The 57,671-nt window shown below is 63.2% G+C and carries 46 protein-coding genes (2 of these 46 cut by a window edge); 29 read left to right on the forward strand and 17 right to left on the reverse strand.

Annotated features, from left to right (window positions below):
• Nucleotides 1–248 carry the 3' end of an amidohydrolase family protein gene (locus RIE53_10030; protein MEQ9105026.1) on the forward strand. It extends 1,048 nt beyond the left edge of the window, so only the last 248 of its 1,296 coding nucleotides appear in the window; its start codon lies beyond the left edge, outside the window; it ends in the stop codon at nucleotides 246–248.
• A gap of 6 nt (nucleotides 249–254) precedes the next feature.
• Here the strand turns inward: RIE53_10030 and RIE53_10035 are convergent, their stop codons facing one another.
• The 5 genes from RIE53_10035 to RIE53_10055 all read right to left on the reverse strand — a co-directional run bounded on the left by RIE53_10035 (nucleotide 255) and on the right by RIE53_10055 (nucleotide 12,683).
• Complete coding sequence (locus tag RIE53_10035; GenBank protein ID MEQ9105027.1) at nucleotides 255–1,556, reverse strand: membrane dipeptidase; 1,302 nt, start codon at nucleotides 1,554–1,556, stop codon at nucleotides 255–257.
• Nucleotides 1,553–4,741 carry an efflux RND transporter permease subunit gene (locus tag RIE53_10040; protein ID MEQ9105028.1) on the reverse strand — a complete coding sequence of 1,063 codons (3,189 nt, stop codon included), beginning with the start codon at nucleotides 4,739–4,741 and terminating at the stop codon, nucleotides 1,553–1,555. The genes RIE53_10035 and RIE53_10040 overlap by 4 nt, the downstream gene beginning before the upstream one ends.
• Nucleotides 4,738–7,872 (reverse strand): efflux RND transporter permease subunit, encoded by a 3,135-nt coding sequence (locus RIE53_10045; GenBank protein ID MEQ9105029.1) that lies wholly within the window; start codon nucleotides 7,870–7,872, stop codon nucleotides 4,738–4,740. The genes RIE53_10040 and RIE53_10045 overlap by 4 nt, the downstream gene beginning before the upstream one ends.
• Nucleotides 7,869–9,074 (reverse strand): efflux RND transporter periplasmic adaptor subunit, encoded by a 1,206-nt coding sequence (locus tag RIE53_10050; GenBank protein ID MEQ9105030.1) that lies wholly within the window; start codon nucleotides 9,072–9,074, stop codon nucleotides 7,869–7,871. The genes RIE53_10045 and RIE53_10050 overlap by 4 nt, the downstream gene beginning before the upstream one ends.
• 69 nt (nucleotides 9,075–9,143) lie before the next feature.
• Nucleotides 9,144–12,683, reverse strand: a complete 3,540-nt coding sequence (locus RIE53_10055) for a PKD domain-containing protein (GenBank protein MEQ9105031.1) — start codon at nucleotides 12,681–12,683, stop codon at nucleotides 9,144–9,146.
• 156 nt (nucleotides 12,684–12,839) lie between these two features.
• On the opposite strand from RIE53_10055, the gene RIE53_10060 reads away from it, so the two are divergent.
• From RIE53_10060 to RIE53_10100, 9 genes are all read left to right on the forward strand, one after another.
• Nucleotides 12,840–14,180, forward strand: coding sequence for an amidohydrolase family protein (locus RIE53_10060; GenBank protein ID MEQ9105032.1), 1,341 nt, complete (start codon nucleotides 12,840–12,842; stop codon nucleotides 14,178–14,180).
• A gap of 97 nt (nucleotides 14,181–14,277) precedes the next feature.
• The gene (locus tag RIE53_10065; GenBank protein MEQ9105033.1) at nucleotides 14,278–14,709 is read left to right on the forward strand and encodes an Rrf2 family transcriptional regulator; all 432 of its coding nucleotides are present in this window, start codon (nucleotides 14,278–14,280) and stop codon (nucleotides 14,707–14,709) included.
• 47 nt (nucleotides 14,710–14,756) lie between these two features.
• Nucleotides 14,757–15,224 (forward strand): cytochrome c, encoded by a 468-nt coding sequence (locus RIE53_10070; protein MEQ9105034.1) that lies wholly within the window; start codon nucleotides 14,757–14,759, stop codon nucleotides 15,222–15,224.
• A 19-nt stretch (nucleotides 15,225–15,243) separates the two neighbouring features.
• Complete coding sequence (nosZ, locus tag RIE53_10075) at nucleotides 15,244–17,199, forward strand: Sec-dependent nitrous-oxide reductase (protein ID MEQ9105035.1); 1,956 nt, start codon at nucleotides 15,244–15,246, stop codon at nucleotides 17,197–17,199.
• A 3-nt stretch (nucleotides 17,200–17,202) separates the two neighbouring features.
• Nucleotides 17,203–18,276 (forward strand): nitrous oxide reductase accessory protein NosL, encoded by a 1,074-nt coding sequence (locus RIE53_10080; GenBank protein MEQ9105036.1) that lies wholly within the window; start codon nucleotides 17,203–17,205, stop codon nucleotides 18,274–18,276.
• 2 nt (nucleotides 18,277–18,278) lie between these two features.
• Complete coding sequence (gene nosD / locus RIE53_10085; protein MEQ9105037.1) at nucleotides 18,279–19,496, forward strand: nitrous oxide reductase family maturation protein NosD; 1,218 nt, start codon at nucleotides 18,279–18,281, stop codon at nucleotides 19,494–19,496.
• On the forward strand, nucleotides 19,493–20,230 hold the full coding sequence (locus RIE53_10090) for an ABC transporter ATP-binding protein (GenBank protein MEQ9105038.1): 738 nt from the start codon (nucleotides 19,493–19,495) through the stop codon (nucleotides 20,228–20,230). Before nosD ends, RIE53_10090 begins: the two co-directional genes overlap by 4 nt.
• Nucleotides 20,227–21,018, forward strand: a complete 792-nt coding sequence (locus tag RIE53_10095; protein ID MEQ9105039.1) for a hypothetical protein — start codon at nucleotides 20,227–20,229, stop codon at nucleotides 21,016–21,018. The genes RIE53_10090 and RIE53_10095 overlap by 4 nt, the downstream gene beginning before the upstream one ends.
• Before the next feature lie 233 nt (nucleotides 21,019–21,251).
• Nucleotides 21,252–21,977 (forward strand): pseudouridine synthase, encoded by a 726-nt coding sequence (locus RIE53_10100; protein ID MEQ9105040.1) that lies wholly within the window; start codon nucleotides 21,252–21,254, stop codon nucleotides 21,975–21,977.
• On the opposite strand, the gene RIE53_10105 is transcribed toward RIE53_10100, so the two are convergent.
• Together RIE53_10105 and corA are read right to left on the reverse strand one after the other, a co-directional pair.
• Entirely contained in the window at nucleotides 21,938–22,912 is a 975-nt protein-coding gene (locus RIE53_10105; protein ID MEQ9105041.1) for a mechanosensitive ion channel family protein, read from the reverse strand. The two genes, RIE53_10100 and RIE53_10105, sit on opposite strands and share 40 nt — an antisense overlap.
• Nucleotides 22,912–23,961, reverse strand: a complete 1,050-nt coding sequence (gene corA / locus RIE53_10110) for a magnesium/cobalt transporter CorA (protein ID MEQ9105042.1) — start codon at nucleotides 23,959–23,961, stop codon at nucleotides 22,912–22,914. The genes RIE53_10105 and corA overlap by 1 nt, the downstream gene beginning before the upstream one ends.
• Nucleotides 23,962–24,103: 142 nt before the next feature.
• On the opposite strand from corA, the gene RIE53_10115 reads away from it, so the two are divergent.
• On the forward strand, nucleotides 24,104–24,496 hold the full coding sequence (locus RIE53_10115) for a DoxX family protein (GenBank protein MEQ9105043.1): 393 nt from the start codon (nucleotides 24,104–24,106) through the stop codon (nucleotides 24,494–24,496).
• Here RIE53_10115 and lhgO read toward each other — a convergent pair.
• The 4 genes from lhgO to RIE53_10135 are packed head-to-tail and all read right to left on the reverse strand — an operon-like array spanning nucleotide 24,489 to nucleotide 27,647.
• Complete coding sequence (gene lhgO, locus RIE53_10120; GenBank protein ID MEQ9105044.1) at nucleotides 24,489–25,733, reverse strand: L-2-hydroxyglutarate oxidase; 1,245 nt, start codon at nucleotides 25,731–25,733, stop codon at nucleotides 24,489–24,491. The two genes, RIE53_10115 and lhgO, sit on opposite strands and share 8 nt — an antisense overlap.
• Nucleotides 25,730–27,037, reverse strand: coding sequence for an aminotransferase class V-fold PLP-dependent enzyme (locus tag RIE53_10125; protein MEQ9105045.1), 1,308 nt, complete (start codon nucleotides 27,035–27,037; stop codon nucleotides 25,730–25,732). Before RIE53_10125 ends, lhgO begins: the two co-directional genes overlap by 4 nt.
• Before the next feature lie 36 nt (nucleotides 27,038–27,073).
• Nucleotides 27,074–27,244 (reverse strand): hypothetical protein, encoded by a 171-nt coding sequence (locus tag RIE53_10130; GenBank protein MEQ9105046.1) that lies wholly within the window; start codon nucleotides 27,242–27,244, stop codon nucleotides 27,074–27,076.
• A gap of 58 nt (nucleotides 27,245–27,302) precedes the next feature.
• On the reverse strand, nucleotides 27,303–27,647 hold the full coding sequence (locus RIE53_10135; GenBank protein ID MEQ9105047.1) for a hypothetical protein: 345 nt from the start codon (nucleotides 27,645–27,647) through the stop codon (nucleotides 27,303–27,305).
• A 166-nt stretch (nucleotides 27,648–27,813) separates the two neighbouring features.
• Here RIE53_10135 and RIE53_10140 point away from each other — a divergent pair, with 166 nt between their 5' ends.
• Nucleotides 27,814–28,788, forward strand: a complete 975-nt coding sequence (locus tag RIE53_10140; GenBank protein MEQ9105048.1) for a hypothetical protein — start codon at nucleotides 27,814–27,816, stop codon at nucleotides 28,786–28,788.
• Nucleotides 28,789–28,867: 79 nt separating this feature from the next.
• Here the strand turns inward: RIE53_10140 and RIE53_10145 are convergent, their stop codons facing one another.
• Nucleotides 28,868–30,634, reverse strand: coding sequence for a carbamoyltransferase (locus RIE53_10145; protein MEQ9105049.1), 1,767 nt, complete (start codon nucleotides 30,632–30,634; stop codon nucleotides 28,868–28,870).
• Nucleotides 30,635–30,644: 10 nt separating this feature from the next.
• Nucleotides 30,645–33,302 (reverse strand): valine--tRNA ligase, encoded by a 2,658-nt coding sequence (locus RIE53_10150; protein ID MEQ9105050.1) that lies wholly within the window; start codon nucleotides 33,300–33,302, stop codon nucleotides 30,645–30,647.
• A gap of 110 nt (nucleotides 33,303–33,412) precedes the next feature.
• Here RIE53_10150 and RIE53_10155 point away from each other — a divergent pair, with 110 nt between their 5' ends.
• The 3 genes from RIE53_10155 to RIE53_10165 are packed head-to-tail and all read left to right on the forward strand — an operon-like array spanning nucleotide 33,413 to nucleotide 36,733.
• Nucleotides 33,413–34,051: a deoxynucleoside kinase gene (locus tag RIE53_10155; protein ID MEQ9105051.1), complete on the forward strand. Its 639-nt coding sequence runs from the start codon at nucleotides 33,413–33,415 to the stop codon at nucleotides 34,049–34,051.
• Nucleotide 34,052: 1 nt separating this feature from the next.
• Entirely contained in the window at nucleotides 34,053–35,861 is a 1,809-nt protein-coding gene (locus RIE53_10160; GenBank protein ID MEQ9105052.1) for a hypothetical protein, read from the forward strand.
• Nucleotides 35,862–35,893: 32 nt separating this feature from the next.
• A complete protein-coding gene (locus tag RIE53_10165; GenBank protein ID MEQ9105053.1) occupies nucleotides 35,894–36,733 on the forward strand; it encodes an EcsC family protein in 840 nt (279 codons plus the stop codon).
• Nucleotides 36,734–36,742: 9 nt separating this feature from the next.
• Here RIE53_10165 and RIE53_10170 read toward each other — a convergent pair whose 3' ends face one another.
• The 4 genes from RIE53_10170 to RIE53_10185 form a co-directional block, all read right to left on the reverse strand.
• Nucleotides 36,743–37,015 carry a type II toxin-antitoxin system RelE/ParE family toxin gene (locus RIE53_10170; GenBank protein MEQ9105054.1) on the reverse strand — a complete coding sequence of 91 codons (273 nt, stop codon included), beginning with the start codon at nucleotides 37,013–37,015 and terminating at the stop codon, nucleotides 36,743–36,745.
• Nucleotides 37,012–37,221, reverse strand: a complete 210-nt coding sequence (locus tag RIE53_10175; protein MEQ9105055.1) for a hypothetical protein — start codon at nucleotides 37,219–37,221, stop codon at nucleotides 37,012–37,014. Before RIE53_10175 ends, RIE53_10170 begins: the two co-directional genes overlap by 4 nt.
• 70 nt (nucleotides 37,222–37,291) lie before the next feature.
• Entirely contained in the window at nucleotides 37,292–38,221 is a 930-nt protein-coding gene (locus RIE53_10180; protein ID MEQ9105056.1) for a M55 family metallopeptidase, read from the reverse strand.
• Between the two features lie 316 nt (nucleotides 38,222–38,537).
• Nucleotides 38,538–39,506: an RsmB/NOP family class I SAM-dependent RNA methyltransferase gene (locus RIE53_10185; protein ID MEQ9105057.1), complete on the reverse strand. Its 969-nt coding sequence runs from the start codon at nucleotides 39,504–39,506 to the stop codon at nucleotides 38,538–38,540.
• A gap of 121 nt (nucleotides 39,507–39,627) precedes the next feature.
• Here RIE53_10185 and clpX point away from each other — a divergent pair, with 121 nt between their 5' ends.
• The 14 genes from clpX to RIE53_10255 all read left to right on the forward strand — a co-directional run.
• Nucleotides 39,628–40,902, forward strand: a complete 1,275-nt coding sequence (gene clpX, locus RIE53_10190; protein ID MEQ9105058.1) for an ATP-dependent Clp protease ATP-binding subunit ClpX — start codon at nucleotides 39,628–39,630, stop codon at nucleotides 40,900–40,902.
• A 37-nt stretch (nucleotides 40,903–40,939) separates the two neighbouring features.
• The gene (locus tag RIE53_10195; protein MEQ9105059.1) at nucleotides 40,940–41,857 is read left to right on the forward strand and encodes a YihY/virulence factor BrkB family protein; all 918 of its coding nucleotides are present in this window, start codon (nucleotides 40,940–40,942) and stop codon (nucleotides 41,855–41,857) included.
• On the forward strand, nucleotides 41,814–43,973 hold the full coding sequence (locus RIE53_10200; GenBank protein MEQ9105060.1) for a BamA/TamA family outer membrane protein: 2,160 nt from the start codon (nucleotides 41,814–41,816) through the stop codon (nucleotides 43,971–43,973). The genes RIE53_10195 and RIE53_10200 overlap by 44 nt, the downstream gene beginning before the upstream one ends.
• The gene (locus tag RIE53_10205; GenBank protein ID MEQ9105061.1) at nucleotides 43,963–49,035 is read left to right on the forward strand and encodes a translocation/assembly module TamB domain-containing protein; all 5,073 of its coding nucleotides are present in this window, start codon (nucleotides 43,963–43,965) and stop codon (nucleotides 49,033–49,035) included. Before RIE53_10200 ends, RIE53_10205 begins: the two co-directional genes overlap by 11 nt.
• Nucleotides 49,025–49,807 (forward strand): ABC transporter permease, encoded by a 783-nt coding sequence (locus RIE53_10210; GenBank protein ID MEQ9105062.1) that lies wholly within the window; start codon nucleotides 49,025–49,027, stop codon nucleotides 49,805–49,807. The genes RIE53_10205 and RIE53_10210 overlap by 11 nt, the downstream gene beginning before the upstream one ends.
• Nucleotides 49,804–50,547, forward strand: coding sequence for an ATP-binding cassette domain-containing protein (locus RIE53_10215; protein MEQ9105063.1), 744 nt, complete (start codon nucleotides 49,804–49,806; stop codon nucleotides 50,545–50,547). Before RIE53_10210 ends, RIE53_10215 begins: the two co-directional genes overlap by 4 nt.
• On the forward strand, nucleotides 50,544–51,623 hold the full coding sequence (locus RIE53_10220) for an MlaD family protein (protein ID MEQ9105064.1): 1,080 nt from the start codon (nucleotides 50,544–50,546) through the stop codon (nucleotides 51,621–51,623). The genes RIE53_10215 and RIE53_10220 overlap by 4 nt, the downstream gene beginning before the upstream one ends.
• Before the next feature lie 16 nt (nucleotides 51,624–51,639).
• Entirely contained in the window at nucleotides 51,640–52,767 is a 1,128-nt protein-coding gene (gene tgt / locus RIE53_10225; GenBank protein ID MEQ9105065.1) for a tRNA guanosine(34) transglycosylase Tgt, read from the forward strand.
• A 206-nt stretch (nucleotides 52,768–52,973) separates the two neighbouring features.
• A complete protein-coding gene (locus RIE53_10230) occupies nucleotides 52,974–54,176 on the forward strand; it encodes a 4-hydroxy-3-methylbut-2-enyl diphosphate reductase (protein ID MEQ9105066.1) in 1,203 nt (400 codons plus the stop codon).
• Entirely contained in the window at nucleotides 54,163–54,906 is a 744-nt protein-coding gene (locus RIE53_10235) for a class I SAM-dependent methyltransferase (GenBank protein MEQ9105067.1), read from the forward strand. The genes RIE53_10230 and RIE53_10235 overlap by 14 nt, the downstream gene beginning before the upstream one ends.
• Nucleotides 54,903–55,472, forward strand: a complete 570-nt coding sequence (locus RIE53_10240; GenBank protein MEQ9105068.1) for a hypothetical protein — start codon at nucleotides 54,903–54,905, stop codon at nucleotides 55,470–55,472. The genes RIE53_10235 and RIE53_10240 overlap by 4 nt, the downstream gene beginning before the upstream one ends.
• Nucleotides 55,469–56,014 (forward strand): hypothetical protein, encoded by a 546-nt coding sequence (locus tag RIE53_10245; protein MEQ9105069.1) that lies wholly within the window; start codon nucleotides 55,469–55,471, stop codon nucleotides 56,012–56,014. Before RIE53_10240 ends, RIE53_10245 begins: the two co-directional genes overlap by 4 nt.
• Nucleotides 56,015–56,054: 40 nt before the next feature.
• Nucleotides 56,055–57,422, forward strand: a complete 1,368-nt coding sequence (locus RIE53_10250) for a dipeptidase (GenBank protein ID MEQ9105070.1) — start codon at nucleotides 56,055–56,057, stop codon at nucleotides 57,420–57,422.
• A 65-nt stretch (nucleotides 57,423–57,487) separates the two neighbouring features.
• On the forward strand, nucleotides 57,488–57,671 hold the 5' portion of the coding sequence (locus tag RIE53_10255; GenBank protein MEQ9105071.1) for a M24 family metallopeptidase. 1,133 nt of this gene lie beyond the right edge of the window; only the first 184 of its 1,317 coding nucleotides appear in the window; the start codon lies at nucleotides 57,488–57,490; its stop codon lies off the right edge, out of view.

Below are 57,671 nucleotides of genomic sequence, written 5' to 3' on the forward strand. Positions count from 1 at the left end.
CACACGGCGACAACGCCATCGATTTCGCACGGATGGTGGAATACGGCATGACGCCAGCCCAGGCCCTGCGCTCGGCGACCGCCACGGCCGCCGAGCTCATGCAATGGGATGATGTCCTGGGAACAGTCGAAGCCGGAAAACTGGCCGACCTGATTGCCGTCGAGGGCAATCCCCTGGAAGACATCGGGGCCTTGTGGAACGTCCGCTTCGTCATGAAAGACGGCGTGACGTACCGGTACGACCCCTGAACCAGCCTACATATCCAACTGGATTTCCGCGGCAATCCGCTGGACGTCGTCCAGCACGCGAAGCAGGTTGCCGCTCCACAACTTGCCGATTTCCTCTTCGGTGTAGCCGCGACGGACCAATTCGAGCGTCACGTTGAACGTCTCGGATGCATCCATCCAGCCATCCACGCCGCCACCGCCGTCGAAGTCGGAGGAAATGCCCACATGGTCAATACCAATGAGGTCGACCATATAGTCAATGTGGTCCACGAAGTCGGCGACGTTCACGGGCTCGACACCCAGGTCGCCCATCTGGGCCTGCAGGGCATCCTCAATGGGAGCAACGCGCTCGTTGTAGGCCGCCCGGTCCTCAGGCGACATTTCAAACAACTCACGGCGGCTGGAAACCAGTTCGATACCCATCTCAGCGGCAATCGCCGAGCGCACCGAATCGACGGCCGCGCGATACGCGGCATCCTTTTCTGAATCCACGTAACTGCGGAACGCAACGGTCTGCACAACGCCGCCGTTTTCCTTCAGCAGCAGGAGTTCTTCGTCATCCAGGTTCCGGCTGACATCGTTCAGGCCGCGCGCGGATGAATGCGATGCCATGACCGGTGCCCGGGAGAGCTGCATGGTTTCCACGTTGGCCGCCTTCGACGGATGCGACAGGTCGATCATGATGCCATAGCGGTTCATGAGGGCGATGGCCTCACGGCCGAGATCGCTCAATCCGTTGTGCATCCAGATATCGTCCCGTTCGCCGGTGTTGGAATCCGAGAACTGGCTGTGGCCGTTGTGCGACAAAGACATGTAACGGGCACCCAGCTCGTGGAAGAGCCGGATGTTGTCCAGGTTCTCCCCGAGCGGGTAGGCATTTTCCACCCCGATCATGGCTACCAGCTTGCCCTCGTCCACCAGGCGCCGAACGTCGTCCGAATTCAGTGCGAGGCCGATCTGGTCCGGCGCCTTTTCCTGCGTCAGCCAGTGGATGGCCTCGAACTTGGCCATGGCGTTCTCATAGGCTGCGGCATAGCCCTCGTCCGTCAGGTCGCCCTGTCCGGTGTAGACCACGAGCCAGGCCACGTCCAGACCCCCTTCACGCATCTTGGGCAGCGTGACCTGGGTGGACAGGTCCATGGTGTAGTTCTGCTCTTCCGTGAAATTGCTGACGTTGATGTCGTCGTGCGTATCGAGCGTAATGACGCGCTCATGGATGCCGCGCGCGCGCTCAACGAGGGCCTCTTCCGATTCGGTTTCCTGGGCGCAGCCGGCGACCAGGAGAAGCGCTGCCAACGGAAGGAATTTGAAGGCGGAATGTCGGATCATGATGCTTGCTTTCGGTGAGTGATCCTTCCAATATAGGAAACGAGCGCAACCGCCATGACAGGGGCGAGCAGCGTACTTGCGGTAAGTCCACCGATGACCGTCACTGCGAGCCCCGTCCAGAAGTCGGCATTGTCAGCGTAGATCAGCATCGGCGCCATGGAAACAATGGAGGTCAGCGTGGTCGTGACCATGGGCCGGAGGCGTTCCCGTACGGCCAGCCGCATGAGTTGGCCCGCATTGCCCCAGGGGCGACGCTCCCGGTGCTGCCGGTACCGGTCCACGAGCAATATCGAGTCGTTCACCGCAATCCCGACCATCAGGATGGATCCGATGAACGCCCCCTCGGCGAAATTCGCCCCCGTCCACGCGAAACCCCAGGACACCCCGACAGCCGACAGCGGCACCGATACAATGACCACGAGCGGCAGCCGCCAGCTCTCGAACACGGCCGCCGTAACAATGAAGACCAGCAGCAGCGTCGCCAGGATCATCCAGGCAAAGGACTCCTTGACCTCATCGGTGAAGAAGCTGAACGACGCCATGTCGATGGAATACCCTACCGGCACGGCGAACGCCGCCAGCTCGGCCTCCACGAAGTCGTTGGCCATCTGCCCCGGACCCCGGAAATCTACCGCCATGAACCGCTGATACTGCTGGTCGGCCCTTCGGACGCCCGACGGCCGCGTCTCAATGGTGTATTCCGCCACCTCCCCCATGAAGAGCTCCCGCCCGTTGCCCATGGCCAGAGGGCGCTCCATGACGTCGGCGATGTCGGCATCGTCGGCGCCCGATACCAGCACCCGCACCGGAATCTGCACATCTTCCTCGAGGTCGGCGTACGCCATGGGGAACCGCGTGCGGAAAACCGGGGCCAACGCGGCGGCCACGGCCTGCGCCGAGTGCCCCGACCGCTCCTCCGACTCCGGTGACCAGTCGAAGCGGAGCACCTGCCGCGCCGCCTGGAAGCGTCCGAACTGGTCGGCATTTACATCCACACCCGCCACGCGGCGGCTCCGCCCCTCCAGGTGCCGCGCAAATTGCCGGGCCAACAGGTCCAGGTCCTCATAGTTGGGTCCACGCAGCTCCAGGCGCACCCCCGAAATTCCGCCCCCCACTCCGCTGAAATACCCGTCCTGCACCAGCCCGCCCACGCTTATCCGGAGGCCACCGATGTTCACGGCCTGCCCAATGAGCTGCTCCCTGAGCACGTACGGCTCGGCCGTCAAGAGCGATGCCTCATGGAATTGCAGCCGCATGTTCGCCGATTCCTCGCGCACGTTCAGGATGACCCGCTCCACGGAGGGCGACGCCAACGCCGTGCGCTCGAACTGCGACATGAGCGAATCGGCCCGGGCTATCGGATGCCCCGGCGGAAACCCCATGTTCACATACACTTCCGGTCTCGGCGACCAGGACCATCCGCGTCCGAAACTGACGCCGTTCCTGAATTTCCGTATGGCCCCGCCCAGCACCGGATCCAGCCATTCCCGCGTCGTGCGAACGGCCCGGTGGTCAAACGCCGCGTTGTAGACGGACGCCAGCCGCGCGGAGGGCGCCGTGTCCGGCACATCCACCGTAATCCGCTCCGGCACGAGCCACACCGGGAGCCCCAGAACGAGCAGCAGCACCAGGACCGTCGTGCGCGGAAACCGGTCGGCCTGACGGTAGGGCCAGGCCAGGATTCGTCTGATGCGCCGCCCCGCCCTACCCGGCGGCGGATGCACGGGCAGGAAGCGGGTGGTTACGGGGACCACCAGGGCGGCCGCGCCCAACGATGCGCCGAGCGTGACCGCAACCAGAATCCCGAACGGCAGGAACAGCGTCCGCAAATCACCGCTCAGGTACACGAGCGGCACCATGACGGACATCGTGCTGAGCGTGCCCCCAACGAGGGGCAGCCAGACCGCGCGGAGGGCGTCGGACGTGGCGCGCGGACCCCGCCGGATAAGGAGTTGCTCCACGACCACGACGGAATTGTCCACCAGGAGGCCGAATACCAGCACGAGCCCCGCAATCGTCAGCAAATTCAGCGTCAGACCGAGCGGCTGCATGACCAGCATGGCCACGGCCAAGGAAACGCCCACGCTGAACACCACGACGACCGTGGCCCGCACACTGCGGAGCATGGTCAACAGCACAATCACGACCAGCAGGAGCCCGGCGCCGCCCCGCCAGCGCAGATCGTTCATCTGGTCGCGCACCTCTTCGCTCCGATCATCGGCCACAATCAGCCGCGCACCCTCCGGCAGGTCGGCCTCCAGCTCTTCGAGCGCCGTATACACGTCGCGGGCCACATCAATCAGGTGACTGCCCTTCGCCCGGTCAATGCGCAGCGTCACCACGGGCTGCCCGTCAATCCGGCTGATGGACCGCACGGGCGCCGGCTCCATGTCCACGGCGGCCACATCCTTCAGCGTGACCTGCGCGCCGCCGGTTTCCCTGAGGACGAGGTCCCGGAACGCCGGTATCCGGTCTTCGGACGTCCGCATGAGGAGCGCGCTGCGACTGCCGTCGCGGAGCCGGCCGTACGCATCGTCCCCCAGCAGCTCCCGGATGCGCCCCGACACTTCCCCGGCACCGATGCCCGTGGCCGTCAACCGGTCCGGATTGAGGGTGATGCGCAATTCGCGCTGGGTCCCGCCGATTATTTCGATGTCGGACATACCCGGGATGCTCTGCAGGCGGGGCCGGATGCGCCGGTCGGCCAACGTGCGCACTTCATCCAGGGAGAGGGGCGCAATCAGCTGCACGGTCATGAACCCTTGTTCGTCGCGAAGCGATTCGGGGATCTGCTTGGTCAGGCGCGGCCACACACGATCGGGCAGCGTACCCCGGAGCACCGTCAATTGCTCGTTCAACTGCGCCACGTACAGGCCCACGTCCACGTCCTTCGATACGTGCAGCGTAAGCGAGGCCATCCCCTCCTCCGACAGGCTTTCGACGGATTCGGTGCCCGGGACGCGCTGGATGGCCCGTTCAATGGGCGCCGTTACGTAGCGTTCGACGGCCCGGGGCGATGCTCCCGGCCAGCCGGCTGATACCCGGACAATGGGCAATTCGACCTGCGGGACCCATTCGAGCGGCACCTGGAACGTGGCCCAGATGCCAGCCAAAAGGATGGCCCCGGACCAGGCCAGGACGCCCACCGGACGCATCATCCACCGTTCAATCCAGTCGAAACTCATGATTCACGCGTGACGAGTGCGTAGGCTACAGGTACCACGAACAGCGTCAGCACCGTAGCGGCCATGAGGCCGCCCACGATGGCAATGGCCATCGGGGCCCGGAGCTCGGCGCCTTCCCCGAACCCGAGCGCCAGGGGCAGGAGGCCGAGGACGGTCGTGATGGTGGTCATCAGGATGGGCCTCAGACGGTCCCGCCCGGCTTCCAGGATGGCCGCGTGCGTATCCAGGCCGGCCGCCCGGCGCTGATTGATGAAGTCCACCTTGACGATGGCATCGTTCACCACAATGCCCACCAGGACCACGCTGCCGGTGAGGCTCATGAGGTTGATGGTCTGCCCGGTCATGGCCAGGACGGCGGCCACACCCGAGGCAGCCAAGGGTACCGTGAGCAAGACCACGAGGGGCTGCGTGAGCGACTCGAACTGGGCCGCCAGGATCAGAAACACCAGGACCACGGAGAACAGCAGGCTCCACAGCATGGCCTGCAGGCTGTTCCGGAAGGCCTCGTTGGCGCCCCCGACATTCCCCCGGACGGTGTCCGGAAGCCGTTCGGCCAGAACGGTTTCCGCCGCGCCGGAGGCTGATTTCAGGTCCGCTCCGGGCGCCACATCGGCCAGGATCCGGAGGACGGGCGATTGATCGGTTCGGTAGAGGGACGCCGGGAGCTCGACGAACGCGGCGGTGAGAAAGGTGGAGAGCGGCATGGGACCACCGGGCGTCACCACGCGCTGCGCCATCAGCTGCTGGATGCTCCCAATGCCTTCGGTCCGGAGTGTGATCGGGATGTCTTCGTTGATGGACCGCAGGTCCGTGGCGTGCACGCCACGCGCCCCGGCTTCCAGGAACGCCGTAATGGAGGACGCCTGCACGCCATACCGCGCCAGCGCATCCCGCTTGAAATCCAGACGGTAGGCCGGCACGTTGAACGCATCGGCCCGGCGCACATTGTTGAGTTCGGGGCGGTCGGTGAGGGCGGCGAGCACCGCATCGAACGGAACAGCCGCTTCCTCGCGGCGGTCCGCCACGAGATCGATGAACAGGTCCGACTCATCGCTGGCCAACAGCTCCTCCAACTGCGTCCGGACAACGGTCACTTCCACGGTCATGTCCGCGGCGTGGGGTGCAGCGCGGGCAGCGTCCAGGGCCTCGTCCAGCGAAACGCCCGGCGCCAGCATGAGCGACAGGTCCCCTTCATAGGACGGCCGGGGGTCAATCTGCAGGCGGGCCTCATCGCGTTCGCCCAGGTCCGCCAGCACGTGATCGAAGGCCGCGTCCTGCAACAACACGGCGGCCAGGTCCGCCGATCGCGCATCCAGGAGCGGCAGGTCCGCGTCCGCGGGAAGTGAAACGTGAAGGTTCAGCCGCCCCTGATTGGTGCGTGGCACGACTTCCCGCGGGAGTACGTCCAGGATGATGGTCGCTGCAGCCACCAACAGCACCCCGCCGGCCACGACCCAGCCTTTTTTGGCCAGCGCACGCGTCAGGGCCCGTTCGTAGTTCCTGACCAGCCGGGAGGCGCCGGAACTGGCGGGCGCGATCGCGGGCGCGACAACATCCGGGCCGGAGTCCAAACCCAAGCCCGTACCCAAACCAGACAGGACGCGCTCGTCCCGTGCCGCTATCAGCGGCACCGCCGTCAGGCCCACGATCAGACTCGCCGCCAATGACGTGATGACGGCGAGCGACTGGTCCAGGAACAGGCGTCCGGCCAGGCCCTCCACGAACGTGAGCGGAAGGAAGACGGCGATGGTCGTGAGGGTCGATGCCGTGATGGCCCCGGCCACCTCCGACGTACCCTGGATGCCCGCCTTGCGGGCTGGCATGCCGCTCTCGCGCAGCCGCGCGATGTTTTCGACGACCACGATGGCGTTGTCAACGAGCATCCCGACGCCCAGTGCCAACCCCGACAGCGAAATCAAATTGAACGTGACGCCGAGGGCGTCAAAGGCCACGAGCGTCAGGCCGAGCGACAGCGGTACGGCGACCGCCACGGCCAGGAGGGCCTGGCGACGGCGCAGGAATACGAACAGTACGACAATGGCCAGAAGACCTCCGAGCAGCACCGCCTGCGCCACGCCCCCGATGGCCTCCTGGATGAAGCGGGACTCATCGATGACCACATCCACACGGACGTCCGGCATGCCATCGGACATTTCGGCCAGGGCGGCGCGGACCTCGTCCGCCGCGCGCACCGTGTTGGCATCGGGGCGGCGTTCCACCAGCAGCATGAGGGTTTCGCGGCCGTCCAGGCGGACGAGTCCGCGCCGCTCATCCACCCCTTCCCGCACATCGGCCACGTCCCGGAGACGGAGCGATCGGTCCCCGCGGCGCGCAACAATGGCATCTGCAATGTCCTCGATCGTCTCGAACTCGCCCGTGACTTCCACGGCGTACTGGAACGGACCACGGCGGATGGCCCCACCCGGCTGCGCCACGTTCGCCCGGCGCAGGGCCGTTTCAATGTCGGTGACATCCACGGCGTGCGCGGCGAGCCGCGCTGGATCCAGGAGGACATCCACCCTCCGGTCAAATCCGCCCGTGACCACCACCCGCGCGACATCCCCCAACTGCTCCAGCCGCCGCGCAATGATTTCCTTGCCGACGGTTTTCAGGCGGACCAGGTCCCCGGAGCGGCCCGAGGCGCCGTCCCCGGCCTCGGAAAGGGCCAGAATCATGATGGGCCGGTCGTTCGGATCCAGTCGCAGCACCACCGGGCGTTCGGCTTCATCCGGCAACTGATCTCCCAGGCGATCCAATTGCTCCCGGACCTCCAGGAGCGCCAGGTCGAGGTTCACGTTCCATCCAAAGTCAAGGCGGATCATGCTCCCGCCGAGCATGGACCGGGCCGTAATGCGCTGCACCCCCTGCGTACCGGAAATGGCCTCTTCCACCCGCTCCGTGATGGCCCGCTCCACCCGCTCGGGGGGTACGTCCGGATAGGCCGTCCACACGACCAGCGTCGGATAGCGCAAATCCGGGAGCAGGGATACCGGGACCCGCACCCACGCGGCGAGCGCGGCCACGGCTACCAAAAGGAAGAACGCCGTGACGGCCACGGGCCGCCGGAAGCACGCCGCAATGAACGGATTGGACGCCCCGGGGGATTCCGGATGGTTGCCGGGACTGCTCACTGAACCGTCACCCGGGCATCGTGGGACAGGGCATGGTGCCCCGCCACGGCAAGACTGTCTCCGGGCTGGAGCGGATCCAGGATCTCGACCAGGCCCCCACTCCGGCGTCCCGTCGTCACGTAGGTCCACTGCGCGCGGCCGTCCTTGACCACGAACACCAGATCGCGTCCCTGGCGAACCAGGACGGCCTCGGCCGGCACCACCATACGATCCTGCAGACGTCCCGATTCCAACTGGACATAGGCAAACAACCCGGACAGCAACGTCCCACCCCGGTTCGGGACCTCCACGGTCACACGCCCCGTGCCGGTTTCCCGGTCCACGGACGGATTCACGGACCAGATCCGTCCCGTCAGGACCGAATCGCCGAGCGCCGGAATGCGAACCCGAGCCACAGCGCCCTTGCGCAAGCCAACGATGTCGGCTTCCAGTACATTGACGGTCACTTTCATGCGCGCGTCATCCAAAAGGGTCAGCACGGTCTCGCCGACCGCGACCCGCTGGCCTTCCTCCACTTCCAGATTCGCGATACGGCCGGTGAACGGTGCGCGGACCGTCATGCGGGACAGCGCCAACTCCGCCCGTCGCACGCGCTGCTCGGCCTGTTCCAGGCCCGACAACACCGCCTCCACTTCGTTCCGGCGCGAACCGCTGCGGAGCACGTCCGCGTCATGGGCGCGGCGCGCCATCTGGAACTCCTCGAGCGTCAGGCTGCCGGCCTCGTAGGCTTCCCGAGCCTGCTCGAAGGCGCGCCGCGCCCGCTCCAACAGGGCCGAGTCGGGCGCTTCGCTGTTCGATCCCACACGTTTGCTGGCATAATCGATCTGCGCCCGCAACAGTTCACTGGAGGCCTCCTCCAACTCCAACTCCTGATCGCGGGAGTCCAGCCGGAGCAGCGCCTGTCCTTCCTGGACGCGCGTTCCTTCGTCCACCAGCCGTTCACGGACCAGCCCGGAGGCTTCCGGACTCACCCCTGCCTCCCGCCAGGGCGTCAAGTGACCCGTGGCCTCGGCCAGGATCAGGAAGTCCGTGGGCTGCAATTCAACAGCCTGCACCCGCGCCCGCGCGGAGACCCGCTCGGCGTCGGGCCGGTCCTCGGCGTTTTCCACTTCGGCGCCGGTGAGTTGCGGCCAGAATGCGTACGCGCCAACGGCAACGGCCAACACGACGAGCACAAGGGCCGCGGCCTTCCAGGGTTTCATGCCTTCCAGGGTCTGTTTGATGGATGTCCATTCAATCGGAAGACAATGTAAGCCCTTGAAAGGTTGCTGTCAGCGGAGCAGAACGATGGAGCGTGTACGCGTCTCTGCGCGCATCTGTCCGTCCGCAGTCAGACGAATCAGGTACATGCCACTGGCACGACCGGAGGCGTCGAAACGGACTTCGTGCCGTCCGGAGGGCAACCGACCGTCCACCAGCACGGCCACTTCCCGGCCCAACAGGTCATGGACGGTGAGCCGGACCGCGGCCGGCTCGGCCAGTTCGAATGGGATGAGGGTCTGCGGATTGAACGGGTTCGGATAGGCCGCGAGCAGCCGGGTCGCGGTCGGTACCACCTCCGGTTCGGTCGCGGTGGCGCCCCCAGAGCCGGTCAGTTCCACCACATCAATCCACATGACCGCACCGTCCGAACCCCCGAACCACGCATCGGACACATTGAACCAGTTTGCGTTCACGTCCATCTCCCACGCACTGTCCACACGCTGCCCGAGGGGCGGGCCGCCCACGAGGGCGTATCGTTCATAGGGCGCGCCGTAATCCTCGAAATGGATGCTCACGAAGAAGGTCCGATCCACTTCCACGTCCGGCAGGACGAAGGTCATGGGGACGCCCCCGACCACGGTCGGGTCCTGGTATTCCCATTGTTCGTTCTCGACGGTGACCATGTTGAATACGGGGGATGCGTACAACAGGTCAACCGGCCCCGACGCTGCGGTACCGGACCATACGGCGACCGATACGTCCTGCGAATACGCATCCGTGTGGCTGTACCCCAACCAGTACCGGATGGCGCTCAGGAATCCGACCGGTTCGCCCGAGGGCAACTCCATCAACTGGGCCTTGGCCCGGTCCAGGTAGCCGTTGGTCCCGAACAGGAATCCACCATTCGATGCCTCATAAACCTCTCCGGCCGACGCATCGCGCGTGGAGCCCTCCAGGAATACCAGATGCCGGCGGGCAATCGCGCGGACTTCGTCGGCGGTCAACGCGCCGCCGTACAGCCGAAAATCATCCACCCGGACGTCCATCCCGCTGAGCTGCTGGCCGAACCGGAGAAAACCATTGTTTTGCGGAATGGTGAACTCCCCGACCGGCATCGGATGGCCAACGAGCACCGGGTATCCATTCATGTACACGGTCTGCCGGGTCCCATCGTAGGTCACCATGTAGTGGAACCACCCATCCTCCTTCGCCAGGATGCCGGCTTTGGCCTGCGTGTACGACGACGAGGCCGCCGTGCCGCTGATCTCATTGATTATGCCCTCCACGTCGCTGGGGCCCCACAGCCCGAGCGTCGTTTCGCCTTGCGCATCGGCCAGCCGGAAAATCAGCGATGCATCCCGCGTATTCTCGCCCAGCTCAATCCACGCTCCCACGCTCACCGCGGTGCGCGGCGTACCGTCGGTCAGGAACGGCAACACGAGCACGGCCGACTCGGACAACTGGATGGCCGACTGCGGATTTCCGAAGCGGTCCGGCGCCCAGGACGACCAGTTCGTTTCATTGTAGCCGGGGAACCCGATGGTGCCGTCGAACGGCAAGTGCAGCAGGAGCTCGGCAGAAGTCGGGTCGCCACCCGGCTCGGTAACCGTAATAAGTTTCTCAGCCAAAGACGCACCCCCCTCGGGATCGAGGACCAACAGGAGTGATGTATACACGCCTGGGGTTGTATAGGTGTGCGACACCTGGACGCCGACTTCGATATCCGATCCGTCTCCGAAATCCCACGCATACTCCAGCGGTGAGCCTTCGGGGTCGCTCGATCCCGATCCATCGAACGTAACCGTCAGCGGTGCGGGACCGCTGGAGGTATTCACCGTGATCACGGCCGTCGGCATCTGATTGGAGGACGGCTCGGTAACCGTAATCATGGACGATGCGGTGCCGGTCTCGCCTTCGTCATCCGTCACTGTCAGCGTCACGGTGTACGACCCGGCCGACGTATAGGTATGCGTTGTCGTGACCCCGCTGGCACCCTGCCCGTCGCCAAAGGTCCAGGACCACGCCTGGATGTCCCCACCGTCCGGATCGGAGCTGGTGCTGGCATTGAAGGTCACCAGGAGTGGCGCCGGACCACCCTCAGGCGATGCCGTGAAGGCCGCAACCGGCGCCTCCGTCCCCGACTGTTCTTCCGGCCACAGATTGGACGTCAGGATGAGATCAATGAAGTCCTGGTTCTTGGCCTCGCAATAGTACCGCTCCGTCACCGGCTTCTGGACCGGGAACGCGGCATCCTGGCTGTTGCCCGATGCGGCCGTCCGGTTCTCGAAGAACCACTGGTACGTATTGTTCGTGCCGCCAACCGGGCATCCAAGCGCCCAGACGGTGCCCTGATCCAGCGCCAGCACGTCGAACGACTGCTGCGGGGCATAGCTCACGAACGTCAATCCGAGGTTGTTCTGCAGGTCATCGAAATGCAGCCGGTTTCCCGCCACGTCGAGGGCCAGGAAGCCCGAGGGGAGGCCCCGGAAGTCGGGCAGGTCCTCGATGTTGTTCTCCTTGATGGACAACCCCCGCAGCGCCGGCATGGTCGTCATGGATTCCGGCACTGCGCCCGTCAAGTGGTTGTTGTTCAGCTGCAGGGTGACCAGGTTGGACGCGTTCCCGATTTCCGGGGGAAGTTCACCCGTCAATTCGTTGTTGAACAGATAGATTTCCGTAGCCGGGGTGTTGCCGAGTCCCGCCGGAAGCGGTCCGCTCAACCGGTTGTTGGACAGATTCAGGCTCCCCAGCATGGGCATGTCCCCGATGGAGCCGGGAATGCTCCCTGTCAGATCGGCCTGGAATACCCAAAGGCGCTCCAGGGACACCATTCCGCCCCACTGGGCCGGTAACGGGCCCGTGATGGCCGTGTCGTACAGATACAGTTTCTGCAGTTGCCACAGGTTGTTGATGGTGGCCGGAATGGGCCCCGACAGGTTTTCATTCCAGGACAGATCCAGCTCAAGCAGCGTCGTGATGGAGCCGATGGATGCGGGGATGCTGCCTTGCAGGTTGTTGCTGGACAGCGACATGAGGCGCAGCGCGCTGAGTCCGCCTATCCCTTCCGGCAGCGCGGTCAGTTGATTCTCGAACCCGTTCAGGATGGTGAGTTGTTTCAGGTTGCCGATAGTGGACGGCAGTCCGGTCAGCTGATTCCCCCAGAACACCAGTTCCTTGAGCGCGACCAGGTTTCCAAACGACTCGGGGATGTTTCCCGTGAAGGTGTTCCGTTCCAGGTTCAGGGTTTCCAGTTTGGTCAGGTTGCCCATGCTCGCCGGCAGGGGCCCGCTCAACTGATTGAAGGCCAGACTGAGCAAGCGCAGTTCGGTCAGATTGCCGATTTCCGTCGGCAACGTCCCTTTCAGCCCCAACTGCGAGAGTCCCAGGCCCGTGACCCGGTTGTTCTCCACCGCAAGGAAGCCCCACGACGAAACCGGTCCGGAAAGCCAGCCGGGGTTGGATTGCCAGTTCGGGCCGTCCGTGGCATTGTATATGGCGACCAGCGCCAGTGAATCTGCGACCGATACTTGACCCTGGACGGGTGTTGCAGCCAACAGAAGGGGCAGGATCAGGAATGAAAGGCGGAAGGAACGAAGAGAACGGCGCATGGCCTTCTGGCTCCATATTGGTGTCCATCGGAACACTAATCATGCCCGTCCTCATGGGCTGTAATCCGAATTGTAGGCCGGCCGTAGTCCTTTGCCCTACGATTATCTATACTCAGGCAGAGCCCTTGTATCCACCCACTCACCGGTACATGTGTCATGAAACCCTTGACTTCCCTCCGCTCCGCACTCTGGCTCGTTCTCATGGCCATCCTGTGCGTCCCCGTGTCCACGGCCCAGGACCTGCAGGTGACCGCCATTCGCGCCGGGCACCTGGTGGACACCGCCAGCGGCACGGCCACGCCGGACCAGATCATCCTGATTGAACGGAACAATGCCCGCGGCCGCGGGACCATCGTGGCCATCGGATCCGACGTGGAAATCCCGGAAGGCGCGGACATCATTGACCTGAGTGACCACTATGTACTCGGTGGCCTGGTCGATGCGCACGATCATCTGGCCATCACCTACAAGGAGGATCCGGAGAGCAACAACTATTACTTCACGACGCTCATGGATTCGACGCCCATCCGGGCCATCCAGGCGTTTTCGACCGGGTTCCAGAAGCTCTCATCCGGCTTCACCATTGTCCGCGACCTCGGCAACAACGGCCTCTACGCCGACACCGCCCTCCGTCAGGCCATCGCCCAGGGATGGGTCCCCGGGCCGACCATCATCAACTCGGGCATCATCATCGGGGCCTTCGGTGGCCAGTTCTACGAGATTCCGGAGCGCGAGGACACCGTCTACCCCGAGTACCTGAATGCCGACACGGATGACGAGATCGTCAAGGCCATCCGTCGCAACATCCATTACGGCGCCAAGGTCATCAAAGTCTGCGTGGACTGCCAGGCCTATCCGTACACCACGGAGCAGCTGAAACTGTTCGTGAGCGAGGCCGCCAATGCCGGTCAGAAGGTGTCCGGGCATGTCCAGACCCGGGAAGGCGCCCTGCGTGCCATAGAGGCCGGTCTCTGGTCCATCGACCACGACAACGCCATGGATCCGGAAATCCATGCGATGATGGCGGCCAAGGGCGTGTGGCGTGTGGGTACGGAGACCCCGAAAGCCGATTGGTCCCGGGTAAGCGATGCGCGCTGGGAACGCCGTACGGCCATGCTGCGGGACGCCTTCGATCAGGGCGTCAAGCTCGCGTTTTCGACCGATGCGGATTATTTCATCCCGGGCCTGCACCGCGGCGAATTGACCATTGAATTCCTGGAGACCTGGAAAGCCGCGGGCATCCCGGACGCCGACATCCTGAAGATCATGACCACCAACGGCTACGAAATCAGCGAACTGGAAGATGAGCGGGGTCCCATCCGCGAAGGCTTCGCGGCAGACATCATTGCCGTCCCGGGTAATCCGCTGGAGGACATCGATGCGCTGCGCAACGTGACGTTCGTCATGAAGGACGGACTGGTGTTCAAGCACGACGGCATCGTGGCCCCCATGGACTTCTTCCACAACGGTCCCCAGTACGGCTGGCGGGTTCGCTGATTGTAGTGTGAAGAGTCCGTAAAACGGTGAAGTCCGGTTGCCGGCATTCGATCCTGTTGTATATTACGGACAACAGAGTCGCTTATCTATTATAACCATGCTGTCCAACGCCTGCCAATACGGACTCCGCGCCATGATCCATCTGGCCCAGCAACCGGAAGATGGATTCGTCCCGGTGCGTGAAATCAGCGCATCGCTGGACGTGTCGCACACGTTCCTGGCCAAGATCCTGCAGCAGCTGGTAGCCAAGGAACTGCTGGTGTCCTTGCGCGGACCGAGCGGCGGCGTACGGCTGGCCCATTCTGCAGACAAGATCCTGCTCAATGACATTGTCGTGGCCATCGACGGCCGGAAAGTACTTGAATCGTGTGTACTCGGTCTGCCCGGATGCGGCCACCAGGCGCCCTGCCCCATGCATGCCTCCTGGGCCGAAGTCCGGAACCGGTTCTGCAAGATGCTTGAGGAAACCAGCCTCCAGACGCTCGCCGCGAAGACCAAAGCCGCCGGATTCCGCCTGACCCCGCACTGATGAACCCATTTCCATCCTCCTATTTCGGACTAAATACTCTTTACTCCATGAAGAAGATACTTCACCCCATCATGGCCCTCCCGCTCCTGCTCGCCGTCCTCCTCCTCGGCGCCTGCGGATCCGAAGGTGGCTCTGACAGCAGCGCCGACGGCAGCGCACCCACCGCCGAATCCGGCCTGACCGCCGTCCAACTTGAGCACGGTCTCGGGCCGATTGCTCCGTTCGATCTCGGCCCCATTGACGCCGCCCTGGCCGAGCGGGGCGCGGACATCTTCAAAATGAAGTGCACGTCGTGCCACAAGATGGAGGGTCGCTATGTGGGTCCTCCACTGGGCGACATCACCGAGACCCGGTCGCCGGCCTACGTCATGAACATGATCCTGAATCCCCAGGAGATGATCACGGCGCATCCCACGGCCAAGAAGGTATTCGCCGAATACCTCACACCCATGCCCAATCAAAGCCTGAGCGAAGACGATGCACGCGCCGTGCTCGAATACCTCCGGACGCAATAACCAACCCATCAGAAGCGCCATGAAACGCATCTCCATCAATCGAATCATCGTCGGCGTGGCCGCCACCCTGCTCATTGGAGCCCTGGCCACGTCGTGCCGTACCGCCACCGACCAATCCGGCCACGCGGACGCCGCCCAGGCCGTCTATGTGCCCCCGGGCAGCTACGACGAATTCTACTCCTTCATGTCCGGCGGATTCTCCGGCCAGGTCACCGTCATGGGCCTGCCCTCGGGGCGGCTGCTGAAGACCATCCCCGTGTTTTCCCAGCACGCCGAAAATGGCTGGGGATACGACGAGGAAACCAAAGCCATGCTGAACACCTCGTACGGATTCGTTCCGTGGGACGATTCGCATCATCCGCAGCTCAGCCAGACGAACGGCGTGCCGGACGGACGGTGGCTGTTCATCAACGGCAACAACACGCCGCGAATTGCGCGCATCGACCTGAAATCTTTTGAAACGGCTGAGATCGTGGAGATTCCGCTCTCCGCGGGCAACCACGCCTCGCCTTTCATCACCGAGAACTCGGAATACGTGGTGGCCGCCACGCGCTTCAGCGTGCCTATCCCGCAGCGGGACATTTCGATTTCCGAGTACAAGGAGCAGTTCAAGGGCACGATTTCGTTCGTACGGGCCGACCGTCCCGGCGAAATGGAAGTCGCCTTCCAGATCATGGTGCCCGGCTATGACTACGACCTGTCCACCGCCGGTACGGGTCCCTCGCACGGCTGGGCCTTCCTGTCCACCTACAACGTAGAGCAGGCCAATACGCTCAAGGAAGTCAACGCCAGCCAGCGCGACAAGGATTTCATTGCCGCCGTGAACTGGAAGCGCGCCGAAGAGTGCGTCGAGGCGGGCAACTTCGAGGAATGGGATGTGACCTACCTGCGCAACGTGAAGCCGCACCAGGGTATAGCCACCACCACGACGCTCTCCGGCAGCAAGATGCTGCAGCCCGCCGACTGCGACGGCCTGGTCTACTTTCTGCCGACGCCCAAGTCGCCCCACGGCGTGGACGTGGATCCCACGGGTGAATTCATTGTGGGCGGTGGCAAGCTGGCCACCGTGCTTCCTGTGCACTCCTTCACGAAGATGCTCAAGGCCATCGAGGACAAGGAATTCGAAGGCATGGCCGATGGCATCCCCGTGCTGAAGTACGATGCGATCATTGCCGGGGAAGTTGAGAATGCCGGCCTCGGCCCGCTCCACACCCAGTTCGACGGCCGCGGCTCGGCCTACACCACGGCCTTCCTGTCCTCGGAAATCGTGAAGTGGGACATCGAGACGTTCACCGTCGTGGACCGCATTCCGGTCTATTATTCGGTGGGCCACCTCATGATTCCGGGCGGTGACAGCCGCCAGCCGGCCGGAAAATACCTGGTCGCGCTGAACAAGATCACGAAGGACCGCTACCTCCCGACCGGACCGGAACTGGCCCACTCGGCGCAGCTCATTGACATCTCCGGCGACAAGATGAAGATGCTCCTGGACTTCCCGACCATGGGCGAGCCGCACTACGCGCAGGCCATTGCGGCGGACCTCGTGACGCCGGATCAGATCAAGATCTATCGCCTTGAAGAAAACGAGCACCCGTACGCGACACTCTCCGAGGCCGACGCCCGGGTGGTCCGTGAAGGCACCGACGTGCACGTCTACATGACTTCCATCCGGAGCCACTTTGCGCCGGACAACATCGAGGGCATCCGCGTGGGCGATACGGTGTACTTCCACGTCACCAACCTGGAACAGGACTGGGATGTGCCGCACGGATTCGCCATGCTCGGCGCCAACGCCAGCGAACTGCTCATCATGCCGGGCGACACCCGCACGCTGGTCTGGAAACCGACCGCCGTGGGCGTCTATCCGTTCTACTGCACGGACTTCTGCTCGGCGCTCCACCAGGAGATGCAGGGCTACATCCGCGTATCGGACGCCGGCTCCAACGTCCCGATTTCATTCCACACCGGAGGCTGAGTCATGACCACCCGCAGTCGACTCCTGACGGCCCTCGCAGGCCTCATGCTCATCACCATGTATTTCTTCCCCCTGTGGAGGATTACGCTCGAAGCACCGCAGTACCCCGAAGGCCTCGGCCTCAGGATCATGCTGTCGGATGTCCGGGGAGTGAACGAGTTCGACCTGCAGAACATCAACAACCTGAACCACTACATCGGCATGCAGCGGATTGAACCGGATGCCATTCCGGAGCTCAAGATCATGCCGTGGGCCATTGCCTTCCTGATTGCCGGCGCCTTCGGCGTCGCGCTCCTGGGGCGGCGGCGCTGGCTCACGACCTGGGTCGTGCTGTTCGGCCTGCTGTCGCTGGTCGGCCTGGTGGATTTCTGGTTGTGGGAGTACGACTACGGGCACAACCTGGACACGTCGACGGCCGCCATCGTGGTGCCCGGCATGTCCTACCAGCCGCCCCTCATTGGATCGAAGCAACTGCTCAACTTCAAAGCCCACTCCTGGCCGGGAGTGGGCGGTTGGGCGGCCTTCGCTGCATTGGGGCTTGGCATGGTGGCGTGGGGGCTCGATCGGCCGAAGCGCCGCCGGAAATTCAGCGCCAAACCGTCCGCCGGTGCGGCCCTCGGCGCCCTGGCCCTGCCCCTGCTCCTCGTGGCCGGCTGCACGCCGGAACCCGAGCCCTTCCATCTCGGCCAGGACGAGGGTGCCTACTGCCGGATGACCATTGACGATGCCCGGTTCGCCTCGCAGATCGTCATGAAAACCGGACGGGTATACAAATTCGACTCCATCGAATGCCTGTCCCGCTACCTGGCCGAACAGGTCCAGGATGAAACCGACGTGCATTCCGTCTGGGTGTCCGACGCCGCCGAGCCCGGCCAGCTGGTGAACGTCACCGAGGCCGTCTTCGTGCAGCACGAACGACTCCGCTCGCCCATGGGCGGGGGATGGGCCGCGTTCGCATCGGTGGCCTCGGCGCAGGAAACCGTCCCGGACATCGATCCCGACGCGGACGTGCACACCTGGTTGTCCATGCGCCGCGTGAGCCACGCATCACTCGGAACGAGACCGTCGGGTATGTAATCATGTTTGTACGGGTGATGCTCTTCGTGGCGCTGGCCTTCGCCGCCGCGCCGGCCATGCCCGCCCCGGCCCAATCGCTCGCCGAGCGCCTGGAACGCGCCGCGCCCTACGATACGCTCCGCATTCCCGCCGGGACCTGGACCGAGACCACGCTCCACATCCGGAAGCCGGTCGTACTCGTGGGCGAGCCGGGAGCCCGGCTGAAAGGCGACGGATCGCACGAGTTGATCGTGATCCTGAGCGACGACGTGACCATCCAGGGGCTGGACCTGTCCGGCGTCGGTCGGACGTTCATGGAAGACCGGGCGGCCATCCGCGTGCAGGATGCATCGCGCTGCCGGATAGCCGACAATACCTTCAGCGATGTGTTTTTCGGCGTGTACATGGCCCGGGCGGCCGACTGCACGGTGTCGGGCAACACGCTGAGCGCCAATTTCGAGCGCGAAACCACAGGCGGCAACGCCATCCATTCGTGGTACAGCAACCGGCTGCATATCGTAGATAATGTCATTACCGGATTCCGGGACGGCATCTACCTCGAGTTCACGAACGATTCGGAGGTGGCCGGCAACCGCTCGGACCACAACCTGCGGTACGGATTGCATTTCATGTTCTCGGACCGCTGCAGCTACGACCGCAATTCGTTCTCGGACAACAGGGCCGGTGTGGCGGTCATGTACGCCGACGGGTTGTCCATGCGGGACAACACGTTCCAGCGGGCCTGGGGATCATCGGCCTACGGCCTCCTGCTCAAGGAAATCCGGCGGGGCGAAATCCTGGGCAACACGTTCCAGGGCAATTCCGTGGGCATCCTCATGGAATCGACCGATGCCATGGATTTCCACGGCAACCAGTTCCTCGAAAACGGTTGGGCCATCAAGATGATGGCGAGCTCCATCGGCAACACCTTTGAAGACAACGTCTTTGCCGGTAATACCTTCGACATCGCCACGAACAGCCGCTCGTCCACCAGTCGCTTCACGGCCAATTACTGGGACCGCTACACGGGCTACGACCTGGACCGCGACGGCTTCGGCGACGTCCCCTTCCGGCCCGTTTCGCTCTTTTCCGTACTCGCCGAGCGACACGAGGCCATGCTCTACCTGTACCGCAGCGTCCTCGTGGATCTGCTCAACACGGCCGAAAGCCTGCTCCCGGTGCTCACGCCCGTTGACCTGGCCGACCACCGTCCGCGCATGGTGCTACCAACAACAAGATGAAACTCCTTCCACACGATACGCCGCCCATCTCCATCAGCGGGCTCATGAAATCCTTCGGCACGAACCAGGTGCTGGCGGGCATTGACCTCACGTTCGGTGCGGGTGAAACCACCGCCATCGTCGGTCCGAACGGCGCCGGGAAAACGACGCTCATCAAGAGCCTGCTGGGGCTCGTCCACCCGGATGCCGGTGTCCTGGAAGTCGGAGGCCTGCCAGCCGGGTCGGACGGCGACTACCGCCGACTCATCGGATACATGCCGCAAAGTGCCCGTTTCCCCGACGGGATGTCGGCGCGCGACATGATTGCACTCGTCCGCCGCCTGCGTGACCCGAAGACACCCATCGATACCTCGCTCATCCGCACCCTCGGGCTTTCCGGCGAAATGGACAAGCCCTTCCGGACCCTGTCGGGCGGAACGCGGCAGAAAGTATCGGCGGTCCTCGCGTTCATGTACACGCCGCCCATCTATATCCTGGACGAGCCTACGGCCGGTCTGGACCCCGTGTCCAGCGCGGCCCTGAAGGACCACATCCTCGCGGTCCGCGAACGCGGGGCCACCGTGCTCCTGACGTCGCATGTCATGGCCGACCTCGAAGAGCTCTGCGATCGCATTGTCTTCCTTTTGGACGGACGCGTCCGCTTCGACGGATCGTTGTCGGATTTGCGCGCCCGCACCGGCCAACCCCGGCTCGAACGCGCCATTGCCCGCATCCTGGAGGGAGAAGCCGCATGAACACCGTCCAAACCATCTTCCGCTTCCAGGTCGGCGATGCACTCCGCAGCCGCTGGCTCATCCTGCACTTCCTGCTGTTCCTGTTGCTGACCGAAGGGCTGCTGCTGGCCTCCGGCTTCTCCGACAAGGCCCTTGTCAGCCTCATCAATGTGGTCCTGCTGCTGGTCCCCCTCATCAGTCTCGTGTTCGGGGTCATCCACCAGTACAACGCCCGCGAATTCGTGGAGCTGCTGCTGACCCAACCGGTGCGTCGCCGCGACCTGTTTGCCGGCCTGCTGGCGGGAATAGGCGTGCCCATGACGCTGTCGTTCGTCCTCGGGATATTCCTTCCGTTCGCCTGGCACGGCGGACTCGACCCGGTGCAGGGCTCGCGGTTGTTCGCGCTGCTCGGACTCGGATCCGTGCTCACGTTGACCTGCATTTCGGTCGCCGTAGCCGTCTCCATCCGGCAGACGGATCGCATCCGCGGCATTGGCCTCGCGCTGTTCCTGTGGCTGGCCTACGCCGTGCTGTTCGACGGCGCCATCATGCTGAGCGTCGTGCTGCTGGACCACTGGCCCATCGAGAAGGCCATGATCGTGGTAATGCTCATGAACCCCGTCGACATCATCCGCCTGGTCCTGCTGCAGGTGTTCGATGCCGCCGCCATGATGGGCTACACCGGCGCCGTGTTCACCCGATTCTTCGAAGATGGCATGGGATACGCCGTGGCCGCGACCGCCCTCTCGTTCTGGCTCATCCTGCCCACCTGGCTGGCCCGCCACGCATTCCTGCGGAAAGATTTCTGATGCGCGGCGTATTAGAAGGCTGTTGGGCATGTGGAGGACCTCTCGTTCGGAGCGGCATAACATTTGGATGATGTCATGCCGCCCGAACCCGAAGGGAACGAGGGGGTTACGGGCGGATACTGCGTCATGGCTCCTCCACGATACAGTAGCATCGCGTCGTCGCCCTTCCTTGTCTGCGCCTCGTAAGACCCCCGTTCGAGAGGCCCTCCACATGCCCAACAGCCTTCTGGCCGATGCCTTCCATCCTGTACCAGACCGAACACCTCGTCGTCGTCGACAAGCCGGCGGGCATGCTCGTGCACCGGACGGCCCGGGACAAGGACGAAACAACGTTCCTGGTGCAGACGGTGCGGGATATGACGGGGCGACACGTGTATCCCGTGCACCGGCTGGACAAGCCCACATCGGGGACGCTCATACTGGCGTTTGACCCGGAGACGACCGCCGATCTGTCTCGGCTTCTGGCCGAGCGGCGGTTGCACCGGACGTACGTCGCGCTCGTTCGGGGCTGGGTCCATGAGCCGGTGCGTATTGACTATCCATTGACACGGGTATCGGTCCGGGACGGTGGACCGGCAGATGCCCCCCGCCGCGAGGCCATTACCAACGTAGAGCCCGTGACGCTATATGATATTAAAGTACCTGCTGGAAGATATGATAGTGCTCGCTATACATATTTGAAGTTATATCCGGAGACCGGGCGAACGCACCAGCTTCGCAGGCATCTCAAGCACGTGAACCACCCCATAATCGGCGATCGCAAGTACGGGGATCGGGACCATAACGCGTTGTGGGCCAGCCCCGGCCTGTCTGGACTCATGCTGCACGCCCAATCCGTGACCCTCCCCGACGGGACGACCGTGGAAGCACCCCTGCCCGAGCGGTTTGTCCGGGCGCTGGAGTGGCTGTCGGGCGGGAATCAGTCCGAACCGAAGGGCGCGTTGGGCGCCCCGCCCTGAACATGGATGGTCCGCTGCGGGAAGGGGATTTCAATCCCGTCGGCGTCGAAGGCAGATTTGATGGCGCGGCGCAGTTGGCGCTCGGCCTCCCACTGTTCGCCCGGAATGACCATGACAATGACCCGTACGTTCACAGAGCTCTCGGCGAAGTCGGTAATGCCTTGTACCAGCGGATTTTCCTCTTTCAGGATATCCCGATGCTCTTCGGCCCATGCCAATGCCACCCGCTCCATGACCTGCATGACCCGCTCATGGTCATCGGCATAGGACAGGCCCACGTTCACGATGACGCGTGCGAAGTCGATGGAGCGGTTGCCGAACACGCGAAGTTCGCCGGCAGGCACCATGAGCAGTTCACCGTTGAACCGGCGCACTTTGATGAGGCGAACCCCGATGTACTCGACCACGCCCTCATCCTGCCCGATCCGGATGACGTCGCCCACGTGGATGGAATCGTCAAACAACAGCAACACCCCGGAAATCACATCCTTCACCAACGACTGCGCGCCAAAACCGATGGCAATACCGGCAATACCGGCCGTCGCCACAAGCGCAGCCACATCCACTTCCAGCTGACTCAGCACCGTGATGAAGGCCACCGGCCAGACGATGTAGCGGACCGTCGAAAGGAGCAGGCTTTTGATGGTAAATGCCCGCTGGCGCCGCGGATGGATGAGCGGAAGGTCCTCGAACCGGAGGGACCACCGGTGCGTCGCCTTGTCCGCAATACTGATGATGAACCACGCTGCAATCAAGATGACGGCGATCACGAGGCCCTTCTGGCCGATGGAGACCCACGCGCTCGCATCCAGCAGGCCGCCCTCGAACGCCTGGGCGATGGGGTCGGGCGACGCGGGGAGCGCGGCGGCGGAATCGGCCGCCGTACCGGCCGCATCCTGGGCCGATTTGAGCAACCGGAGGGCTTGTTGGGGCATCAAAGCCATTTCTTGCGTCGGAAATAATACAGAAGGACCACACCGATGGAGACCATGATTCCCCACGCGGCAAAATAACCATACTTCCAGTGCAGTTCGGGCATGACATCAAAGTTCATCCCGTAGATGCCCGCCACGAACGTCAGCGGAATGAAGATGCTGCCCATGATGGTCAGCACCTTCATGATCTCGTTCATCTTGTGGCTGATGGACGACAGGTAAAGGTCGTTCAGTCCGGAGAGCAGGTCCCGATACGTCTCCAGCATGTCCACCACCTGGATGGTATGGTCATATACATCCCGGAGATAGGCTTCCGTCTGGGGTTGGATGAGCTGCGAATCGTCCCGGGACATGGCGCTCAGCACTTCCCGGAGCGGCCAGATGGACTTCCGGATGGTCATGACCTCGCGCTTGGCGGTGTTTATCCGCGCAACGGTCGACTGGGTCGGGTTGCCCAGGACTTCCACCTCGATATCATCGATTTCCTCCCCCATGACCTCGATCACGAAGAAGTAGTGGTCCACGATGGTGTCCAGCAGGGCATACGCCAGGTAGTCGGGTCCCATGGCCCGGATAATGCCCTTTCCGGCGCGCAACCGGTTGCGTACAGGCTCGAAAACGTCGCCGGGCTGCTCCTGGAAACTGTAAACGTGCGTGCGGGTCAGGACGATGGACACCTGCTCCTGGTGCAGCACCTCTTCGGCATCGTAGTGCAGCATCTTGACCACGATATAGAGCGAATCGTCATCATACCGCTCCAGCTTGGGCCGCTGTGTGGGATGGACAATGTCCTCCATCACTAACTTGTGCAGGTCGAGCTCGTCCCCTATGCGTCGAACGATATCCACATCGTGGATACCGGATATGTTCACCCACGTCGTGGTCTCCGGAGACTGGGAACGCTCGAAGACGTCATCGGTCAGTTCACCCGACTCAAGGAAGGTATCCTCGTTGTAGTCGAAGACGTGGATCTCGATGGGCTCCTCGCGCTTTGGGCCCGTGTAGATCAGGGTGCCGGGGGCTAATCCCGGTTTTTTGTGTTTTGCCATACCGCAGTATCCGGATACAGAACGAGCCACGCAAATGCAAAGACGTCCATATGGACGAGTTTTTTCTATTCCGGCGCGTCCCGCCGTAACGAATGGCATGGGACGTACACCTACACCGTACGTTCACACAATCACAACCCCAATGCAACAATACATCCCACTCATCGGTCGCATTCTGTTCTCCATGATCTTCATCATGGTCGGATTCATGCACTTCATGGACGTCGAAGGAATGAGCATGATGGTGCCGTCCTTCCTGCCCGCTCCCGCGTTCTTCGTCTACCTTACGGGCCTCATGTTGGTCGCCGGTGGCTTCAGCGTCCTGCTCGGCTACAAGGCGAAAATCGGAGGACTCATTCTGGCTGCCTTCCTCATGTCAACGTCCCTGTTGGTATTCCTTCCGCAGGTCGGCGGTGACGATCCGACGCCCATGATGATGATGCTCAAGGACATGTCCATGGCGGGCGGTGCACTCTTGATCTCCTACTTTGGCGCCGGCCCAATCAGCATGGATGCGAAGAACGCCGTCAGCTGAATTGAGCGTGGGCCCGGTCGGCGATTTCCCGGCCGATGGCCAGGCAGGCCGTGGCCGCCGGAGACGGTGCGTTGCACACGTGCAGCATGCCGTCCGCCTCCAGGATCACGAAATCCTCCACCATGTTGCCATCCTTGTCCAGGGCCTGGGCGCGGATGCCCGAGCGGCACGGCAACAGATCCTGCGCCTTCACGCCGGGCACCAGGCGGCGCACGGCTTTCAGGTACTGCCGTTTGGAAACCGTACGCGCCATTTCCTGCAGGCCGGTGCGCCAGTGGGCACGCGCCAGCCGCCGGAATCCGGCAAAGCCCACCGCCTCCCGCAAATCCTCGACGCTCCACGTCGCCAGGTCGTACCCCTCGCGGGCAGTGGCGAGGACGGCGTTCGGGCCCACCTCCACGCGGTCGTCAATCATGCGCGTCAGATGCACGCCCAGGAACGGGTAGGCCGGATTCGGGACGGGGTAAATGAGGTTCCGGCACAGCGTGCGGGCCGCAGGGGTCAGTTCGTAATAGACGCCCCGGAACGGGACGATCTGCATGCCGGGGTCCAGGCCGGAGAGGCGGGCGAGGCGATCCGCGTGGAGACCGGCACATGCCACGACGAGCCCGGCCTCGAAGAGGGTCGGGGCGTCTCCGGCCCCACCCTTCCCTGACCCTGAACCTGGCACTGCCGCCCGAACCAGCGTTCGGCCGCCGGACCGATCCATGGCCACTACCTCCACGCCCGTCACAATCCGATGCCCCGCATCGGTCAATCGCCCGGCCAACGCACGGCACACGCCCGGGTAATCCACAATGCCCGCATCGGGAACGTGAATGGCTTCCACCCCCGTGGCGGCGGGCTCGAGCGCCGCCAGACGCGCCGGGCCAATCAATTCGTTCCGGATGCCATTCTCGCGCCCCCGCTCGGCAATCGCATGCAGCCCATCGACTTCCGACGCATCGACAGCCACGATCACCTTTCCGCACGTATCGTAGGCCACGCCGTGAGCATCACAGAAAGCGACAAGATCGCGGCGGCCCTCCCGACACAACCGCGCCTTCAGGGATCCCGGCTTGTAGTAGATGCCACTGTGCAGCACACCCGAGTTGCGCCCCGACTGGTGCATCCCCACCGCCGGCTCCTTTTCCAGGACGGTTATCGACCGCCCGGGATGCCGCTCGGACAACGCCAGCGCCGTCGCCAGACCCACCAGACCGCCGCCGATAACGACGACATCCGAGCGTTGACTCATGCGTACTTGGCCGGCATGCCGTTGTTGGCCAGGTACAGCATGGCATCGTTGAACCGCTCAATCTCTTCCATCGTCGTATAGACGTTGGCGGTCACGCGCAGGCCTTCGAATTCGGCATGCTTGATGGGCGTCGCAATAATGCGGTGTTCGCCCCACAGGAACCGCCCGACGGCCGACGTATCGATCCCCTCAATCTGGACGGTGCCAATGCAGCAGGAATACGGGGTTTTCTGGGAGGTATGCAGGCGGACGCGGTCATGCTCCAGCAGCACATTGGCCCAGGAATCCCTCAGATACCGCAGGCGCGCTTCCTTGCGCGCCGGGCCAATGCCCTGGTGGAAGGTCAGCGCTTCCCCGATGGCAATGAAGTTCGCCGCCGGATGCGTTCCGATTTCCTCGAACTTCCGGATGTTGTCATCCATGGTCTCGGGCGCGGCCATCATGGGCCACAAATCCTTGATCTTTTCCTTGCGGACATAGAGCATGCCCGTGCCGTGCGGCGCGAACAGCCATTTGTGGAGGCTCGTGGCGTAATAGTCGCAATCCAGGTCCTCGTGCGTGAAGTCCCAGTGGGCGAACGAGTGGGCGCCGTCCACGATCACCGGAATGCCGCGTTTGCGCGCCATCTGGACGACCTTCTTGACCGGCAGGATCTGCCCCGTGATGTTCACGATGTGGCACATCAGGATGACCTTCGTGCGCGGGGTGATGTTCTCCTCGAACAGCCGTACGACTTCGTCGTCATCCTCGGCGGGAATGGGCAGCGGAAACTGCTTCAACACAATACCTTCCCGGCGCTCCCGCTGCTTGAACGTCGTGATCATGCGGCCGTAGTCGTGCGTCGTCGTGAGCACTTCATCTCCCGCCTGCAGGTCGATGCCGAGCTGACAGATCTGCAGCCCTTCCGATGCGTTCCGCGTGATGGCGATTTCCTCGGAATCGCACTTGAACTGCCGCGCCAGACGCTGCCGGACCCCTTCCTTCTGGGGCTCCAGGATCTGCCACATGCCGTAGACCGGCGCTTCGTTCGAATAGTCCAGGTGCCGTTTCATGGCTTCCTGAACACTGGCCGGCGCCGGGCTCACCCCGCCGTTGTTCAGGTTGACCAGCGACCGGTCCACCGTGAAGGCCTGCTGGACTTCACGCCAGAACGACTCGTCCCGGGCAATTTCCTGCGGCGTGCCGCTCCAGGACGATACTGTGTCCAGGAATTCGGAGATGGAAGCGGGATTGAACGTGGCTACGGCCATTCCGGCGGTAGCGACCTGGCCTGTACGGCCCAGGAATCGGCGGCGAGAGAGCATGGGATGGGACATCTGGTGGATGGTCCCCCCAATGTATCATGTTCTGTCGACGAATTCCACGCGACCGCGCTCAAGGACGGGCTCGTAATAGCCCGCCACCTGCCGGCCCAGGTAATAGATGGCCGCCATGGTGACAATGAAGAGCAACGTCGCGAAGATGGGAATCCGGTAGGACTCCTCCATCCGCTCTTCGGGGGCTATGTGCAAGCGTGGTTCCACTCTTGTACGAACGTTTGAAAACGCGGGATTTGCCATTTTGGCTTTGTTACGGCACCAAAAAAGACCGGATCCGCACCCCGTGCACGTTCAGGTCGGGGTCTACCGCCTCCCGGAACACCCGGAAGGAATCCGCCGGAATGTCGTGCACGACAATGTGCATGCCGTGCGTCCGGATGTTGTCCTCATCGAAAAGCGATACCTGCAGCTGCACAACCGGAAGATGCGTCCCGCTCAGGTTCACCACTTTTCCGGTGATGATGCGCGCATCGCCCGGCAGCCGTTGATACGCCAGGTCATCCACCCGGAGCGCCGGGCCGGACTCGGACTCGCCCCCACAGCCGACCGATGCGCCGAGAAGGCCGAGCAGGCCGAGCAGCAGTAATCTTACCAAGGATCTTCTCACCGTGGACCGACTCAACCAGTAATACCCGTACAAAGTAGAATGAGCGCATTCCGCAGGACGTACGTGCAGTGTGCCGAACGGTTGCCCAGTGGAAGAGTTGCGTCTTGGCCGCCCCCGTGTCTGATGTAACAACAAGACGAGAGAAGAGGCGAACGTGGCATCGGACGAATTCTGGAAAGACGCCATAGAGGCGTATTTCAAGGACTTTATGGAATTATTCTGGCCCGTGGCACACGGGGACATCGATTGGTCGCAGCCCGTAGTATGGCGCGACAAGGAGTTGCAAAAGCTGTTGCCGGACAATGTCAATGGAAAGCGCTTCGTGGACAAGCTTGTTGAGGTCAATTGCACGAAAGGAGATCGCGCCCTCGTACTCGTTCACATTGAAGTCCAGTCTTCAAAAGACGTGACATTTTCCAAGCGAATGTTCACGTACCATTACCGGATTCGGGACCGCTACGACTGCCCGGTATTCAGCTGTGCTGTCCTCGCAGACGGCAATCCCTCTTGGAGGCCGAGTTCTTGGTACGATGAAATCTGGGGCTGCGGCATTCGGATGGAATTCCCAGTGGTCAAGCTCCTCGACTGGCGAGACAGGTGGGATGAATTGTCAGCCAGCAAGAACCCTATGGGAATGTTGATTCAGGCACTTTTGACTGTTCAGGCGACCTCCCGGGATTTGCCCGCCCGAAGCCAATGGAAACTTGCTGCCGTGTTCCAGCTTTATGAAAAAGGGTACGGCCGGGCTGAAGTCCGCCGCCTGTTTCGTTTTATTGATTGGGTCGTCGAACTTCCCGAAGAGCTTTCGCGTCAGTTCGAACAAGCGTTGATTGAAACCGAGAGGACCAGAAAAATGCCATACATTACTACCATTGAGCGCTCTGGCATCCGGAAGGGAAAGGAACTGGGCCTGAAAAAGGGCAAGGAGTTGGGCAGGCTGGAGGTTGCCAAGGAGAGCATTGTGGACGCCCTGGAGGTTCGTTTTGGTTCGGTCACGCCGGAATTGCGGACCCGGATTGGGCAATTGACGGACGTGGAGGCCTGTAAGGCCTTACATAAGCAAGCGATTTCCGCCATGACACTTGGGGAATTTATCCAACTACTCGAGTTCAGCGGAAACACAGACTAAAAGGCTGTTATAGAGGTGGAGGGCCTGCAAGCTGAGAGTGGTTGTGGTAAGGTAGGCTGAGCCTATCCCGTCGTGTCGTTCAGTCCAGCCCGTGGGCGGCGGCGATTTCTTCGGCGGTTTTGATGTCCGCGGCGGCGCCCGGAATGAGGCGTTTTTCGACCAGGATGTTTTCGAGGACGAGGACGTCCATGTGCGTGTCGAGGAAACAGCGAATGGCGTCGGCCGGGGTGCAGACGATGGGTTCGCCGCGCACATTGAAGCTGGTATTCACCAGGACGGGACAGCCGGTTTCGGCTTCGAAGGCCGAAAGGAGCGCGTGGAAACGGGGATCGGAGTCCTTCGACACCGTCTGTACGCGCGCGGATCCGTCCACATGGGTGACGGCGGGAATGTCGGACCGCCGGACCGGGGCCACGAGCAGCATGTAGGGGCTCTCCTCCCCATCCAGACCGAACCAGTCGTCGGCTCGCTCGGCCAGGACGCTCGGGGCGAAGGGCCGGAAGCTCTCCCTGAATTTGATCTTCACGTTGACGCGCCGTTGGGTGTCTTCGCCGCGCGGATCGGCCAGGATGGAACGACCGCCGAGCGCCCTCGGCCCGAACTCCATACGCCCCTGGAACCAGCCCACGACCAACCCCTGGGCCAGGAGTTGTGCGACGCGGGCGTAATCGTCGGGCGAAAGTTCTTCGACGGCTGAGTCCGGAATGGACGCATCGGATAGCGCCTGCCGGATTTCCGGGGCGCTGAACGCGGGGCCCAGCCGCGAGCTTTGCATCGCATCAGGAAACGTGACCGTCCGCTCTTTCCCCATGGCCATATGCCACACTGCCAGCGCCGCGCCGAGCGCCCCGCCGGCATCGCCCGAGGCGGGTTGGAACCAGACCTGCCGGAAGGGTCCTTCCCGCAAGAGCCGCCCGTTGGCCACACAGTTGAGCGCCACGCCGCCCGCCATGCACAGGTTTTCCAGGCCGGTTTCGCGGTGGACGTGCCGGGCCATGGCGAGCACGGCATCTTCCGTGACGACCTGGATGGAGCGTGCCAAATCCTTCTCCCGTTGTGTGAGCAGCGCTTCTGCCTGCCGGCGCGGCCCATCGAACATCTCTTCGAACACCTTCCCGGTCATGGTGAGGCCACGCGAGAAGGTGAACGCATCCATGTGGAGCCGGAAGGAGCCATCGTCGCGCAAATCTATCAACCGATCGCGGATGCGGTCCACATAGCGCGGTTCGCCGTAGGGCGCGAGGCCCATCAATTTGTATTCGCCGGAGTTGACGCGGAAGCCGCAGAAGTAGGTGAATGCACTGTAGAGCAGCCCGAGAGAATGGGGGAAATGTTGCTCGGCGAGAAGCTCTAGCGTGCTGCCCCGACCCACGCCGAACGACGTGGTGGCCCACTCCCCGACCCCGTCTGTCGTGAGGATGGCCGATTCCGCAAATGGCGACGGGAAAAACGCGCTCGCCGCGTGGCTTTCATGGTGCTCCGGGTAGAACAGTTCACCCTCGTAGCCCAATTCCTTCCGGATGAGGTCGGGAATCCAGAGCTTCTGTTTCAGCCAGAGTGGCATGGCTTTCAGGAACGACGGGAAGCCGCTTGGCGCATGGGAAACATAGGTTTCCAGCAAGCGCTCGAATTTCAGGAAGGGCTTGTCGTAGAAGGCCACGGCGTCCAGGTCGGCGACGGAAATGCCCGCTTCCGCGAGACAATACTGGATGGCGTGCCTCGGAAAATCCGGATCGTGCTTGCGCCGCGTGAACCGCTCTTCCTGCGCCGCGGCCACCAATCGGCCGTCCTGGACCAGACACGCCGCCGAGTCATGGTACCAGCACGATATGCCGAGTATGTTCACCTGGAGACCCCTATTCGAGCTCAGAAAGCGAGGCCTGCAACCGGACGATTTCGGCGCGGGCGTCTTCGGCCTTGGTCCGTTCGCGGGCCACGACATCGGCCGGGGCCTTCGACACGAACTGCTCGTTGGACAGCTTGCGCTCGACGCCGTTCATGAACGAGGTCTTCTGGTCGATTTCCTTCTGGAGGCGTTCGCGCTCGACGGCCAGGTCGATCATACCCGCGAGGGGCACGTAGGCCTGGTTGCGGCCCACGACGGCGGATGCCGACGCTTTCGGGCGTTCGACATCGGTGCCGACTTCGAGCGTACCTATCCGCGCCAGGCGCTGGAAATAGGCGGCATGGTCCTGGATGGCATCCACCATGCCGGCTTCCACGGACAACACGGCCGGAATTTCCTGGGACGGCGGCACGTTGTACTGCGCCCGGATATTCCGGATGCCCGAAACCAGGTCCTGGATGGTGGAAAACCGGACCGCCGCGTCGTCATCGACCGAGGTCTTGTCGGCGGTCGGCCACGTACTGGTCATACACAGATCCCCGTCCTCGCGCGGCCGGACGTGCGTCCAGAGTTCTTCGGTGATGAACGGCATGAACGGATGCAGCAGCTGCAGCATGGTCTCGAACAGATCCACCGCCAGCGCAATCCGATCTTCCGGCATGGCTTCGCCCGACTGCGGTTTGATCAGCTCCAGATACCAATCGCAATAATCGCCCCAGAACAGCGTGTAAATCCGGTTCAGGGCCTCGTTCAGCCGGTAGCGCTTCAAGTCCTCGTCCACGCCCTCAATGGTCCGGGCCAGACGCGTGAGCATCCACTTTTCGACCAGTTCCAACTCGTCGAATGAACGCGTGCGGCGGTAGTCCTTGCCCTCCTCCATGAACTGTCCGAACACGTTGAAAGCATTCCAGATCTTGTTCGCGAAGTTGCGGCCCATCTCGAATTTGGTGGGATCCAGCTTGATGTCCTGGCCCTGGGCGCACAGGATGGTCAAACTGAAACGGACGGCATCGGCGCTGTACTGCTCAATCATGTCGAGCGGATCGATCCCGTTACCGAGACTCTTCGACATCCACCGGCCCTGCTTGTCCTTGATCATCCCCGTTATGAAGATGTCCCGGAACGGCACGTCGCCCATGAAGTGCATGCCCGCCATGATCATCCGGGCAATCCAGAAGAACAGGATGTCGTAGCCGGACACGAGCACCGAGCCCGGGTAGAACTTCTTCAGGTCGGGCGTTTCGTTGGGCCAACCGAGGGTCGCAAACGGCCAGAGCCAGGACGAGAACCACGTATCGAGTACGTCCTCATCCTGCACCATGCCCGGCTCGGGCTGGTCGATGGAGACCACGAAGGGCCGCGATTCATCGACTTCACCGTCAGCGTCGGTGTAGTACCACACCGGAATCCGATGGCCCCACCACAACTGGCGGGAAATGGTCCAATCCCGGATGTTTTCGAGCCAGCGGAAATACTCGTTTTCCCAGCGCTTCGGATGGAACACAATCCGCCCGTCGCGGACGGCCTCGATGGCCGGCTTGGCCAGCGGCTCCATTTTGACGAACCACTGCCGCGAAATAAGCGGCTCGATGATGGCTTTCGACCGACTGGATACCGGCACGGTGGCCTTGTACTCCTCCACTTTTTCCAGCACGCCGGCCGCCTCGAGGTCCTGGACCATGCGTTCGCGCGCATCGAAACGGTCCATGCCTTCATAGATCCCGGCGTGATCGTTCATGCGACCATCCGGACCGATGACGCCAATGACCTCCAGGCCGTGCCGCTGCCCGATTTCAAAGTCGTTCTTGTCATGTCCGGGCGTGATCTTCAGAGCACCGGCCCCGAAATCACTCTTCACGTACTCATCTGCAATGATGGGGATGGTGCGATCCGTGAGCGGCAAGCGCACGTGCTTGCCGACCAGCGCGGCGTATCGGTCGTCCTCGGGGTGGACCGCGATGGCCGTGTCGCCGAGCATGGTTTCCGGACGCGTGGTGGCCACCGTGATGGAGCCTGGCGCATCAACCAGATCATACCGGACATACCACAGATGCCCGTTGCGCTCCACGTTGTCGACTTCCTCGTCGGACAGCGCCGTCATGTCGACCGGACACCAGTTTATAAGATACTCGCCGCGGTAAATGAGGCCCTGCTCGTACAGGCGCACGAACACATCCTGCACGGCGCGCGAAAAGCCGTCGTCCATCGTGAAGCGTTCCTTGGACCAGTCGCATGAATCGCCCAAGCGGCGCTTCTGGTCCAGGATGATGCCTCCGTATTCTTCCTTCCACTCCCAGACCTTGTCGATGAATGCATCGCGGCCCAGGTCGTGGCGGTTCTTGCCCTCGTCCTTCTTGAGGGTCTTTTCGACCACATTCTGGGTGGCGATGCCTGCGTGGTCAATGCCGGGGACCCACAGCGCTTCAAAGCCCTGCATCCGGCGGATGCGCGTCAGGGCATCCTGAACGGTGTCCTGGAGGGCGTGGCCCATGTGCAGGCGACCCGTCACGTTCGGCGGCGGCATGACGATGACATGCGGCGGCTTGGCCGAGTCGGCGTTCGTACGGAAGAGGTCGTTCTCCTCCCAGTAGCGGTACCACTTCTGCTCGATGGCAGCCGGGTCATACGCGCCCCGGTTGGCGCTCACGGACGAGGAGGTGTCGGACATGGTCGGTCGGGCGATGGATGATAGTCGCAAACCTTCAAGATACGGCGATCCGCCCGAACCCGACGTAAATTGGCGTTGAATCCGGTAGGGCCGGGGCGTTACCTTGGAGTATGACGAAAATCGGGAAGAAGTACGTGGCGATTGCCGGCAATATCGGGGCGGGAAAGAGCTCCCTGACGCGCGTATTGTCCGATTACTTCAAGTGGGAGGCGTATTTCGAGCGGGTGGACGACAATCCGTACCTGACGGACTTCTACGATGACATGCTCCGCTGGTCGTTCAACCTCCAGGTGTTTTTCCTGTCGAGCCGGTTCGAACACCAGCAGAAGATCGAGCAGGCGCCGCACAGCGTGGTCCAGGACCGGTCCATCTATGAGGATGCGGAGATCTTTGCCCGCAACCTCTACGAGATGGGTCTCATGCCGGCGCGCGATTACGAGAATTACGTGGCGCTGTTCAAGATCATGACGTCCTACTTGAAGCCGCCGGATTTGCTCGTGTATCTGAAGGCATCGGTCCCGACGCTCGTGGACCACATCCAGTCGCGCGGCAGGGAGTTTGAATCGACCATCCGGATAGAGTATCTGCAGCGCCTGAATACGCACTACGAGGATTGGGTCACGCGCTACGACCTCGGGCCCAAGATCATCATTGACGTGGATGAACTGGACTTCGTGAACGTCAAGGAAGACCAACAGGAAATCATTGGTCGGATTGAGTCTCGGCTCTTCGGCCTGTTCCCGGAATAGCATGTCCGGCAACGCGTTTCGGTCTGCCGGCTGGATTCTGGCGGTGGCTTTCGCCGGTGTCGTTTTGGTGGGTTCATTGGGTACGGCCCTCTCCGTCGCGCAGACGGCTGATCGGTTAACCGCCCACCCAAAGCAAGGTCTTGTTCGCATTTTCGATTCGCCGGTGCCCGCGGGCGCGTTCGGCTATACCTTCGGGGCCGCAGGCTGGCCCGATGCGTGGTCCCTTTTCGGTGTGGATCCGCACGAACACCGCATTGGCGTCCGGACTGTGCCGTGGGACAGCCCCATCAGCGGGCGCCCGCTGCACGAGATGCTTCCGTCGTTGCTCGGCGGTGAGGATTATTTCGCGGCCGAGCCCCTCACCGTCCTCCGCTATGAATCCGCAGGCGATGGGCTGCAGGCGGCCCGCGTGGTACACGTGCAGAACCGTCAGCCGGGCTTTCTCCAAACGTCAGACAGCAGTGGTACCCGATTGCAGACGCTGTTCGGATACGCCGGGGCGGGCGCAACGGGCGAGTATGACGGCAGCGCGCTACGCAGGATGCGACAGATCACCGGTATTGTCGCGCTTTCCGGCACGTGGGGGCGCGTGCGCCTTTCCGATACGAACACACGGCACCGGGTGGGCGCGCATGGGGGGGTTGAGCCCTTTACCTCGGAATACGAGTCGATCTATCAGCGGCTCGGCGCCCGCGTCCGGAATGACGGCGATGAGCGGCAGGTGCTGCGAAACGATCTGGTGCTGGACGGGCAGACGGTTGTGGGCGGTCGGGACGTGGATTTGACGATCTACCGGACCTGGCACACGCTGACCTTCATGTCCACGACCGCGCCCATGCGCTGGCGGACCGCCCGAACCGGGTTTGCGGCGCGCGCGGAACTGGGGCGGCTGGGACTTGGCCGCACCGGGTCGGATGGTGGTGCCGCACTCTCCTTCGGAGCAGAGGCCCGCGCGCGCCGCACGGACGGCGCCGATTTCGTCGATCTGCGCTCCGTGTTGCACTGGGCCTCCCCGGACAGCACATCTTTTCGCGCCACGCTGAAGCCCGGCGCCGTGCAATCCGGCGGCGACTGGTTCGGCGCGGTGGACGCCACGGCGGAATGGGCCGGGCAGCAGATTTCGGCGTCGTGGGAGCCGCTCGAGGAATCCATATTGGATCGCACGGATTTTGCGGGCGCGGTGCCGCAGGTATGGCATGTGCATGGCCGCGTCGCCGCGGCGTTCGGACCGGTGTCTGTGGCGGCCGCACCCTGGTGGCGACACTGGAATGCCCTGCGGGTGCGGCAAGGCGGCGGCACCTCGTACCAGGCGTACGCCCTGGGTGCGGCCGCCTCGCGTTACGGCGTATCGGTCGAACTGGACGTGGAAGCCGGACCCGTCTATCTGCACGTGAACCCGGTCCTCGCCCGCGCGAAGGCCGACGCCGCGCATCCTTCAGCCCGTGCATGGGAAGATGCCCTGCCGGAATCGTGGCTCACCACCCGCCTGGGCACGCGGCAACTGCTGTTTTCCGGAGACCTGGATCTGGACGCTTCCATCCGCGTGCGCGCCTGGCCCACCTTCACCGGCCGGACACTCCACACGCCGACCGGCCTGCTGGTGCTGCGCGACCCCGCCGACCGTCAGCCCGCCGGCTCCGGCACGATTGACCTGGTGTTTGAAGGAGGCATCCGCGGCGCCACCGTATCGTTGGCGTACGAAAACCTGCTGAGCGGCACGAACGTGCTCATGGGCAACCTGATCGTGCCCGACTATCCGCTGCCGCAGCAACGCATCCGCTTCGGCGTGCGCTGGCCCATCATGAATTGAAACCAACGGGGCGCCCAACGTATATGGGATCCATGCCTCCAATTCATGACATGTCGCCCTACGAGAAGTCCGCCCTGGAGGCCATCCAGGCGTGGCGGAATCCGCCGTCGTCCTGGTGGAGCGATGCGACGAATCAGGCGCAGGTCGCCTGGAATGACGTCACGGATTTGGTGCACAAGATTCCGGGCGTCGACTGGACCATGGAAAACGTGGTCAGCGGCCTGCTGGAACTGGTCAATGAAATCACCCAGGACTCGGTCTGGACCGATGCCGTGCTGAAAGACTTCCGGTCGCGCGGCACGCACGTAGAGACATTGGACGACATCCGTTCGCTCGACCTGGAGCAGGTGGACGCGGCCCTGCGCGGGCTGGACACGAAGTACGTCAGCCTGGCGACCGCCGAGGGCGCCGCCACCGGGCTCGCGGGCGCCGCTGGCATTGTCCCGGACATCGTCGCGCTCGTTTCCATAAACCTGCGCGCGGCCGGCGAGATTGCCACGTATTGCGGGTTCGACATGCTGGATGCCGAGGAACGTGTGAAGGCGCTGCGGGTGCTCGACGAAGTGGCCAAACCGGGAAACAATCGGAAGAATGTCACGCTCTCCCCTGCAATCCGCACCGCGTCGCGGGTGGCACGGCAGCAGGGCACGCAGATCCTGGAACAGATCGGCGCCGGTAACGCCGTCGAGAGCCTGCTCCGACGCCTGGGCGTGAACCTGACCGAGAAAAAACTTGCCCAGATGGTACCCGTCACTGGCGCATTCCTGGGCGGCGGCCTGAACTACCTGTACACGACCTCCGTCTGCCAGACCGCCACGAACCTCTACCGCGAGCGGTTCCTGTTCGAGAAGTACGGCGCCCAGCAGGGTTGAGAAGCAGGCTTACGGGAAGTAGCGATAGACCTCCCGCCGATGGAGGCAACGAGTAAAGACGACTACATCCCCGACGAGTTCAATGCCGACCCGGTAATCCCCAACACGAATCCTACAATAGTCGCCGGATCCCCCTGTCAATCTTTTCAAGCCCGGTACATTATCCAGACTGTTGGCCTCCTCAACTACAAGTATCGCTGATCGGATTCGACCGAGAGTCTGACGATCATTTCTCAGTTTCTTGAGGTCGCGTTCAAAGCTCTTCCGAAAACGGGTATTCACTCACGTTCCTCAAGCACGTCCATGATTCGCTTACGACTTACGGATGAGGAATCACGACCCTCCTCGATGGCCTCGACCATTGCGAAGTCTTCAATGACTTCGGCAACGACATCTCGAAACAACTCGCGCTGTTCGGTGAGGGACTCTTGAAGAGCCTCTTTCATCGCTTGCTTCAACGTATCGATTGAAATGCTCGCGTCAGCCATTGGTTCGTACCAATAAAATTGAGGATTGCGAACTGTTACGCTGTCGTAATCCCGTGGTTCGAAATGAGCGCTACCAACTGATGTACTTGTACATGAGTCGGATGAGCCGGTAGGCCTCGTCCATGGTGCGCGCGGTGTATTCGACGGTATAGCCGTCCACACGACGCATGTTCGGTATGGCCTGGAGGATTTCGGCCCGGGTGGTGGTGGCGAATTTCATGCGTACGGTGACCGGCTGCTGCACATCCAACACGCGGGCGGAGGGCAGATCCTGGAGCGCCGCCTGCGTGGCATCGGCCAGGCGCTGGCGGACGACATCCGGGTGGATGAGCCGGGCGACCTGGTAACCCTCCGCATGCTTGGTGACCACGGTCCGCGTCGGCACGAGGGCGCCGAATTGTTCGGCGAATGTCGCATCCCCACTGGCCACGATGACGGGCACGCCGTGCGATGCGGCAAAAAACGCGTTCATCCCGCCCTCGCCGACTTCCGTACCGTTCACCCACAGGCCCTTCACGCTGCCCGAGCCGGTGTGCGCCAGGAATCCGCCCTCGGTGCCCGCCCGGCTGTGGTATCCAATGAAGATGGCCGCGTCAAACGATGCGTCGAGTCCCTGTACCATTCCCAGCGGCTTCGTGTTGCCCTGGATGTAGGAGACCCGCGGGTCAAGCTCCGTATGGAGCAGGTTCTGCATGTCACCGTGCGAATCGTTGATCAGGATTTCCGCCGGGCCGTGCGCGAAAACAGCCGCGACCACCGCATTGACCTCTTCGGTCATGAGCCGCCGGCCGGTCGCGTAGTCCTTCCCGGACGAACTCGTCATCTGGTTCGTCCCGATCCCCCCAATCCCCTCCATGTCCACCGAGATGAACACCTTGAGGGGGGCGGCCTGGTTCTGCGTCGGGTTCTGCGTCGGGTTCTGCGCAACCGCTTCCGCCCCCAGCGCCGAAAACCCAATCAAAACGGCTGAAACTGAGAGGAAGCGCAAAAGATGAGGCATGTCGCTGGCTGGAGTTGTGGCGTGTGTTTCTACTCGAATATATATCCCCGACACTTTCAACCGGTGTTTTGCAACGTTATTGACCGGTCGTTTGCAATTTTTCGATCGGCGTTCGTTCGTACACAGGAAGGCTCAGCCTACAAAAAAGGAAGGGGGGCTTTTTGCGGTGTCGCCGGATGAGGTGTAGAAACAGGATCATCCTGTCAAACCGCGAGGATCATCCTGTTTTTTGAAGTCGCGAAGACGTCATGTTTCAAGTACCCCCTCCGGAGTTTGCAGGCTGAGCCTGCCTCCACACGCGCCGCCAACCCCGGCGTCAGTCCCCTCGGCGCAGGCGGCACACGAAGAAGCCTTCCATCCGCTCGGAGGGGAGGATGCGCAGGCAGCCCGCCATGCCGGCGTCGAAATCGGTGTTCTTCCAGGACGTGAGGGCAGGGATGCGCTCCGGCATATCGACGGGCCATTCAATGGGCTCGATCGTGACCTGGCCTTCGAACGCGTCGAGTTGACTCTGGACGACGGCCTCATTCTCTTCCGGTGAAATGGCACAGGTGGAGTAGACGACAATCCCTCCCGGCCGGACGGCGCGCAGCGCGGAGTACAGGAGCCTGCGCTGCTTGCGCACCATTTCCTTGACCTTTCGCGGCGACCACCAGGCCATGGTGTCGGGGTCGTCCACCTGGAAGCGGCCCTCGCTGGAACAGGGCGCATCGATCAGCACCCGGTCAAAGTGGTCGGGCCGGTAGCGCCATACCTTGGTGCCGTCCTGGAGGAAGATCTTGACGTGGCCGGCGCCGTGCATCGTCAGATTGTCCTTCAGTTTGTACATCCGCTTCTTGACGACTTCGACAGCCGCGATGTGCGCGCCCGGGACACGCGCTGCCAGTTGGAGCGTCTTGCTGCCGGGCGCCGCTGCCAGGTCCAAAAACCGCTCGCCCGGCTGCGGATCCAGGATTGGAACAGGAAGCTGGCTGGACAGGCTCTGCACGTACAGCCGGCCCTCGCGCGCAGCCGCCGACTCCAGAAGCGCCTGGCGATCTTCGGCCGACACCCACGCCGCCTGGTCGTCCCACGGGGCGCGATGGAACCGCAGCCCCCCGTCCGCCAGTTCACTCCACAGGTCGGCGTCCGGCAAAACGCCGGGCTCGGCTGCAGCTCCGGAAAGGAGCGGATTCGGCCGGAATGCGGTCACGCGAGGGCTCTGGATGCCGCCCAGCAGGCGCTCCATGTCCGGTTCGGACAGGAAGGTCCGACAGCGATCCAGGAAGACAGACGGTATATTCATGCCTGAATATCGGAAGCGGAGGAATACCGGTTAAAGGATTGGGCGATAAGAGCGATATATGTACCATGTGCGGGTCGGCAGCGAGGCGGGTCCGTGATCAAATCCACGACCAGAACTGATCATGAGTCATAAAGAAGATGTAATCCGGTGTTCATTTTGCGGCCGCACGGCCCACGAGGTCACCAGCATGGTCGCCGGACCGGAAGTCTACATCTGCGACCGGTGCATTACCGATGCCGCCGGAATCGTCGGCCACGACACGCTCCCAAAAGCCGCCATCCCGAAGCCGCCCGCCCGCGCCCAGCGCCGGAACGAAGCCGGTCGGCGGATGTCGCCCATCGAAATCAAGTCGTCCCTGGACGAATATGTAGTCGGGCAGGACCGGGCCAAGAAGGCCCTCTCTGTCGCCGTCTACAACCACTACAAGCGGATTGACGCCAAGGAGCACTATGGCGAGTTCGCCGATGTCGAGCTGGAGAAATCCAACATCATGCTCATTGGCCCGACGGGAACGGGCAAGACCCTCCTGGCACGGACCCTGGCCCGTGTGCTGGACGTGCCCTTCTCCATTTCCGATGCCACCGCGCTGACGGAAGCCGGATACGTGGGTGAGGATGTGGAAAGCATTTTGGCGCATCTGCTGCACGCCGCGGACTTCAACGTGGAGCGCGCCGAGCGCGGCATCATCTACATCGATGAAGTCGACAAGGTGGCGCGCAAGGCCGACAACGCATCCATTACCCGGGACGTGTCGGGCGAAGGCGTCCAACAGGCCCTGCTCAAGATCCTGGAAGGCACCGTCGCCGGCGTGCCCCCGAAAGGCGGCCGCAAGCATCCCGAACAGAATCTCATCAACATCGACACGTCGAACATCCTGTTCATCGTGGGCGGAGCATTTGACGGTCTCGGCGAAATCATTTCCCGGCGCATATCGACCAACCCCATCGGGTTCTCGGCCGGCGTCGGCAAGCGGATTGACAAATCCGACCCGGCCATCTTCCAGTATGTGGAGCCGGATGACCTGCTGCGTTTCGGACTGATTCCTGAACTCGTGGGACGACTGCCGGTGATTTCCGCGCTCAACGCGCTCTCGGAAGATGCCATGCGCAACATCCTCCTGGAACCCCGGAACGCCCTCCTGAAGCAGTACCAGAAATTGTTCGCCATGGACGGCATGAACCTGCTGTTCGAGGACTCGGCCATCGACGCCATCGTCGAAAAGGCCAAGAAACTGGGTACCGGTGCCCGCGGATTGCGCGCGGTCCTTGAGGACACCATGCTGGACCTGATGTTCGATGTCCACACGAAGTCGGACGTAGCTGCCGTGCGGATTACCCGTGAAACCGTGGAAAACCGGGCGGAACCGCTCCTGGAACCCCGAAAAGCAACGGCTTGACCTCCCGTAATGTGCGTTCCAGTTGGTATGTTGCGGCATGCCGGCATTCAATCCAGAAGACCTCCTTGATGTAGCGAAGTACTACGCATCGGGCGTGTACCGGGAACTGCGCGAAAAGCCGGTCTTCCTGTGGGCACAGGCCATCGGCTACAAGGTCCTCATTACGATAGCCCCCCTCCTGCTCCTGGCGACGGGCATTGTGGGGCAGATCCTGCGCAACGATCGCCCATTCAGTTTCGTGGAATCGGCCATCCGGAGCGTCTTCCCCGCGTATCAGTCGGAAGAGCTCATCAGCTTCCTGAGCCAGTTGCAGAACGTGTCGGGCCGCCTCACGCTGGTGGGTCTCATTGGCCTGCTCCTGGCCGCCGTCACGCTCTTCACGACGTTGCGGATTGCCCTGTCGGGCGTATTCCAGGAAGACTGGCACGGAACGCGCTCCCTGTTCCGGGGCTACGCCTTCGACCTGCGGATGGCACTGCAGGTCGGCCTACTGTTCACGGCATCCATCGGCCTGACCGTGGTGGCGCAGACCATCAACACCAACCTGTTCTGGGGGCTTACCGAACTCGGGTTTGAGACCCAGTGGTTGCAGTCGGGCTGGCTGACGGTCCTGAACGTATTCGGCCTGCTGCTGCCGTGGCTTATAAGCATTGCCATGTTCTTCCTGCTCATCTACATGACGCCGGTGCCCCGGCCTCCGTTGCGCAGCGCATTCCTGGGAGCCACCGTGGCTTCTCTGCTCTGGGAACTGGCCAAATTCGGTTTTTCAGCCTATGCCAAGTCCATGGGCAGCTTCGAAACCTCGGGGTTGGCGGCTCTGGGGGATACCTTCGTCCTCGTGGTCATCCTTGTGTTCTGGGCGTATTTCTCCGGGCTCATCATGATCATCGGGGCCATCATGTGCATGCTGCATGAACGCCGACGACGATTCCTGGCGCTTGAACCGGATGAATAGGATGCGATTCGTATTGGGATGCGTCATGGTTCTGCTGGTCGCCCCCATGCGCGGGGTCCAGGCACAGGATGCGCTCGCGCTGAGCAACGGGGCGACGCAGGTCTCGGACATTGCCTTCAAATTCACGACCACCCAGACGTTCGATGCGGAACGCCTGCGGCTGCAGATGGCGACCCAGGGACCATCCTTCCTGGACCACCTGAAGGATGCCGTCCCGTTGTTGTCCGGTCGCAATTATCCGTTCGATCCGGTCGAGTTGCAGCGGGACGTGGTCCGGCTGCGCCAGTTCTATGCCAGGAATGGTTTCCCTGACGCATCCGTGGATTATCCCGCGTCCCAGTTCAATGCGTCGTCCAACCGGATCCGGATCATCTTCACCATCGATGAGGGCACGCCGGTCACCATCCGTACGCTGGACTTCTCGTTGAATACCCCCCTTTCCGCAGATCTGACCGAACGGTGGGAGGAGCTGAAAGAACGGTTGTCCGCCGCCGAGGGGCGTCGTTTCACCGACTTCGAGCGGCTTTCCATTGAAAACCAGATCCTGAGTCTGCTCCAGAATCGCGGCTTCGCGTTTGCATCCGTGGATGGAGACGTTTCGGTGGATGAGCAGGCCTTTTCGGCCGACCTGGCCTTCGAGGTGTCTCCGGGGCCGTATGGGACCTTCGGCGAAATCCTGGTTGAGGGGAACGAGAGCGTCTCGCGGCAGACGGTCCTGCGCGAATTGACGTTCAAGGTGGGCGATGAATTCTCGCGTCAACGCCTCATTACCGGGCAACAGCAGATTTTCGGGTTGAACCTGTTCCGGCTGGCCCTCGCCGAGGTCCCCGAGCAGGAGCCCGACTCCCTTGTCACCGTCCGGTACCGGTTGCGCGAGTCCAAGTTGCGCTACATTTCGGCGCAGACGGGTTTTGCGCGGGAGTCCGGTCTGTCCGTTGAAACGGAATTCCGGCACCGGAATTTCCTGGGCGATGCACGGCAGTTCAGCGCGGGTGCATCCTCCCGGACCGGCCTGCTGGCCGCCACCGGTACGGGGCGCAAGCCGGTCCGATCCGTGACCACGAACCTGTCCCTCCGGCAGCCGTGGCTGGGCTGGACCCGGCTTTCCGGCGGACTGTCCCCGTTTTTCTCCTGGCTGGATGAGCCGAACCAGGACACCCGGTTCTACGAATTCGGATTGACGTCCTCGCTCGTCCTCGAAATCCTGCCCTTCCGGAATCTGACCGCGCAACACACGTTCAGCCGGGCGGTCCCGTTGACCTCGACCGGGCTGGGTGACCGGTTCGGAGTCTACAATCGCAGCATCCTGTCGACCGGGATGGGATTCGGATGGCTGAATGACTTCCTGGTACCGCGCCGAGGCTGGTTCGTACGCCCGGCATTGGAACTGGGCGGTCTGCTCGGGGGCTCGGCGGTACAGTATGCCAAGGCGTCGGTGGACGCCACGGCCTACGTCCCCATCACACGGCGCACGTCCGTCATCCTGTCCCTCACCACGGGTTGGCTGGCGCCGTTCAAGGACTCGAAGGATCAGCTTGACCCCCAGAATGAGTTCCGGTTCGATGCCATCCGGTTCTACGCCGGAGGCGCGAGCGATGTACGCGGTTGGGCCCTGAACGCCCTCGGGCCCCAGGTGGCCGTGGCCGATACGGTCACGGTGGATGCGGACGGAACCCCGCACGCCGAAAACGCCCGGTTCGAGGCCATCGGTGGCCGCGCCAAGGTCAGTTTCCGGTCCGAATTGCGGTTCCCCGTGCCCGGGTTGGGCGACTCGTGGCGGGCCGCGGTCTTCCTGGACGGGGGCGCCGTCTCGTCCGAACGGGTGCTGGACGCAGGGGGGGCGCAGGTGTTCTCCACAGATGGGGTCGCTGAATTCCGGGACCGGCGATTCGTGTCGGGCGGGGATTTCAGGTTCGGAGCGGGTACCGGCATCCGGTACCGCACGCCGGTCGGGATGCTCCGCCTGGACCTGGCCTACAAGTTGAACCCGGCCGATGCGGACCTGCGCCGACCCGAGGACATCGTGCTGCATGAGCAGGGATTCCGTAGCGATCCGCCCTCGGACCGCTTCCTTCGCCGATTGAACGTCCACGTGAGTATTGATCGTGCCTTCTGAGCAGCCCACATATCGCACGGAAGAGGCGCCAGGGGCGGGCTCGGGAGGGCGCGTGGCCCTGCGTGTCCTTCTGGTGCTTCTGTTGACGATCGTCGCGGTGGTCGGAGTCCTGCATGTTTCCCCGGTCCAACGCGCCGTGTTGCAGGGCACGCTCGCGCGTGTGCTGCCCCCGGATTTGCAGGTGACGCTCGGCGGCAGTTCGGGATCGCCGCTCCGGGGCCTCACACTGACGGATGTGCGGGCGTCGACGCCCGGTGACTCCACCTGGCTGGCCGTCGATACACTCCGCGTCGAGTACGACCTGTTGTCCGTGTTCGGTGTGTTGCACGTCAGGAAAATCGAGGCGGGTGACCTCTCGTTCCAGCTCGGCCGTCGGGCCGACAGCAGTCTGGTCCTGCCCACCTTTCCTGAGAGCGATACGACCACGTTCCCGTTCAATCTGGAGCGGGTCGAGGTCCAGCGGATTTCGGGCTCGGTTGTGCAGGCGGACGACGTATTGTGGACATTGGATGATGGCCATCTGGACCTGCCGGTGTTGGCCCGTGACTCCGGGGGATTCGCGGTCACGCTCCGCGCACTCGATCTGGCCTTCACCTATCCCGGGGTGACCGATGCGGGGTATGTGGCTGCCCGGGCGGAACTCGGCCGTGACGGGGCGTTCTCGGCGGCCCTGCGCGGCAGTGCGCCCGGCAGCATCCTGGACCTGGATATATCGGGACGGCTGCCGGATTCCAGCGGGCTGGCATTGGATCTGGACGTCGCGGGACATGTCGGCTTTGCCGACCTGCAGCCTTTCGTGGCCACCCTGCGTGACGATGGCCGACTGGACGTGGAAGCGGATGCCCACGTGGGCGCGGACTCCCTCCGTGCGCGGGTGGTGCTCGACACCGGGGCCGGTGGCCGGGTTGAGGTCCGCATGGATGGGTCTGCCTCCGCCTCGGGTCCGGCGCAGGTCCTTCCACGGAACGTGAACATACTCGTTGAGCTGGAGGATTTCCGCCCGGATGCGTTGGGCTCTGATTTCCCGGAACAGACGCTCCTGAACGCACGCGCCGACGCCGCGTTGGCGCTCGGCGATACGTGGGAGGAGACCATGGGGCGCGTGGACGTGACCTTGGGGCCGGGCTCCCTGCTGGGGCGCCGGGTCGGCGCGGGTTCGGCGTTCGCCGAACGCGCCGACTCCACGATTTCGTGGAGCGGCACGGTACGTGCCGCCGGCGCCCTCCTCCGCACCGATGGGGCCTGGCAGATGGGCGAGGACCGCCTGCGCGGTACGGTCCACGTGGAAGACCTTACGCCGGAGGGCCTGGACCTCTCGTCGCCCGTCCCGTTCACCGGGGGCCTGAGCGCGACGTTCCGCGGCACCGAATCGCTTTCCAACTGGACCGCGACGGTGGAGTTGCTCGACATGACGGTCGGCGGCTGCCCGGTCACGAGCCGGAATCTCCGTATGCGGCTCCAGATGCCCGCGCCGAGCACCTCCAGCACAACAACACATATTGAGGGTGGTCTCGACGCCTGCGCGCAGACGCTGGCCGACCTCGACATCCATGCTTCGAACACCCGTGTCCAGGGGCGCGTCCGTACCGGCCGCGCCCCCCTCCACGAACTGCTGACCCTGGCCGATTCCACGTACCTTCCCGGAGAGATCACGTTCGATCTGACCCCGGATGGCCCCGTGCGCGCCGACGGTCGGTTCACCGATGTCCAGGGCGGAGGTGCCGTACTCGATTCCCTGACTTTCCAGGCCACGGGAACGCTGGACGCACTCTCGATAGAGGCCGAAGCCGACCGACTGGACGGCACCGCTCGCACGCGCCTCCAGTGGCGATCCTTGGACAACAGGGTCAATTTGACCGCGCTCGAATTCCAGGCGTTGGATGTGGCTTCGGTACTTCGCATGCCGGATCAGTCCATCATCCTTTCCGGGACGGGCAGCGGCGTGATGACCGGCTCGAACGGACGCCTGGAATTGATGCTCGGCGGGTCGCACCTGAATGACGTGGCGTTTTCCGTTCTCGATCTGGACATTCGCATGGCCGCCGACTCCATGACGGCCGATATCCGTGCCCGTGGGGACAGTGCACACACCGGTACGACGGCCGACCTGACGGCGGGCTGGTATCCCTCGCAGGACAGTCTGATTACTGCGTCGGGCATCTTCGGTGGCCTGGATGTGGGTGCCATCCTCGCCCTGGAAGGCCAATCCAGCGACCTCGGGGGCGATCTGGACGTACGCGGTCGTCTGCAGAACGGCGTCCCTGAACTGGACGGACACGTGTCCCTCGCGGCCGGATCGCGCCTGAACGCCTTTCGTGTCACCACCGCCGAGCTGAACCTCCGCCTGGAGGACGGCGCATCGTCCGGAAAACTGGTATTGGAAGACACGAATGGCGGCATCACCGGCAGTTTCGGGCTGAACGAGGGTCGGATGTACGCCAATATGCGGGCGCACCATCTGGATATTGCAGCGCTGTTGGACCCGCGCGCGTCGTCTTCCACACTGTCCGCTACCGTCGAAGCGAATATCCAACTCGCGGAAGGCACCTGGACGGACATCGTGGCGACCGGAGACTCCCTGCGCGGGTCGTGGGACGCGTTCCGCGTCGACGACGGTGCCTTCGGAGTCCACCTGGACCGGACGTCCGTCCGCGTGGACTCCCTGCGCCTTTCAGGCACGGATCTCCAACTGGACGGCCGCGGATCGTTTGCGCAGGAGTCCAGCGACTTCACGCTCCGTGCCGACGTCCCGGCGGCGATCATGCAGCTTCCGGGGCTGAAAGAAACCGGTCTCGCATTCGTTACCCTGGGGGCTACCGTCCGGGTGAACGGGCCACTGGCGCAGCGCCGGGTCGTGGCCGATCTGACGGCGGGTGGCCTCAGGAACGAATCGTTCTACGCCAGCGAGATTACCGGGCGCTTCCTGGCCGAGTTCGGAGACTCCGGCGCCCCGGATCCCGACCCACCTGTGCCCGATAGCCCCGTGGACTTGCGCCCCGTCTTCCCCGCACTGCTTCCCTCCTTCGCCGAGCTGACGGTGGAATCGTCCGTCCTGGACGTCCCGGCCCTGTCCATGCAGTCCGCAACGGTCCGCGTGGCGTGGGACGGCCTGGATGTTTCGGGCGATGCCGAAATCCAACTGGCAGAGAACAAGCACATCGGCGTATCGGCCATCGTGACCCCGGACGACGAACCGATGGTCATCACCATCGACCGGTTCGATGCCCGCCTGAACGGCGACACGTGGGCACTCTCAGCTCCTGCCCGCCTCACGCTGGGCGACACCCCTTCCCTGTCTGCACTGCGTCTCACCTCAGGCGACCAGGTCATCAGTGCCACCAGCCTCCTGCAGGGTTCGGAGCAGCGGCATTTCGTCACCGTCAATCAGGTCCAGCTGGCACCGCTGGCCTCCTTGCTGGATTTCCCGGGCCTGGGCGGAACGACGTCCGGTGAATTCAGCCTCTCGATGGCCGGCGACAGCCTGTCGGTACAGGGCACGCTTACCTCGGATTTGACTGCCTTCGGAGAGCCCGCAGGACAATCCACGGCCCGGCTCACGCTCCTGAACGGGGACGTGGTGCTGGATGCGCGGCTGACGCATCCCCAGGGTGGCGAACTGACGGCGGCCGGGCGCCTGCCGCTGGGCAGCCCCGAGGGCACAGTGGACTTCCAGGTCGGTGCCGACGCGTATCCCATCGGGTGGACCCGCGTGTTCATTGACCCCCTTCTGGTGGACGACCTGCGTGGAGCCCTCTCCGGAAATGTCCGGGTGACGGGGACCGGCAACGCTCCCGCCTGGCAGGGCACCCTGCAGCTGCGCGACGGCCGGATCGGCCTTCCCGAACTGGGTAAGCGGCGCGGCCTTCGCTATGACGGCCTGGAGGCCGACCTGTCCTTCCGGGCGGATTCCATCCTGGTGGACCGCATGGTGGCGCAGTCCGGAAACGGGCGCGTGGAAGCTTCCGGGGGCATTGCCATGACCGACCTGCAACTCGGCAGCGTGGATATTGCCTTCAGCGCCAACGACTTCCTGGCTGTGGACAATGCCAACTACCGGACGGTCATTTCGGGCAGCGGGCAACTCACCGGGAGCACCGACCGTCCCCGACTCCAGGGAGACATTGAAGTGGTCAGTGCCGATTTCTACCTGACCGACGAGACCACGGCTGGTGCATATGAAGCTGTCACATTGAGCGACGCCGACCTGTTGACGCTACGGGAACGGTTCGGCATGCGCATAAGTGCCGAGGACACCACGGCTTTCGACTTCTATCGGGTCCTGGCCATCGAGGACCTGACCATCCGGATGCAGCGGGATACCTGGGTCCGCTCGAAATCCAACCCGGAAATGGACATCCAGATCAGCGGCCGCCTGGACGTGGACAAGGCCCGCAACGCCGATCCGGATGTGTTCGGCAATATCGAAGTACTGCCTGAGCGCAGCCGCATCCAGCAATTCGGCCGCCGATTCGACATTGAACGGGGTACGCTCACGTTCAACGGGCCCATAGGGGCGCCCATCATGGACCTCCAGGCGTCCTATGACGTGCCGTCCCGTACGGCCGGCGGCTCGGAAGTCGTCATCCGGCTGAACGTATCCGGCTCTCCCGACGACCTGGAGGTCACCTTCGATTCCGACCCCGCCATGGAGTTGGCGGACATCGTATCGTACATTGCCACGGGCCGCCCGGCCAGCAGTTCGTTCCAGTTGGGATCGCAGACCGACAATTACCTGCAGTCGGCAGCCGGTCTTGCCATGGGTCCACTTACCGACCTTGTGGAAAACATGGCGGGTGCCGGACTCGGCCTGGATGTCATCGAGATTGCCCATACCGGCACCCAGGGATTGACCCTGACCGCCGGCAAGTACGTATCCCCCCGGTTGTACGTGTCCGTTTCCCAACCCATAGCCCTCTCCAGCAGCTCGGAATCCTCCACTACCGGAGGGGAGAACGAGACGCAGGTGGCCGTGGAATACGAAATCATCCAGCAACTCCTGATCACGCTCATCAACCGGGGCACCATCCTCCGCGTCAACCTGAGGTGGGAATATGCGTTTTGAGAAGGACGGACTGACGGAATTCCTGACCCAGGTGGCCGAATTCGGCCGATTCACCGGGATGTTTTTCCGGCGGGTCTGGCGGCGGCCGTTCGAGGGGCGCGAACTCCTCCGGCAGATGGACGATGTCGGATCCAAGAGCTTTCTGCTGACCGGCGTCACCGGCCTGGCCATCGGTATCGTGCTGGCCATGCAGAGCCGCGGTACGCTGGTCCGCTTTGGTGCCGAAGCGGTCCTCCCCAGCATGCTGGCGCTGTCGGTCATCAAGGAGATCGGTCCGGTCATCACGGCACTGGTCCTGGCAGGACGACTGGGCGCCGGCATGGGGGCCGAAATCGGCAGCATGCGGGTCACCGAACAGATCGATGCCCTCGAAGTGGCGGCCCTCAAGCCGTACCATTACCTGGTCATCACCCGCGTCCTGGCGTGCGTCATCATGTTTCCCATCCTGACCCTGTGGACCGACAGCCTGGCGTTGTTCGGGGGATACATCGAATCGCAGATTGCCTCGAGCATGGACTACCGCATATTCCTGTCCACGGCGTTCGAGTCGGTCCGCTTCAGTGACCTGGTCATCGACACCGGCAAGACGTCGGTGTTCGGCTTCATCGTGGGCATTGTCTCCTGCTGGCTCGGCTTCAATGTCCGGGGCGGAACGAGGGAAGTGGGCCGCGCGGCCATGCAGGCCGTGGTGGTATCGTCCCTGCTCATCCTGTTGGCCGACGTGGTCATTGTGCGCTTCTCCCTCCTCCTTTTCGGGGATGTGTCGTCATGAAAGAGATCCGACTGGAACATATCCGGAAGACGTTCGGCACCCTCGAGGTGCTCAAGGACGTATCGCTGACGGTGCCAGCCGGCTCGTCGGGCGTTGTCATGGGAGGATCCGGCTCCGGCAAGAGCGTGCTCATCAAACACATCGTTGGGCTGCTCAAGCCGGATGAAGGAGCCGTCTATGTGGACGGCGAACGCGTGGACGACCTGGACGGCGACGCCCTGGACCGGGTCCGCCTCGATACCGGCTACCTGTTCCAGAGCGGCGCCATGTTCGATTCCATGACGGTGTTCGAGAACATGCGTTTCTTTCTGAGTCGCCACCGGGACATGACCGAGGCCGAGGAGCGGGACCGAGTGGAAGAACTCCTGACATGGGTCGAGCTCCCCGAGAAGATGAACGCCCTGCCGGCCGAACTCTCCGGGGGCCAGCGCAAGCGGGTGGCCCTTGCCCGAGCCCTGGTCCTGGACCCGAGCCTCATGCTCTACGATGAACCCACTACGGGACTGGATCCCATCTCGGTCCGCACCGTTTCAGAACTCATTGTGCGGCTTCAGGAAGAGCGGAATATCACCTCGATCTCCATTACGCACGATCTGTTGTGCGCGGAAATCGTGGCGGACCAGGTGCACTTCCTGGACGGGGGCGAAATCGTCGCCGAAGGGACCCTGGATGATGTTCGCCGGTCCGACCACCCGTTCGTTTCGCAATTTTTTGCTTCCTCGACACCACCATCCCCATGAACCGGAACGTACGACTCGGGCTGCTCATCACCGGCGGGCTCATCCTGCTGGTCCTCGGCCTGTTCGCCATCGGCAACCAGACCTTCCTGTTCAGCAATGTGACGGAAGTCCGGTCCCAGTTTTCCTCCGTGGCCGGTCTCCAGGCAGGCGGCAAGGTCCAGTACCAGGGCGTCAGCGTGGGCCGCGTGGAATCGGTCACCCTGCCGAACGAGCCGGGGCAGAAGATTGACGTAACCATGTCCATCGCGCAGCGGGCCAGCCACCTCATCCGCAAGAATACGCAGGCTCAGATCAAGAGCGATGGCCTGGTCGGCGAGCAGATCATAGTGCTCGTCAACCCCGACGAGCCCGGCGAACCGATTGAGAACGATGACATCCTGCCGGGCGTCGATCCGTTCGACCTGTTCGAAATCACCGACCGCGCCCTGGCCTCCGTCCAGGATTTCGAGCGGGCCGCCAACGTGTTCGAGGCCATCCTGCTGGACGTGCAGGCCGGCGAGGGCACCCTCGGACGCATCATCTACGATCCGGCGCTTTACAACTCGTTCCTGGCCACGACCGACGAAACCCGGCGTGTCATGAACTCCCTGGCCACATCGGCCGAAGCCAACGCGGATATCCTGGTGGATGTGGCCGTGCGGGCCACCGAGGGCATAGAGTCCATCCTCCAGAAGATCGATTCGGGCGATGGGACGCTTGCCCTGCTGTTGAACGATCCGCAATTGTACAATGAACTCCTTGCCACGGCCGATACGCTCCGCACGATTTCCGCGGACCTGCAGGCCGTCTCCCAGGGCGCCGAGAACGCCATGACGTGGGGCACGCTGGGTGCTTTCCGATTCGCCGAGCTCATGGAGGCCGCCAAGCACAACTGGCTCTTCAAGCGCTACTTCGAGGAGCGCGGCAGCATGGAGCTCGCCCCCTTCGAACTCCGCGAGCGGGCCATTTCCCAGAGCCTCGGCGACATCAGCACCCGCGAGCGCGAACTCCTGGAATGGGAAATGCGCCTCCAGGCCCTGGAGGCCGAGCTTGAAGCCCGGCGCGACTCGACCGGAACGCCGGAACCGCGACAATGAACGGGCCTGCAGACGGTTGACCTTCACCCTTCAACAGACCGATCCTTCCGGCGCGCGCGCCGGCCGACTCGAGACGGCCCACGGCGTCATTGAAACGCCCATTTTCATGCCGGTGGGCACGCTGGGGAGCGTCAAGGCCGTCTGGCAGCGGGAGCTGGTGGACGAGATCGGCGCACAGATCATACTCGGCAACACGTACCACCTGTACCTGCGCCCCGGCATGGAGGTCATGCAGGCCGCAGGTGGCCTGCACCGCTTCATGCACTGGGACGGTCCCATCCTGACGGACTCCGGAGGATACCAGGTGTTCAGCCTGTCCTCGCGGCGGAAGCTGACCGAGGAAGGCGCCCGCTTCCAGTCGCACATCGACGGATCGTACCACCAGTTCACACCCGAGAACGTCGTGGACACCCAGCGGTCCATCGGGTCGGACATCATGATGGTGCTGGATGAATGCCCCCCGGGCGACGCCACGCTGGACTACGCCCGCAAATCCAATGAATTGACCATCCGCTGGGCCAAGCGGTGCAAGGACCACTTCGAGGCCACGTCGCTGCTGTATGGCCACGACCAGGCCCTCTTCGGGATTGTGCAGGGCGTGGTCTATCCGGAAGTCCGTCGCGAATCGGCCCGGGCCCTGATGGACATCGATTTTCCGGGATACGCCATCGGTGGCCTGTCGGTCGGAGAACCGGCCGAACAGATGTATGCCATGGTGGATGTCGTCGCGCCGCTGCTGCCACAGGACCGCCCCCGGTACCTCATGGGCGTCGGAACGCCGGCCAATCTCCTGGAAAACATCGAACGGGGGATCGACATGTTCGACTGTGTCATGCCCACCCGGAATGGCCGCAACGGCATGCTCTTCACTACAGAGGGCATCATCAACATCAAGAACCGGCGCTGGCGGGAAGATTTCTCGGAAATCGATCCGGGGCTCGACGTGTACGCCTCGCGGCACTTCACCAAGTCCTACCTCCGCCACCTGTTCGTTTCCGGCGAATACCTGGCCTCCCAGATCGCGTCCGTCCAGAACCTCGCCTTCTACCTGTGGCTCATGCGCGGCGCCCGCGGCGCCATCCTCGAGGGCCGCTACGCCGCCTTCAAAGCCGACACCCTGCCCCGGGTGAGCCGGCGACTCTAGCGGCGCGGGGTGCGGCTCAGGGCCCGGATCGGGTGCGGATTGGGGATTTACGGGCCTCCATCTCCCCTCGGAAGGGCAGTCATTTGAGATCCAAACTGGAGATGGCCGACCGGAAATCCCCCAATCCGCGCCCCATGCAACACGGATGCCTGCCCGGACGTTGTACGCCAAAACCCACCCAGGACCCCTAAAGGACCCATCGAGGCATGGCCCGCACATTCGACGTACCCGCCTTTTACCGGAGCCCGATCGTATCGCGCATCAAGGAACAGCGCCGGCTGGAAGATCCGCGAAAGAAGGACCTGTCCCCGTCCGTGCTCGACCACGGATCGGTCACGTTCAAGCTGGCCCGCCATTTCGGGTTCTGCTACGGCGTCGAGAACGCCATTGAAATCGCCTACCGGGCGCTCCGGGAGCATCCGGACAAGCGCATCTTCCTGCTCTCGGAAATGATCCACAATCCCCACGTGAACGACGACCTGCTGTCGCGTGGCATCCGGTTCCTGCGGACCACCGAGGGCGAGCAGCTCATCCCCTTCTCCGAACTGACGCCGGACGATGTCGTCATCATCCCAGCCTTCGGCACCACGCTGGAAGTGGAAAAGCAACTGGCCGACATGGGCATTGACGTGACGGCCTACAACACCACCTGTCCGTTCGTGGAGAAGGTCTGGAAGCGCAGTGACCAGATCGGGCGAAAGGATTACACGGTCATCGTGCACGGCAAGCGGTACCACGAGGAAACGCGGGCCACCTTTTCCCACGCCCAGGCGGTGACCCGGGTCATGGTCATCCGGGACCTGGAGGAGGCCCGGGAACTGGCCCGGTACATCCGGGGCGACGCCGACCGGTCGTTCTTCAATGCGCGTTTTGCCGACCGGACGAGTCCCGGATTCGACCCGGAGCGGGATTTGACCCGGATTGGCGTGGTCAACCAGACGACCATGCTCGCCACGGAAACCGCCGAGATCGCCGCCATCCTGCGCCAGGCCATGATGGATCGATACGGTGCGGATGACCTGCCTGCCCACTTCGCAGACACCAGCGACACCCTGTGCTATGCCACGAATGAAAATCAGGATGCGACGCGCGCGTTGATCGAGGACGGCGCCGACCTGGCCATCATCGTGGGAGGCTCCAACTCCTCCAACACGAGTCATCTGGTGGAGCTGTGCGAGGAGCGTATGCCGACGTTTTTCATTTCCGATGCGTCGCGCATTGACTCCGCCGACCGGATTTCACACTTCGACCTGCACGTGAAGGACTACATCACCACCCAGGGCTGGCTTCCCGCGAAACGCCCGGTCACGGTCCTGCTGACGGCCGGGGCCTCCTGTCCGGACAGCCTGCTGGATGAGGTCATCCACCGCGTGACCGAACTCGTCGGGGATGCGCATGCCCTGGTATAAGGACTGGTTCAATACCGACGCCTACGACCTGGTCTACCGCAACCGGAATGAGGCCGAAGCGCTCCGGCTGGTCGAACTCATCCTGGACACCTGTCGGCCCAATCCCGGTGCACGGGTATTGGACGTGGGCTGCGGCCGCGGTCGGCACGCCATGGCCTTCGCCGAGCGGGGTTTCGACGTGACGGGCGTGGACCTGGCGCAGCGGGCCCTCGAAATCGCCCGGAAATCGGCGGCCGACCGCGGCCTCTCCATCCACTTCGAGCAAGGCGACATGCGGGATGTCCACGCGCCCGCGGCGTTCGACCTGGTGGTCAACCTGTTCACGGCGTTCGGCTACTTCACCGAGCACGAGGAACACCTGCGCGTCGTCAGCGCCCTGCGCTCCGCTGCCAAACCCGGCGCGTGGGTCGTCCAGGACTTCATGAATGCGGATCTTGTCCGTCGTACGTTCATTCCGGAGGACGAACGGACCATCGGAGACGTACACGTGCACCAGAAACGCCATGTGGAGCCCGGTAACGGCGCTTTCGACCGGATCTGCAAGCAGATCACGCTCACGCGGAACGGGGACGCGCACACCTTCAACGAGAGCGTGGCCCTCATTGCCCTGGACGACTTCCGGGGCCTGTACGAAGAGGCAGGCCTGACCCTCGAACACGTATTCGGATCGTACGACGGCGCCCCCTTCGGCCCCGATTCCCCGCGACTCATCCTGTTCAGTCGGTCATGAGCCCGGCCCGGGGTGTCATAGCCTTCCTCCTGGTCGCTGCGCTGTCCGGATGCAGCCTGTTTTCGACGCGTGAACCCGAGGCGCCCATCACCTCGTCGGGTACGTTTTCCCAGCCCGATACGCCAGAGCAGGTCATCGAGAACATCGAGAACGCCGTCCGCGAATTGAACACGCTGAACTACCGTCGCAGCTTGAGTGAAACCCTCGATTTCCAGCCCACCGCATCGGCCGAAGCGCGGGAGCCCGTCTTTGCATCGTGGGATCGGGCACAGGAGGAGCAGTATTTCAGCGCGCTCGTCTCGGCAGCCGAAATGAACACGGGGCACAGCCTGACGCTCAACGACCGGTCGCTGACACTGGTATCGCCCACCGAATTCGTGCTCGATGCCACCTATGTGCTGTCGGTCAACCATCGCCGCACGGAGGCGCCGACCGAGGTGCAGGGAAGGCTCCAGTGGACGCTCGTCCAGCAACTGGACGGGCTCTGGAGCCTGGAGACGTGGATTGACCAGGAGCTCGGCCCGGTCCCGACCTGGAGCGATCTGAAGGCCGAGTTCATGAAATGACCGCCGCCCGCCGACAGATCGCTTCCTGCCTGGCCCGACCGACCCACTGGCTCGGGGCCTTCGTGGTGATTGGTCTGGCCGGGTGCAACCCCTTCGCTCCCGCCCTCGACGACGGCGATGCCTTCGGGGATCTCCTGGGCGACCCCACTACCGTCGAAGGCTTCTTCACCAACTTCCGGAACGCCTACGAATTGCGGGACCTGAGCCTGTACGAAACGCTGCTCGACTCCTCCTTCACGTTCGTCTACCAGGATTTCGATGCGCAGGTGGAGCGCGAATGGGGCTTCACGCAGGACCTGGAGTCCACGCGCCGCCTGTTCCAGAATGCCAGCCTCATCCGCCTGCAGTGGAATCAGATTTTTGCCCAGGATGAGCTCATCCCCGGCATCCGGACCCGCGTGGTACGATCTTTCAACCTGACCGTGACGCTCGAACAGGGTGACGTTTTCCGCACCGACGGGAACGTTAACTTCACGTTGTCCCGTGCCGACTCCCTCACCGCCTGGCGGCTGGAGCGATGGCGCGATGAAAGCGAACTTTGATGCTATTCCCTGACCCTTTCCCTGGCCTGCTGCCTGATCCATGAAGAACCCACTCGCCTACGCTGACCAGCATTTCGACACGTTTGTCGATGATTTGAAGACCTTCCTGCGCATCCCGTCCGTCAGCACGGACCCGGCCCACAAGCAGGATGTGGGAGATGCGGCGCGCTGGCTCGCCGCCCACCTGTCGGCCATTGACCTGGACGGCGTCCAGGTCATGGATACGCCCGGACATCCCGTGGTGTACGCCGAGAAGATCGTGGATCCCGCGGCGCGGACCGTGCTCGTGTACGGCCACTACGACGTGCAGCCTCCCGATCCGCTCGAACTGTGGGAAACCGAGCCGTTCGATCCGGTCGTACGGAACGGGGACCTTTATGCGCGCGGTTCGGCCGACGACAAGGGCCAGCTGTACATGCACGTGAAGGCGGTGGAGGCCTGGTTGGCCACCGACGGCCTGCCCATGAACGTGAAGATGATTTTCGAGGGCGAGGAGGAAATCGGATCGGAGCATTTGCCCGCGTTCCTGGAGGCGCACAAGGACCTGCTGGCGGCCGACGTGGTCATGGTGTCCGATACGGCGCTCTTCGGCACCGGCGTACCCTCCATTACCTACGGCCTGCGCGGCCTGGCCTACGTGCAGGTGACCCTGGAAGGACCCGACCGGGACCTGCATTCGGGCGTCTACGGCGGGGCCATCCATAACCCCATCAACGCGCTGGCCGCCCTGATTGCCGATCTGCATGACGACGACCACCGCGTGACGATTGACGGATTCTACGACAACGTCATCCCGCTGACGGACGAGGAGCGCGCCTCGTTCGCCGAACTGCCCTTCGACGAGGCCGAGTGGCTGGACGAAGTGGGCGCGCCGGCGGCCCGCACCGAAAAAGGCTATACGGCGTGGGAGGCCACGACCGCCCGTCCCTGCCTGGACGTGAACGGCATCTGGGGCGGGTTCACAGGCGAAGGGGCCAAGACGGTGCTCCCGTCGAAGGCCCACGCCAAGATTTCCTGCCGGCTCGTGCCCGGCCAGACCCCGGACGAGATCACCGACAAACTGCGGCGCCATTTCGAGAAGCACACGCCCCCGACCATGAAGCTCACGTTCCGCAACCTGCACGGTGGCCCCGGAGCCCTCGTGGACACGTCCGGGCCGGCCATGCAGGCCGCGGCCGAGGCCATGGAAGGCGTTTACGGCGAGCGGCCGTTCTTCATCCGTGGCGGCGGCTCCATCCCCATTGTGGCCGAATTCAAACGAATCCTCGGCCTCGGAACCGTGCTCATGGGCTTCGGGCTCGACTCCGATGCCATCCACTCCCCCAACGAAAAATTCGGTCTGGACCGTCTGCGCAAGGGCATTGAGACCGCCATCCGCTTCCTGGCCATTTACCCCACGACAAAATGATGACCCGCTTTTCTGCCCGCTCCGGCCCATCCCTCCCGCTCTCCGCCGGGTTTGTGCCTGCAATCATGGCCCTCCTCGTCCTTGCCGGATGCGGCGCCCCACCCCCCGGTCCGCATGCCACCCCCGGAGCCGATGCCGGCCTGTTCACCGGCGATCCCTGGCCCGAAATCCGTGCCGAGCGATTGGATACGCTGCTCCCGGCCGCCATGGAACGGCACGGCATGGACGCATGGATGATCATTTGCCGGG

Source organism: Rhodothermales bacterium (assembly GCA_040221055.1).
Taxonomy (GTDB): domain Bacteria; phylum Bacteroidota; class Rhodothermia; order Rhodothermales; family UBA10348; genus 1-14-0-65-60-17.

Bases quoted from the DNA above. Each gene is read 5' to 3' on its own strand.
- RIE53_10040 (MEQ9105028.1), bottom strand. From the start codon at position 4,741: ATGAGTTTCGACTGGATTGAACGGTGGATGATGCGTCCGGTGGGCGTC.
- RIE53_10035 (MEQ9105027.1), bottom strand. From the start codon at position 1,556: ATGATCCGACATTCCGCCTTCAAATTCCTTCCGTTGGCAGCGCTTCTC.
- corA (MEQ9105042.1), bottom strand. From the start codon at position 23,961: ATGGCAAAACACAAAAAACCGGGATTAGCCCCCGGCACCCTGATCTAC.
- RIE53_10105 (MEQ9105041.1), bottom strand. From the start codon at position 22,912: ATGCCCCAACAAGCCCTCCGGTTGCTCAAATCGGCCCAGGATGCGGCC.
- RIE53_10050 (MEQ9105030.1), bottom strand. From the start codon at position 9,074: ATGAAACCCTGGAAGGCCGCGGCCCTTGTGCTCGTCGTGTTGGCCGTT.
- RIE53_10175 (MEQ9105055.1), bottom strand. From the start codon at position 37,221: ATGGCTGACGCGAGCATTTCAATCGATACGTTGAAGCAAGCGATGAAA.
- RIE53_10115 (MEQ9105043.1), top strand. From the start codon at position 24,104: ATGCAACAATACATCCCACTCATCGGTCGCATTCTGTTCTCCATGATC.
- RIE53_10250 (MEQ9105070.1), top strand. From the start codon at position 56,055: ATGAAGAACCCACTCGCCTACGCTGACCAGCATTTCGACACGTTTGTC.
- nosD (MEQ9105037.1), top strand. From the start codon at position 18,279: ATGTTTGTACGGGTGATGCTCTTCGTGGCGCTGGCCTTCGCCGCCGCG.
- clpX (MEQ9105058.1), top strand. From the start codon at position 39,628: ATGAGTCATAAAGAAGATGTAATCCGGTGTTCATTTTGCGGCCGCACG.
- RIE53_10155 (MEQ9105051.1), top strand. From the start codon at position 33,413: ATGACGAAAATCGGGAAGAAGTACGTGGCGATTGCCGGCAATATCGGG.
- RIE53_10100 (MEQ9105040.1), top strand. From the start codon at position 21,252: ATGCCTTCCATCCTGTACCAGACCGAACACCTCGTCGTCGTCGACAAG.
- RIE53_10180 (MEQ9105056.1), bottom strand. From the start codon at position 38,221: ATGCCTCATCTTTTGCGCTTCCTCTCAGTTTCAGCCGTTTTGATTGGG.
- RIE53_10240 (MEQ9105068.1), top strand. From the start codon at position 54,903: ATGAGCCCGGCCCGGGGTGTCATAGCCTTCCTCCTGGTCGCTGCGCTG.
- RIE53_10095 (MEQ9105039.1), top strand. From the start codon at position 20,227: ATGAACACCGTCCAAACCATCTTCCGCTTCCAGGTCGGCGATGCACTC.
- RIE53_10065 (MEQ9105033.1), top strand. From the start codon at position 14,278: ATGCTGTCCAACGCCTGCCAATACGGACTCCGCGCCATGATCCATCTG.
- RIE53_10125 (MEQ9105045.1), bottom strand. From the start codon at position 27,037: ATGCTCTCTCGCCGCCGATTCCTGGGCCGTACAGGCCAGGTCGCTACC.
- RIE53_10235 (MEQ9105067.1), top strand. From the start codon at position 54,163: ATGCCCTGGTATAAGGACTGGTTCAATACCGACGCCTACGACCTGGTC.
- RIE53_10060 (MEQ9105032.1), top strand. From the start codon at position 12,840: ATGAAACCCTTGACTTCCCTCCGCTCCGCACTCTGGCTCGTTCTCATG.
- lhgO (MEQ9105044.1), bottom strand. From the start codon at position 25,733: ATGAGTCAACGCTCGGATGTCGTCGTTATCGGCGGCGGTCTGGTGGGT.
- RIE53_10150 (MEQ9105050.1), bottom strand. From the start codon at position 33,302: ATGTCCGACACCTCCTCGTCCGTGAGCGCCAACCGGGGCGCGTATGAC.
- RIE53_10210 (MEQ9105062.1), top strand. From the start codon at position 49,025: ATGCGTTTTGAGAAGGACGGACTGACGGAATTCCTGACCCAGGTGGCC.
- RIE53_10055 (MEQ9105031.1), bottom strand. From the start codon at position 12,683: ATGCGCCGTTCTCTTCGTTCCTTCCGCCTTTCATTCCTGATCCTGCCC.
- RIE53_10165 (MEQ9105053.1), top strand. From the start codon at position 35,894: ATGCCTCCAATTCATGACATGTCGCCCTACGAGAAGTCCGCCCTGGAG.
- nosZ (MEQ9105035.1), top strand. From the start codon at position 15,244: ATGAAACGCATCTCCATCAATCGAATCATCGTCGGCGTGGCCGCCACC.
- RIE53_10215 (MEQ9105063.1), top strand. From the start codon at position 49,804: ATGAAAGAGATCCGACTGGAACATATCCGGAAGACGTTCGGCACCCTC.
- RIE53_10090 (MEQ9105038.1), top strand. From the start codon at position 19,493: ATGAAACTCCTTCCACACGATACGCCGCCCATCTCCATCAGCGGGCTC.
- RIE53_10080 (MEQ9105036.1), top strand. From the start codon at position 17,203: ATGACCACCCGCAGTCGACTCCTGACGGCCCTCGCAGGCCTCATGCTC.
- RIE53_10230 (MEQ9105066.1), top strand. From the start codon at position 52,974: ATGGCCCGCACATTCGACGTACCCGCCTTTTACCGGAGCCCGATCGTA.
- RIE53_10200 (MEQ9105060.1), top strand. From the start codon at position 41,814: ATGAACGCCGACGACGATTCCTGGCGCTTGAACCGGATGAATAGGATG.
- RIE53_10070 (MEQ9105034.1), top strand. From the start codon at position 14,757: ATGAAGAAGATACTTCACCCCATCATGGCCCTCCCGCTCCTGCTCGCC.
- RIE53_10160 (MEQ9105052.1), top strand. From the start codon at position 34,053: ATGTCCGGCAACGCGTTTCGGTCTGCCGGCTGGATTCTGGCGGTGGCT.
- RIE53_10185 (MEQ9105057.1), bottom strand. From the start codon at position 39,506: ATGAATATACCGTCTGTCTTCCTGGATCGCTGTCGGACCTTCCTGTCC.
- RIE53_10245 (MEQ9105069.1), top strand. From the start codon at position 55,469: ATGACCGCCGCCCGCCGACAGATCGCTTCCTGCCTGGCCCGACCGACC.
- RIE53_10195 (MEQ9105059.1), top strand. From the start codon at position 40,940: ATGCCGGCATTCAATCCAGAAGACCTCCTTGATGTAGCGAAGTACTAC.
- RIE53_10220 (MEQ9105064.1), top strand. From the start codon at position 50,544: ATGAACCGGAACGTACGACTCGGGCTGCTCATCACCGGCGGGCTCATC.